This is a genomic window from Mesorhizobium prunaredense, from assembly GCF_900156895.1.
Lineage (GTDB): Bacteria > Pseudomonadota > Alphaproteobacteria > Rhizobiales > Rhizobiaceae > Mesorhizobium > Mesorhizobium prunaredense.
Genome location: NZ_FTPD01000001.1, coordinates 1 through 55408, shown reverse-complemented (window position 1 = coordinate 55408; position 55408 = coordinate 1). Strand labels below are relative to the sequence as shown.

General features: G+C 62.1%; 57 protein-coding genes, 1 tRNA gene and 2 pseudogenes (1 of these 60 cut by a window edge). 35 read left to right on the top strand and 25 right to left on the bottom strand.

The window, feature by feature from the left end:
• The 4 genes from BQ8794_RS00305 to BQ8794_RS00290 all read left to right on the top strand — a co-directional run.
• Positions 1-81, top strand: partial view of an XdhC family protein gene (locus BQ8794_RS00305; RefSeq protein ID WP_077371504.1) — the 3' end only. The gene continues 258 nt to the left of window position 1, outside the view; only the last 81 of its 339 coding nucleotides appear in the window; its start codon lies off the left edge, out of view; the stop codon is at positions 79-81.
• Between the two features lie 124 nt (positions 82-205).
• Positions 206-910, top strand: coding sequence for an XdhC family protein (locus BQ8794_RS00300; protein ID WP_077371501.1), 705 nt, complete (start codon positions 206-208; stop codon positions 908-910).
• Complete coding sequence (locus tag BQ8794_RS00295) at positions 907-2529, top strand: NTP transferase domain-containing protein (RefSeq protein WP_077371498.1); 1623 nt, start codon at positions 907-909, stop codon at positions 2527-2529. Before BQ8794_RS00300 ends, BQ8794_RS00295 begins: the two co-directional genes overlap by 4 nt.
• Positions 2530-2561: 32 nt before the next feature.
• Positions 2562-3446: an alpha/beta hydrolase family protein gene (locus BQ8794_RS00290; RefSeq protein ID WP_077371495.1), complete on the top strand. Its 885-nt coding sequence runs from the start codon at positions 2562-2564 to the stop codon at positions 3444-3446.
• Here BQ8794_RS00290 and BQ8794_RS00285 read toward each other — a convergent pair.
• The gene (locus tag BQ8794_RS00285) at positions 3443-4492 is read right to left on the bottom strand and encodes a DUF1176 domain-containing protein (protein ID WP_077371492.1); all 1050 of its coding nucleotides are present in this window, start codon (positions 4490-4492) and stop codon (positions 3443-3445) included. The two genes, BQ8794_RS00290 and BQ8794_RS00285, sit on opposite strands and share 4 nt — an antisense overlap.
• Positions 4493-4613: 121 nt before the next feature.
• On the opposite strand from BQ8794_RS00285, the gene BQ8794_RS00280 reads away from it, so the two are divergent.
• Positions 4614-5120 carry a DUF1993 domain-containing protein gene (locus BQ8794_RS00280; protein WP_077371489.1) on the top strand — a complete coding sequence of 169 codons (507 nt, stop codon included), beginning with the start codon at positions 4614-4616 and terminating at the stop codon, positions 5118-5120.
• 49 nt (positions 5121-5169) lie between these two features.
• On the opposite strand, the gene BQ8794_RS00275 is transcribed toward BQ8794_RS00280, so the two are convergent.
• Positions 5170-5334: a DUF1127 domain-containing protein gene (locus BQ8794_RS00275; protein WP_077371486.1), complete on the bottom strand. Its 165-nt coding sequence runs from the start codon at positions 5332-5334 to the stop codon at positions 5170-5172.
• A 246-nt stretch (positions 5335-5580) separates the two neighbouring features.
• Between BQ8794_RS00275 and BQ8794_RS00270 the strand changes: the two are divergent.
• Positions 5581-6645, top strand: a pseudogene (locus BQ8794_RS00270) (aldo/keto reductase).
• Between the two features lie 60 nt (positions 6646-6705).
• On the top strand, positions 6706-7971 hold the full coding sequence (locus BQ8794_RS00265) for a cysteine desulfurase-like protein (protein WP_077371483.1): 1266 nt from the start codon (positions 6706-6708) through the stop codon (positions 7969-7971).
• An 11-nt stretch (positions 7972-7982) separates the two neighbouring features.
• On the opposite strand, the gene BQ8794_RS00260 is transcribed toward BQ8794_RS00265, so the two are convergent.
• The 5 genes from BQ8794_RS00260 to BQ8794_RS00240 form a co-directional block, all read right to left on the bottom strand.
• Positions 7983-9014: a histone deacetylase family protein gene (locus BQ8794_RS00260; protein ID WP_077372400.1), complete on the bottom strand. Its 1032-nt coding sequence runs from the start codon at positions 9012-9014 to the stop codon at positions 7983-7985.
• Positions 9015-9022: 8 nt separating this feature from the next.
• Entirely contained in the window at positions 9023-9526 is a 504-nt protein-coding gene (locus BQ8794_RS00255; protein WP_077371480.1) for a GNAT family N-acetyltransferase, read from the bottom strand.
• Between the two features lie 226 nt (positions 9527-9752).
• Positions 9753-10682 (bottom strand): 3,5-dioxohexanoate:acetyl-CoA acetone transferase, encoded by a 930-nt coding sequence (gene kce, locus BQ8794_RS00250; RefSeq protein ID WP_077371477.1) that lies wholly within the window; start codon positions 10680-10682, stop codon positions 9753-9755.
• Between the two features lie 9 nt (positions 10683-10691).
• Positions 10692-12071, bottom strand: a complete 1380-nt coding sequence (locus tag BQ8794_RS00245) for an aminotransferase family protein (protein WP_077371474.1) — start codon at positions 12069-12071, stop codon at positions 10692-10694.
• Between the two features lies 1 nt (position 12072).
• Complete coding sequence (locus BQ8794_RS00240; RefSeq protein WP_077371471.1) at positions 12073-13713, bottom strand: N,N-dimethylformamidase beta subunit family domain-containing protein; 1641 nt, start codon at positions 13711-13713, stop codon at positions 12073-12075.
• A 156-nt stretch (positions 13714-13869) separates the two neighbouring features.
• Here BQ8794_RS00240 and BQ8794_RS00235 point away from each other — a divergent pair, with 156 nt between their 5' ends.
• The 8 genes and pseudogenes from BQ8794_RS00235 to BQ8794_RS36160 form a co-directional block, all read left to right on the top strand.
• Positions 13870-14118 (top strand): ParB N-terminal domain-containing protein, encoded by a 249-nt coding sequence (locus tag BQ8794_RS00235; RefSeq protein WP_077371468.1) that lies wholly within the window; start codon positions 13870-13872, stop codon positions 14116-14118.
• 137 nt (positions 14119-14255) lie between these two features.
• Entirely contained in the window at positions 14256-14741 is a 486-nt protein-coding gene (locus BQ8794_RS00230) for an SRPBCC family protein (protein ID WP_077371466.1), read from the top strand.
• A 26-nt stretch (positions 14742-14767) separates the two neighbouring features.
• Positions 14768-15724, top strand: coding sequence for an alpha/beta fold hydrolase (locus BQ8794_RS00225; RefSeq protein ID WP_077371463.1), 957 nt, complete (start codon positions 14768-14770; stop codon positions 15722-15724).
• Positions 15725-15911: 187 nt separating this feature from the next.
• Positions 15912-16310, top strand: a complete 399-nt coding sequence (locus BQ8794_RS00220) for a GFA family protein (protein ID WP_077371459.1) — start codon at positions 15912-15914, stop codon at positions 16308-16310.
• Between the two features lie 119 nt (positions 16311-16429).
• Positions 16430-16663 carry a hypothetical protein gene (locus BQ8794_RS00215; RefSeq protein ID WP_077371456.1) on the top strand — a complete coding sequence of 78 codons (234 nt, stop codon included), beginning with the start codon at positions 16430-16432 and terminating at the stop codon, positions 16661-16663.
• Positions 16664-16876: 213 nt separating this feature from the next.
• The gene (locus BQ8794_RS00210; RefSeq protein ID WP_077371453.1) at positions 16877-17893 is read left to right on the top strand and encodes a glycoside hydrolase family 25 protein; all 1017 of its coding nucleotides are present in this window, start codon (positions 16877-16879) and stop codon (positions 17891-17893) included.
• A gap of 150 nt (positions 17894-18043) precedes the next feature.
• Positions 18044-20242, top strand: coding sequence for an esterase-like activity of phytase family protein (locus tag BQ8794_RS00205; RefSeq protein WP_077372397.1), 2199 nt, complete (start codon positions 18044-18046; stop codon positions 20240-20242).
• Positions 20243-20376: 134 nt separating this feature from the next.
• A pseudogene (locus BQ8794_RS36160) lies at positions 20377-20639 on the top strand (hypothetical protein); the annotation flags it as partial.
• Positions 20640-20685: 46 nt separating this feature from the next.
• Here BQ8794_RS36160 and BQ8794_RS00195 read toward each other — a convergent pair.
• From BQ8794_RS00195 to BQ8794_RS00135, 13 genes are all read right to left on the bottom strand, one after another.
• Positions 20686-22380 (bottom strand): AIPR family protein, encoded by a 1695-nt coding sequence (locus BQ8794_RS00195; protein WP_167378580.1) that lies wholly within the window; start codon positions 22378-22380, stop codon positions 20686-20688.
• Between the two features lie 13 nt (positions 22381-22393).
• Positions 22394-26176, bottom strand: coding sequence for a vitamin B12-dependent ribonucleotide reductase (locus tag BQ8794_RS00190; protein WP_077371447.1), 3783 nt, complete (start codon positions 26174-26176; stop codon positions 22394-22396).
• A gap of 711 nt (positions 26177-26887) precedes the next feature.
• Entirely contained in the window at positions 26888-27376 is a 489-nt protein-coding gene (locus tag BQ8794_RS00185) for an NUDIX hydrolase (protein ID WP_077371444.1), read from the bottom strand.
• A 224-nt stretch (positions 27377-27600) separates the two neighbouring features.
• Positions 27601-28101, bottom strand: coding sequence for a xanthine phosphoribosyltransferase (gpt, locus tag BQ8794_RS00180; protein ID WP_023798205.1), 501 nt, complete (start codon positions 28099-28101; stop codon positions 27601-27603).
• Between the two features lie 160 nt (positions 28102-28261).
• Complete coding sequence (locus BQ8794_RS00175; RefSeq protein ID WP_077371441.1) at positions 28262-29095, bottom strand: universal stress protein; 834 nt, start codon at positions 29093-29095, stop codon at positions 28262-28264.
• A gap of 197 nt (positions 29096-29292) precedes the next feature.
• Entirely contained in the window at positions 29293-30036 is a 744-nt protein-coding gene (locus BQ8794_RS00170; protein WP_077371438.1) for a competence/damage-inducible protein A, read from the bottom strand.
• A 362-nt stretch (positions 30037-30398) separates the two neighbouring features.
• Entirely contained in the window at positions 30399-31298 is a 900-nt protein-coding gene (locus BQ8794_RS00165) for a carbohydrate ABC transporter permease (RefSeq protein ID WP_077371435.1), read from the bottom strand.
• 1 nt (position 31299) lies between these two features.
• Positions 31300-32151 (bottom strand): carbohydrate ABC transporter permease, encoded by an 852-nt coding sequence (locus BQ8794_RS00160; protein WP_425293516.1) that lies wholly within the window; start codon positions 32149-32151, stop codon positions 31300-31302.
• A 205-nt stretch (positions 32152-32356) separates the two neighbouring features.
• On the bottom strand, positions 32357-33682 hold the full coding sequence (locus tag BQ8794_RS00155; protein WP_077371429.1) for an ABC transporter substrate-binding protein: 1326 nt from the start codon (positions 33680-33682) through the stop codon (positions 32357-32359).
• A gap of 36 nt (positions 33683-33718) precedes the next feature.
• Positions 33719-34807, bottom strand: coding sequence for an ABC transporter ATP-binding protein (locus BQ8794_RS00150; protein WP_077371426.1), 1089 nt, complete (start codon positions 34805-34807; stop codon positions 33719-33721).
• 291 nt (positions 34808-35098) lie between these two features.
• Complete coding sequence (locus BQ8794_RS00145; protein WP_077371423.1) at positions 35099-35338, bottom strand: DUF2188 domain-containing protein; 240 nt, start codon at positions 35336-35338, stop codon at positions 35099-35101.
• Between the two features lie 31 nt (positions 35339-35369).
• Entirely contained in the window at positions 35370-35756 is a 387-nt protein-coding gene (locus BQ8794_RS00140) for a DUF982 domain-containing protein (protein WP_244554812.1), read from the bottom strand.
• Positions 35757-35765: 9 nt separating this feature from the next.
• Entirely contained in the window at positions 35766-36869 is a 1104-nt protein-coding gene (locus BQ8794_RS00135; protein ID WP_077371417.1) for an NADH:flavin oxidoreductase/NADH oxidase, read from the bottom strand.
• A 147-nt stretch (positions 36870-37016) separates the two neighbouring features.
• Here BQ8794_RS00135 and BQ8794_RS00130 point away from each other — a divergent pair, with 147 nt between their 5' ends.
• Positions 37017-37595: an NUDIX domain-containing protein gene (locus tag BQ8794_RS00130; protein ID WP_077371414.1), complete on the top strand. Its 579-nt coding sequence runs from the start codon at positions 37017-37019 to the stop codon at positions 37593-37595.
• A gap of 46 nt (positions 37596-37641) precedes the next feature.
• On the opposite strand, the gene BQ8794_RS00125 is transcribed toward BQ8794_RS00130, so the two are convergent.
• The 3 genes from BQ8794_RS00125 to BQ8794_RS00115 form a co-directional block, all read right to left on the bottom strand.
• Positions 37642-37727: transfer RNA gene (locus tag BQ8794_RS00125), tRNA-Leu, on the bottom strand.
• 82 nt (positions 37728-37809) lie between these two features.
• A complete protein-coding gene (locus tag BQ8794_RS00120; protein ID WP_077371411.1) occupies positions 37810-38997 on the bottom strand; it encodes a tyrosine-type recombinase/integrase in 1188 nt (395 codons plus the stop codon).
• A complete protein-coding gene (locus BQ8794_RS00115; RefSeq protein WP_077371409.1) occupies positions 38994-39440 on the bottom strand; it encodes a hypothetical protein in 447 nt (148 codons plus the stop codon). The genes BQ8794_RS00120 and BQ8794_RS00115 overlap by 4 nt, the downstream gene beginning before the upstream one ends.
• A gap of 109 nt (positions 39441-39549) precedes the next feature.
• On the opposite strand from BQ8794_RS00115, the gene BQ8794_RS00110 reads away from it, so the two are divergent.
• The 17 genes from BQ8794_RS00110 (at position 39550) to BQ8794_RS00030 (ending at position 52529) form a co-directional block, all read left to right on the top strand.
• Entirely contained in the window at positions 39550-39759 is a 210-nt protein-coding gene (locus BQ8794_RS00110; protein WP_077371406.1) for a hypothetical protein, read from the top strand.
• A gap of 2 nt (positions 39760-39761) precedes the next feature.
• On the top strand, positions 39762-39950 hold the full coding sequence (locus BQ8794_RS00105; protein WP_077371403.1) for a hypothetical protein: 189 nt from the start codon (positions 39762-39764) through the stop codon (positions 39948-39950).
• Positions 39947-40138: a hypothetical protein gene (locus BQ8794_RS00100; protein ID WP_143744411.1), complete on the top strand. Its 192-nt coding sequence runs from the start codon at positions 39947-39949 to the stop codon at positions 40136-40138. Before BQ8794_RS00105 ends, BQ8794_RS00100 begins: the two co-directional genes overlap by 4 nt.
• A gap of 220 nt (positions 40139-40358) precedes the next feature.
• A complete protein-coding gene (locus tag BQ8794_RS00095; RefSeq protein WP_077371397.1) occupies positions 40359-40556 on the top strand; it encodes a hypothetical protein in 198 nt (65 codons plus the stop codon).
• Complete coding sequence (locus tag BQ8794_RS34270) at positions 40549-41373, top strand: hypothetical protein (protein ID WP_143744410.1); 825 nt, start codon at positions 40549-40551, stop codon at positions 41371-41373. The genes BQ8794_RS00095 and BQ8794_RS34270 overlap by 8 nt, the downstream gene beginning before the upstream one ends.
• Positions 41370-41573, top strand: coding sequence for a hypothetical protein (locus tag BQ8794_RS00085; RefSeq protein ID WP_077371391.1), 204 nt, complete (start codon positions 41370-41372; stop codon positions 41571-41573). The genes BQ8794_RS34270 and BQ8794_RS00085 overlap by 4 nt, the downstream gene beginning before the upstream one ends.
• Positions 41566-41883 carry a hypothetical protein gene (locus BQ8794_RS00080; protein WP_077371388.1) on the top strand — a complete coding sequence of 106 codons (318 nt, stop codon included), beginning with the start codon at positions 41566-41568 and terminating at the stop codon, positions 41881-41883. The genes BQ8794_RS00085 and BQ8794_RS00080 overlap by 8 nt, the downstream gene beginning before the upstream one ends.
• A gap of 122 nt (positions 41884-42005) precedes the next feature.
• Positions 42006-43013, top strand: a complete 1008-nt coding sequence (locus tag BQ8794_RS00075) for a hypothetical protein (protein ID WP_077371385.1) — start codon at positions 42006-42008, stop codon at positions 43011-43013.
• Positions 43010-44170: a hypothetical protein gene (locus tag BQ8794_RS00070; protein WP_077371382.1), complete on the top strand. Its 1161-nt coding sequence runs from the start codon at positions 43010-43012 to the stop codon at positions 44168-44170. Before BQ8794_RS00075 ends, BQ8794_RS00070 begins: the two co-directional genes overlap by 4 nt.
• 305 nt (positions 44171-44475) lie before the next feature.
• Positions 44476-45069, top strand: coding sequence for a hypothetical protein (locus BQ8794_RS00065; protein ID WP_143744409.1), 594 nt, complete (start codon positions 44476-44478; stop codon positions 45067-45069).
• Positions 45059-45505: a hypothetical protein gene (locus tag BQ8794_RS00060; RefSeq protein ID WP_077371376.1), complete on the top strand. Its 447-nt coding sequence runs from the start codon at positions 45059-45061 to the stop codon at positions 45503-45505. The genes BQ8794_RS00065 and BQ8794_RS00060 overlap by 11 nt, the downstream gene beginning before the upstream one ends.
• Positions 45506-45510: 5 nt before the next feature.
• Positions 45511-48708 carry a phage tail tape measure protein gene (locus tag BQ8794_RS00055; protein WP_077371372.1) on the top strand — a complete coding sequence of 1066 codons (3198 nt, stop codon included), beginning with the start codon at positions 45511-45513 and terminating at the stop codon, positions 48706-48708.
• On the top strand, positions 48705-49001 hold the full coding sequence (locus BQ8794_RS00050; RefSeq protein WP_077371368.1) for a hypothetical protein: 297 nt from the start codon (positions 48705-48707) through the stop codon (positions 48999-49001). The genes BQ8794_RS00055 and BQ8794_RS00050 overlap by 4 nt, the downstream gene beginning before the upstream one ends.
• Positions 49002-49243: 242 nt before the next feature.
• Entirely contained in the window at positions 49244-50128 is an 885-nt protein-coding gene (locus tag BQ8794_RS00045; protein WP_077371365.1) for a hypothetical protein, read from the top strand.
• Between the two features lie 7 nt (positions 50129-50135).
• On the top strand, positions 50136-50678 hold the full coding sequence (locus tag BQ8794_RS00040) for a hypothetical protein (protein WP_143744408.1): 543 nt from the start codon (positions 50136-50138) through the stop codon (positions 50676-50678).
• Positions 50675-51331 (top strand): hypothetical protein, encoded by a 657-nt coding sequence (locus BQ8794_RS00035; protein WP_077371359.1) that lies wholly within the window; start codon positions 50675-50677, stop codon positions 51329-51331. Before BQ8794_RS00040 ends, BQ8794_RS00035 begins: the two co-directional genes overlap by 4 nt.
• Positions 51332-51602: 271 nt before the next feature.
• A complete protein-coding gene (locus BQ8794_RS00030; protein ID WP_077371356.1) occupies positions 51603-52529 on the top strand; it encodes a BstA C-terminal domain-containing protein in 927 nt (308 codons plus the stop codon).
• Between the two features lie 151 nt (positions 52530-52680).
• On the opposite strand, the gene BQ8794_RS00025 is transcribed toward BQ8794_RS00030, so the two are convergent.
• Together BQ8794_RS00025 and BQ8794_RS00015 are read right to left on the bottom strand one after the other, a co-directional pair.
• The gene (locus tag BQ8794_RS00025) at positions 52681-52932 is read right to left on the bottom strand and encodes a hypothetical protein (protein ID WP_077371353.1); all 252 of its coding nucleotides are present in this window, start codon (positions 52930-52932) and stop codon (positions 52681-52683) included.
• A gap of 427 nt (positions 52933-53359) precedes the next feature.
• Positions 53360-53611, bottom strand: coding sequence for a helix-turn-helix domain-containing protein (locus BQ8794_RS00015; RefSeq protein WP_077371347.1), 252 nt, complete (start codon positions 53609-53611; stop codon positions 53360-53362).
• Positions 53612-53730: 119 nt separating this feature from the next.
• Between BQ8794_RS00015 and BQ8794_RS00010 the strand changes: the two genes are divergently transcribed.
• Both BQ8794_RS00010 and BQ8794_RS00005 read left to right on the top strand, forming a co-directional pair.
• Positions 53731-54213: a hypothetical protein gene (locus tag BQ8794_RS00010; protein WP_143744407.1), complete on the top strand. Its 483-nt coding sequence runs from the start codon at positions 53731-53733 to the stop codon at positions 54211-54213.
• Positions 54214-55155: 942 nt separating this feature from the next.
• On the top strand, positions 55156-55335 hold the full coding sequence (locus BQ8794_RS00005) for a hypothetical protein (protein WP_077371341.1): 180 nt from the start codon (positions 55156-55158) through the stop codon (positions 55333-55335).
• The last annotated feature ends 73 nt before the right edge of the window (positions 55336-55408 follow it).

Sequence of the window (55408 nt, the reverse complement as noted above, 5' to 3'; positions counted from 1 at the left end):
GGCGTCGCCGACGAGACCGCCTGGCAGGTCGGCCTGTCCTGCGGTGGCCGCATCAAGGTCTATGTCGAGCGGTTGGGTTAGAGCATGATCCCGCAAAGTGGGAACCGGTTTGCGGACAAGAATCATGCTTAAACAAGAGAGCATGATCCCGCAAAGTGGCAACCGGTTTGCCGACAAGAATCATGCTTAAACAAGAGATATTTCGATGGATCCCTACGCGCTGAAGTCGCTGAACGCCGAACGCCGCGCCCGCCGCGCGGTGATCCTGGTCACCGATCTCGGCGATGGCCGCGATCGTATCGTGCGGGAGGGCGATCAGGTCGCCGGCGAATTGGGCGCTGCGATCGCCAAGGCGTTTCGATCAGGCAATTCCGGGTCGGTCGAGGCTGAAGGGCGAACCTTCTTCCTCAACGCCTATCTGCCGCAGCCGCGCCTGGTGGTGATCGGCGCAGTCCATATCAGCCAGGCACTGGCGCCGATGGCCAGGATCGCCGGCTACCCCGTGGAGATCGTCGATCCGCGCACGGCCTTTGCCACCGCAGACCGCTTTCCCGATGTCGCGCTGCATGCCGAATGGCCGGAGGATATCCTGAAGCGCCAGCCGCTCGACAGCTTTACGGCGCTGGCCGCCGTCACCCATGATCCGAAGATCGATGATTTCGCGCTGAAGGCGGCGCTCGACGCCAACTGCTTCTACGTCGGTGCGCTCGGCAGCCGCAAGACTCATGCGAAGCGGGTCGAGCGCCTGCTGGCATTGGGCGCGACCGCCGACCAGATCGCCCGCATCCACGCGCCGATCGGTCTCGACATCGGTGCGGCGAGCCCGGCCGAGATCGCGGTCGCTATTCTAGCGCAGGCGATCCAGGCCTTTCGTTCGCGTGGCCTCGAATCCAAGGACGCGGTGGCGTGAAGTTCGGGCCAATCCCCGTAGATACGGCCGAAGGCGCAGTGCTGGCACACGCCACCACGGCCGGAGAACGGCGCTTGCGCAAGGCACACAGGCTGAGCGCCGAGGATGTGTCTTTGCTCAAGTCAGCAGGGATTTCGGAGGTTGTCGCGGCTGTTCTTGCTCCCGATGATTTGAGCGAGGACGCTGCCGCCGAAAAGATCGCCGAAAGCATGATCCATCGCAATGTCGAGGCGAAGCCCGCCGCGACCGGCCGGGTTAATCTACACGCCCTGGCGGCCGGTATCTTCACGGTAGATGCCGCGATGATCAACGCCATCAACGCCGTCGATCCGACCATCACCATCGCCACGCTGGCGCAGCATGCGCCGGTCGAAAACGGCCAGATGGTCGCAACCGTGAAGATTATTCCCTTCGCCATTGCTTCCGCCCTGGTCGATGCGGTGGCAAGGATCTGCGCCGGCGGCGAGATCTTTGCCGTCAATGCCTATCAGCCGGTGCGTGTCGGCGTCATCCAGACGGTTCTGCCCGGCATCAAGCCGAGTGTGCTCGACAAGACGTTGCGGGTCACCGAAGCCCGTCTGGCGCGCTCAGGTGGCCGGCTGACGGCCGAGCGCCGCACGCCGCATCACGTTGGCGCCGTTGCGGAGGCTGCGGGCTCGCTGGCGCGTGACAACGATATTGTGGTGATCTTCGGCGCATCGGCGATGAGCGATTTTGGCGACGTCGTCCCGGCAGCGATCGAGAAGGCCGGCGGCACCGTCATCCGCGCCGGCATGCCGGTCGATCCCGGCAATCTGCTGGTGCTCGGCGCGCTTGCCGGCAAGCGCGTCATCGGCGCGCCGGGCTGCGCCCGCAGCCCCAAGGAGAACGGTTTTGACTGGGTTCTCGACCGGTTGATCGCCGGTCTCGACGTGACGGCCAATGATATTGCCGGCATGGGTGTCGGCGGTCTGTTGATGGAAATCCCGACCCGGCCACAGCCGCGCGAGCCGCTGCCGGCGCCAAAGTCTGAGAGTGCCGAGTTGAAGGTCGATATCGTGCTGCTGGCCGCCGGCCGCTCCAGCCGCATGGGCGGCCCGAACAAGCTGCTGGCACTGTTCGACGGAAAACCGCTGGTGCGCCGCACCGCCGAGCGCGCGCTCGGCTCTAAAGCTTCTGATACCATCGTCGTCACCGGCCATCAGCGCGAGCGTGTACGCGCCGCGTTGTCGGGACTGGATTTGACTTTCGCCGATAATCCGGATTTCGCCGAGGGCCTGTCTTCGTCGCTGAAGGCCGGCATCGCGCGGGTCAGCGGCGATGCTGCCGGCGCCATGATCGTGCTTGGCGACATGCCTGGCATCGCGTCAGCCGACCTCGACAGGCTGATCGATGCATTCCGCAAGTCCGAGGGCAGATCGGTCGTGCGCGCCTCGCATGAGGGAAAGCGAGGCAACCCGGTGCTGTTGCCGCGCTCACTGTTTGCGGCGATCGCTCATCTCGAAGGCGATACCGGCGCGCGCCATCTGGTCGAGGCCGAAGGGCTCGATGTCGTCGATGTCGAGATCGGCAAGAGTGCGTCTATCGATGTCGACACCCGCGAAGCGCTGGAAGGCGCCGGCGGCGTGCTGCAGGATTGACAAACCGGGGCCGAGAAACGCATGGCTGGGGCATGGCTATTCGTACCGTCCTATGCGCCCTTCTGACTTCAATATTTTTCTTGATTTCTTGCGCCGCCTACGCTGACGTCCTCACGCTAAAGCCCTTCAAAGACGATCTGTTCGCCTATCCGGCCATCCTCTCGTCCGCGGGCGCCTATACAGTCGTCGACTATCGCGAATTGCGCGATATCAACGCCCGTGACCAAGTGCCGGAGCGCCGCGCGCAGGCGCAGTATGTCGACACCGGTGTGCGCAAGGTGCAGCAGGATCTGCTGCTGAAGACCGACGCCGGCAATATCCGCCACATCGCCGTCGGTCACACGCAAGGCGCCGACATCATCGTGCTCTATCTCCACGGGCAGGGCGGCAGCCGCAAGCAGGGCGTTGACGACTTCACCTTCGGCGGCAATTTCAACCGCATCAAGAACCTGATGGCCGGCAATGGCGGCCTCTATCTGTCGCCGGATTTTCCCGATTTCGGCGACACCGGCGCGGCCCAGATCGCCGCGCTGATCGGCCACTATGCCGAACGGTCGCCGGGCGCGAAGATCTTCGTCGCCTGCGGCTCGATGGGCGGCGCATTGTGCTGGAAGCTGGCCGCCCGCAAGGATACTGGCGGCCGCATCGGCGGGCTGCTGCTGCTCGGTTCGCTGTGGGATGAAAGTTTCTTCTCGAGCCCGGCCTTCAAGCGCCGTGTTCCGGTCTTCTTTGGCCAGGGCAGCAAGGACCCTGTGTTTCCAGTCGAGAAACAGGAAGCCTTCTTCCGTTCGATCCTGGCCAAATCGAAGAGCTATCCGGCCCGCTTTGTCCGCTTCGAGACCGGCACGCACGGCACGCCGATCCGCATGACCGACTGGCGCGGCACGCTCAACTGGATGCTGTCGGAGGCCCCTTAAGGCGGTGTGTTGTAGTCCACCACTGTCTGGGGGTTGATCTCGCCGTCATAGGAGGCGTCGACATCGTACTGCACCAGCGAGAAATTGCCGTTGCGAAACAGATACGTGCCAGCTGACGAGGCATCGCCGACGCCGCGCCACTTGTTGAGCGACGAGATCGTCTTGGTGGCGTCGTCATATTCGGAATTGACCAACTGGTCGTCTGTCTCGAAGCCGACGACGTTGATCGCCTCGACCTTGCCTTCGCTATTGTTGTTCTCATAGTGGATATCGAGTTCCGGCGAGGCGAACTGCAGCTGCCGGACACCGGATACGTCGTCGTAGACATAGTAGACGGCACTCTCATTGTAGGCAGCCATCGAGCAGAAGAAGCGGAACAGCCGCGACTCGCGTTCGGGCTCATCGGTCTCGGCGCCCGCATCCTTGTAGCGGAGGGAGTAGGCGTCCGGCTCTGCCAAAGGCTCGCCGCCGGGCATTTCCTTGTCGCACTGGTCGCCATAAGTGGCTGCAAACGCCTTCTTGGCCTCCTCCAGCGCCGCATCTTTCTTCGGCGGCGGCGGTCCGTCGCCGCAGCTTTCCGGCACGGCGTCCTCGAAATCGGCCTTGGACGGTTTCAAAGCGCCCTTGTCGATGAAGATCGGGCGGAATGGCGGTTCCTGGATCTGGGCATTGACCTGGCGCAACGTATAGCAACCGGCAAAGACATTTTCGCTGCCGTCCTTGGCTGTCGCCCGGATGGCAACCGGAACATTGTAATAGATGCTGCCGGCCGCACCGTCGTCCGACACGCCGCCGGTTTTGACATCGACCCTTTCGGTGCCGTCATAGCCCTTGACGAAGGCATCGAAATCCTTGGCCGGCTTGGTGTCGCCGAAATAGTCCCAGGCGCGCGCGAATTCTTGCCGGTTGATGGCGCTGTAGAACGAGCGGATGACCGCTTCGGCGTCCGACCTGTCGTCGACATAAGGCGCTTCGGCGGCGAGCACTGGCTGGCCTGTCACGGCAAGGGAGAAAAAAGCGGTCGCTGCGAAAAGGGCGCTTCTCATCGGGAATCTCCACCAGCGGGGAAATCCTATCATAGCGATTGCGGCGACGTGGTGACGCTTGAAGATTCGCCCGCGGAGGCGCTAGGTCCGCGTCGGCGTTCCCGCAGGATAGGAGACTCACGTGACCATATCGATGTACGAAGCGTCCGTGCCGGTGTTTTCGGCCAGGTTGAAGGCGCTATCCAACGTGCTTTCGACAGCCGAGCAGAATGCGCTCGACCGCAAGATCGACCCGCAGGTGTTTTTGACGTCGAGGCTGGCGCCGGACATGTACGCGTTGACGAGGCAGGTGCAGATTGCCACCGACCACGCCAAGGGCGCGCCGTCGCGGCTGGCCGGCCGCGAGGTGCCGAAGTACGAAGACAACGAGGCGAGCTTTGCCGATCTCCAGGCGCGCCTCGCCAAGACCGTCGACCATCTGGCGACGTTCTCGGCTGGCGATATGGACGGCTCCGACGACAGAATGATCGAGCTGAAACTTGGCCAGCGCGAATTCTCGATGGCCGGCATGCAGTATCTGCTGCATCTCGCCATGCCCAATTTCTATTTCCACGTGACCACCGCCTACGACATCCTGCGCCACAATGGTGTGCCGCTGAGCAAGGCGATTTTCATGGGATCGCGTTGAAGAATGGCGAGGCGATATCCCGGTCGAGCCGGGATACCCGTGACTAACACTAACGTGAGGACATTTCGCGAGCGACGCGCGGAAAATCGGCTGGTTTGATGCCGATGTCGGCACGGTCGGCATTGCTCATCGAAAGAAGCAGCGCCAGAGCCGCTCGGTAGCGTTGATGTTCCTGCGGACGCGGACGGGCGAACATTTCAGTGAGGAAACCCATGATTCAAGCCCCTGGTTGGTCCTCCCCGAATCCCAATATAGGCAGATCATGACAATTGTGCAGTGCAGCATTTGCATGGCAGCCATGCCTCACTGATTTTTTTGACTCCGCCGAGCGCCATGCTTCGGCCTCCCGGAAAAGTCGCTGGCCACTGGCGGCAGGGTTGGAGACAGCCCGCGCATTCCTGTATGCTGCGGCTTCCTTCCCGCGCAGCCGCGCAAAAGAGTTCCCGCCGGAGAAAATTCCATGCAAAAACGCCGCCTTGGTCGGACCGATCTTCTTGTTTCCCAGATTTGCCTAGGATCGATGACCTGGGGCCAGCAGAACACCCAAGCGGATGGCCACGCCCAGATGGATCTGGCATTTTCGCGCGGCGTCAACTTCATCGACACCGCCGCTCTACCCGATTCCGCCCAAGGCGGAGACGCAAGGCTGGACCGAGAAGATCATCGGCAGCTGGATGAGGGCAAAGGGCAACCGCGACCAGGTGATCCTCGCCTCGAAGGTGGTTGGCCGCACCGCCAACACATGGTTTCGCGGCAACCGCTCGTCGAAGCTGGTGCGCGCCGACATCTTCGATGCCGTCGAAAAATCGCTGACCAGGCTCAGCACCGATTATCTCGACCTTTACCAGATCCATTGGCCGGAACGGGACGTGCCATGGGGCGCCAATCCGAACCGCGCGGCGCCGTGCCGCTGCGGGCCGATTCCGCCGGTGCACCGGGCGGCGAGACGCCGATTCCCGAGACGCTCGCCGTCTTCGACGAACTGGTGAAGGCCGGAAAAATCCGCCATTTCGGCCTGTCGAACGAGAGTTCGTGGGGCGTCATGCGGTTCATCGCCGAAGCCGACAAAGGCGTCGGCCCGCGCCTGGCGTCGCTGCAGAACGCCTATAATTTCGTCAACCGCGGCTTCGAGGTGAACCTTGCCGAGGTCTGCGAGCGCGAACAGGTTTCCCTGCTCGCCTATTCGCCGCTGGCGCAAGGCTACCTGACCGGCAAATACGACCATGGTGCGCGGCCGCAAGGCTCGCGTTCTCAGCTTTTCAACCGCGGCCAGCGCTACGAGACGCCCAATGCCGCGGAGGCGCAGCTCGAGTATAACGAACTGGCGCGCTCTTTCGGCATGGAGCCGGCATTGTTTGCCAACGCCTATGTCACAAGCCGGCCCTTCGTCACTTCGAGCATCATCGGCGCGACGACCCTTCCGCAGCTCGAAATGGCGCTGTCATCCGCCGATGTCGTCTGGAGCGAAGACATGCAGAAGGCAGTCGATGCAATCCATCAGCGTGTCGGCAACCCATGTCCGTGAGCTGCATTCCGGCGCTGTAAGGCGTGATTGCTGAACGATTACAACAGAGAGGGAGAAAAAGTGAATTTTCCGATTGAGGTGGTGCGCGAGAAATTTCCGGCACTGTCGCTGACCGACAAGGGCCGTCGCCGCATCTATCTCGACAACCCTGCCGGCACGCAGGTGCCGCAAGCGGTCGCCGACGCGGTGTCACGCTGCCTGCTGACCACAAACGCCAATCTCGGCGGCTTCTTCGAAACCACGATCATGGCGCAACAGATCGTCGACGACGCCCGTGCGGCGATGGCCGATTTCCTCGGTGCTGCGAGCCCGCAGGAGATCGTCATCGGCGCCAACATGACGACGCTGACCTACCACATGTCGCGCACCCTCGGCCGCACGATGAAACCCGGCGACGAAATCATCCTCACCCGTATGGACCACGAGGGCAACGTATCGCCATGGCTGCAGCTGGCCGAAGACCTTGACCTTGTCGTGCGCTGGCTGCCTTTCGATGAGCAGAGCTGGCAGATCGAGGAGGCGGCGCTTGCTGCGCTGCTCACCGAAAGGACGCGGCTTGTCGCCTTGAACTACGCCAGCAATCTGACCGGCTCGATCAACCGGGTGAGGGCGCTGACCCGCATCGCCAGGCAGGCCGGCGCGCTGGTCTATGTCGACGCCGTGCAGTTCGCACCGCACGGCCTGATCGACGTCGGGGACCTCGGCTGCGATTTCCTGGTCTGTTCGGCCTATAAATTCTTCGGGCCGCACATGGGCATCGTGTGGGGCAGGCTGGATGTCATCGACGCGCTGAAACCGTACAAATGCCGCTGTTCGTCCAATGCTCTGCCGGAGCGGTTCGAACTCGGCACGCCGCAGATCGAGCTAATGGCCGGCCTGAGCGCCGCGGTCGATTATTTCGCTGGGCTGGGAACTGCGGCGGGTGAGGGCGGTTCGCGCCGCGCCAAGATCGCCAGGGCGTTCGAAATATCAATCGCTTACGAAAACCAGTTGACGCAAAAGCTGATCGACGGCCTGTCGGCCATTTCGGGCCTGACCATCCACGGCATCACCGATCCGGCGCGTGTCGGCGAGCGCGTGCCGACGGTTTCGTTCACCGTGGATGGCATAGAGCCGGAGACGATCGTGCGGCAGATGAATGTGGAAAACATCTTCCTGTGGTCCGGCCACAACTACGCCTGGGAGATCGTGCATCAGCTCGGCATTCCAGCCGAGCAGGGTGTCGTGCGCATCGGCATCGCCCATTACAATACGGCGGCCGAGATCGATGAGACGCTGGAGAGCGTGCACCGGGTTATCGCGATGCTGCGACAGGAGCGATCCTGACGCGGCTGATATCACCGCTTCTTGCCGCCGCCGAACCCGGTGAGGAAGGCAGTAAGATTGTCGCCGAGTTCGTCGCAGAGATAGCCGCCTTCCTGGACGATGACCGTCGGCAGGCCGCAACCGGCGATAGCCTCGCCGATGCGCGAGAAGCCCTGCGTTGTCACCGATAGTCCGCCGAACGGATCGCCCTCGAAGGCGTCGAGGCCGAGCGCCACGACAAGCGCTTCCGGCGCAAACGCGCGGATGCGCTGGAACGCCACGTCGAGTGCTTCCAGGAACGCGGCATCACCGGATTTGCGCGCCAGCGGCAGGTTGAGATTGTAGCCGAGACCAGGCCCTTCGCCGCGCTCGTCTGCATGACCCCAGAAGAACGGATAGAAGCGCACGGGATCGGCATGCAGCGAGACGGTGAGCACGTCCGGCCGTGCGTAGAAAATGCCTTGCGTGCCGTTGCCGTGATGCAGGTCGACGTCGAGGATCGCCACCCGCGCAGCTTGCTTGCGCAGCACCTGTGCCGCGACCGCCGAATTGTTGATGAAGCAGAAGCCGCCGGCGACGTCGGCAAAGGCGTGATGGCCGGGCGGACGGCACAGCGCATAGGCAGCCGGCGCGCCCGACATCACGCCCTCGGCGGCCTCGACCGCGCTCCAGGCGCTCCACAGCGCGCTCCGCCAGGTCTCGCCGGAGATTGGGCAAGCGGTGTCGGCCATGTGGTAGCCGGCCCGGCCGACCGCCGAGGCCGGATAGGAGCCGCCCCGCGCGATCGGATGGATGTTTGGGATCACTTCGGCCGAAGCGCCTTCGATGCGCTGCCAGCGCGCGAAGATGTGCTCGAGAAAATCGAGATACTCGGGCGTATGCACCGCGGCAATGGGACCAAGCCCGTGATCTCTCGGCCGTTCGATCGTGCAGCCGGCGGCCCTGGCGCCGGCGAGCAGCCGTTCGACGCGCTCAGGCTTTTCCGGATTGGGCTTTTGGGCGCCGCTGGAGAGGAACGCCCTGGGATCGTGGCGCTTCTGTTCTTCGGCATAGAAGGCTTTCATGATTTCCCTCATTCCTCTGGCGCATCGGCGAAGGCAAGGAACGCGTCGCCGACGATTTTCTGCACCTGCTCGTAGCTCGACCAGGCAATGCCCAGCCTTTCGTAGAAGGCCTTGGCGGTTTCATTGTCGCTGTCGACGGACAGTCTGAGATAGGCGCCGCCGTCCTTCCGGCATTCTCGGGCGACACGCCGCAGCAGGCGTTCGCCGATCCTGCGGCCGCGAAACCGATCTTCGACATAGAGGTCCTGCACATAGACGCCGGGCCGCCCCATCCAGGTCGAGAACATCGGGAAATGCAGGCACAGGCCGGCGAACTCGCCTCCGACTTCGGCGATCAGCGTCGAGAAGGCAGGGTTTTCGCCAAAGCCGTAGGTGCGCAGGTCTTCAGGCGTTGAGGTGATTTCCTGATGCGCGCCGGTATGCGCGCCAAGCCGCAGGATCGCGACATGGATGGTTTCGACGTCCTCGATGCGGCCGGGGCGGATAAGGATTTTGGGTAAATCGGCAGTCACTGGAGGTTCGGCGCCCAGGCACCCCCCTCTGGCCTGCCGGCCATCTCCCCCGCAAGGGGGGAGATCGGATGAAACGAATGCTTTCGCCAATTACCAACGTTGCAAAGATGGGCACAGCGGCGAAGCTGCCAATCTCCCCCCTTGCGGGGGAGATGCCAAGTGGTGGCAAAGAGGGCAGGACAGAGGGGGGTGGGACGGAACGCAAACATCTCAGGCCATAACCATCTCAGAACGCCACCCGGTCACCGCCCTTGAGCGCCAGCATCTCGCGCGCCTCAGTGGGCGTGGCGACGTCGAGCGACAGCCCATCGAGCACGCTGCGGACGCGGCGCACCTGGTCGGCATTGGACTTTGCCAGCTGACGGCCGTCGTAAAGGCTGTCCTCCAGCCCGACGCGGACATTGCCGCCCATCGCCGCCGCAATCGAGATCATTGGCATCTGGTGGCGCCCGGCGGCCAGCACCGAAAACTGGTAGCTGTCGCCGAACAGTTTGTCGGCGATGCGCTTCATATGCACCAGATTGTCGGGATCGGCGCCGATACCGCCGAGAATGCCGAACACGAACTGGATGAACAGAGGCCCCGACACCAGACCTCGATCGCGAAAATGCGCCAGTGAATAGAGGTGGCCGACATCGTAGCATTCGAATTCGAAGCGTGTGCCGCAGCCCTTTCCAAGTCTTTCGAGCACGGTCTCCATATCGGCAAAGGTGTTCTTGAAGATCGTGTCGCGGGTCGCTTCCAGCAGCTTGGGCTCCCACTCGTGCTGCCACTCTCTTGGCCGGTCGAGCATCGGGAACAGCGCGAAGTTCATCGAGCCCATGTTGAGCGAGCACATTTCGGGCTCGGCCCTGAGCGGTGCGGCCAGACGCTGGTCGAGCGTCATCAGCGAGGAGCCGCCCGTGGTGATGTTGATCACCGCTGATGTCGCCTGCTTGATGCGCGGCAGGAACTGCATGAACACATCGGGATCGGCAGTCGGCCGCCCGTCACTGGGATCGCGGGCGTGAAGATGCAGGATCGAGGCGCCGGCTTCGGCGGCGGCGATCGCGTCTTCGGCGATCTGGTCCGGCGTCACCGGCAGATGCGGCGACATCGACGGCGTGTGCACCGAGCCGGTGACGGCGCAGGTGATGATGACTTTTCGCGGCGCCATCGCTCGCTCTCAGCCTTCGACCGGCAGATCGAGTTCGCCGGCCAGCGCCTGCAGCGAGTCACCGATGATGGCGACGATCTCGCCGACCTGTTCCTTGGTGACGATCATCGGCGGCGCCACCATGAAATTGTCGCCGTCGACGCCGCCCTTGACCTTTCGCCCATAGATGATCAGGCCGCGCTCATAGGCGAGGTCGAGCAGGCGCTGGGTGGCCTTCTTCGCCGGTGCGATCGGCCGCAGCGTATCGGGGTCGGCGACCATCTCGGCACCTAGCAGCAGGCCCTTGCCGCGTACGTCGGCGATGAACGGAAACCGCTTGGCCAAGCCCTTCAACTCAGCCATCAAGAGATCGCCCATGTCAGCCGCATTGGCGATCAGGTCGAGACGATCCATTTCGCCAAGCACGGCGAGCCCGGCGGCGCAGGCGAGCGGATTGCCGGCATAGGTATGGCCGTGCTGGAAGCCGCCGGAGGCGAGCAGCGGCTGCACCAGCCGCATTGATGCGGCCAGCGCGCCGAGCGGCGCATAGCCCGCGCCCAGCCCCTTCGACAGCGCGACGATGTCGGGCTTGCAGTCAAAATGGTCGCCGCCGAGGAATTTGCCGGTGCGGCCCGCACCGCTCATCACTTCGTCGTGGATGAGCAGGATGCCGTAGCGGTCGCAGATTTCGCGGATGCGCGGATAGTAGCTGTCAGGCGCCACCAGCGCCGCGGTGGCAGCGCCGCCGATCGGCTCCATGATGAAGGCGAGCACGCTTTGCGGCCCCTCGGCGAGGATCTTCTCTTCCAGCATGTCGGCGTAGCGGATGCCGCGCTGTTCCATCGAGAGATTGTCGCGGTCGCGCCAGGCGGCCGGCGCCGGCACGGTCGGCATGACCTGCATCATCGGCGCAAAGGTTTCGGCCAGCGCATCGTCGCCGGTGACGGCGAGCGCCCCGAGTGTGCCGCCATGATAGGAGGGAAAGCGCGTGATCACCTTCCAGCGGCTGGCCTGTCCGGTGGCGACAGCCCATTGCCGCGCCAGCTTGACGCAGGATTCCGTCGCTTCCGAACCGCCCGAGACAAAGAAGATCCGGTCCAGGCCTTCGGGCAGTTTTCCGGCCAGTTCCCGTGCCAGGTCCTCGGCCGGCTCGTTCTCGAAATGCAGCCGGTAGGCGAAGGTGGCGCGATCCATCTGCCGCTTCATCGCATCGAGCACGTTGCGGTTGGAATGACCGATATTGGCGACCATCGGTCCGCTCGATCCGTCGATGAAGCGGCGGCCGTCCTGCGTCCAGATGTAGATGCCTTCGGCGCGGTCGACCAGCGGCCGGCGCAGGCTGGACAGATAGAACAGATGCGACGGCAGGGGCGTCTCGGTGTCCGGGGCAGGGGTCTGGGACTTCAACATGTCAGGACTTTCCGAGATAGCGGTCGAGTACATTCCTGGTGACGCGCTCGACCATCGCGTCCTGCCTCAGCAGGCCGGCGACCCATTCGCAGCTTCCGGCGTGGAACACCTCGCCCTTGCCGCGCGGGAAATTGACGATCATGCCGTTGCCGCGCTTGACCTTGTCGAGATTGGCTTCGCTCGCCTCGCCGAACAGCGTTTCGGCGGTGAAGCGTCCGTCCTCGTCGCCGAGAAACTGGTCTTCGAACGCGATGTCGGCGCTCTCCTCGACTTGCGCAGCCATGCCGACCGCGAGAATTTCCAGCCCATCCGGCGCGCCGCTGTCGGGCGTCGGGTAGGGCAGGCCGCCGCGGACCTCATGGTCCAGCCCGTCGACCTCATAGCCATAGACATGGCTGTCGGCGCCGAGCAGGTCGCCGTAATAGATGCCTGTGCCGGCGAACGCCCAATGCTCAGGCCGGTAGACCGGAAAGCCGCGCACGCCGCGCGGCACGCAACCGCCCCAGCCGGCATAGAGGCCCCTGGTCGCATTGAGCCCGAAGGTCATGGCACCCGGCCGGCCGATTTCCGGTGCTTCCCAGGAGTTGGTGGCGCGGGTCACGTCGCCGCCGCGATAGACCGGATCCTCGGCGCGGGCGCGGTATTTGTAGCAGACCTGGCGGCGGCCCTCGTCCTCCAGCCTGGTCTGCCACATGAAATTGCCGGCGAAGCGTGCCGCGCGACCGCCGCGCTCGACATAGGCGTCGACAGCGTCGCGCATCTCCCAGGTCCAGTATTCGTCATGGCCGACGAAGACGACGCAGTCATAGTCGTCGAGGATTTCGGGCGAGAAATGCAATTCGTGCTGGCTGGCAAGGTCGACCCCATAGCCGGCACGCTCGGCAAAACGAAAGAAGTGGCTGTCATAGCTTGCCCAGCCGGAAGAGGCATATTTCTTCGAATGGCCGGTGGCGAAGGCCCATTCCATATGCGGATAGCGCGGCACAGTTTTGGGCGGCACGGCGACCTCGAGCGGCACGCGCGGCGCCTCCTTCGGCAGGACAACAAAGCCGCGGCACCATGGCCGCTGCGTCGACACCATTGGGGCATACTGGTCGCGGTTCGGGCCGCTGATGCCTTCGTAATGATTGGAGCCGCCCCAGGTGTTGTAGGCAAGCCAGGTGCCGGTGGCCGCGACCTGCAGCACACGACCCCGTTTCTTGCCGGGCTGTGGGCTAACGATGAAAAGGTGATGGCAGCGAACCGGCTTGCCGTCGCGGCCATCCGCCGTCAGCGTGACGCGGTAGGCGCCGGACGGCCAGTCGTCGCCGACGCGGAATTCAAACGAAGCGCCCCAGCCGCAGCCCACGACCGAACATTGATCGGGTGTATCCTGCCAGCGCGCCGCGATCCCGGCCTTCTCGAACATTCTCGTTTCGGCGCCGCCGTCGCGGACGATCGCCATGCTGAAGCTGGAGGCTGTAGAGCTGACATGCAGCGCCACCGTCTCGCCCCGACGGTATGAGAAACGGTCGCTGTAGCACCAGATTTCGCCGCGTTCGCCGTCCATGCCCGGCCACTCCCAGTAGTGGCCGCGCACCGCTTGCCGGCGCTGGTGGGGCGTCAGTCCGAAATCGGGGAACTCGGTCGGCAAGTCAGTCATGGCTACCGGCATGATCGAAGATCGCCATTTCGGCCATCTGCTCGGCAAGCGTCAATCGGAAACGATCGGGCCAGCGACAGCTGACAGCCGGCCTTGGCCTTGCCTGTCAAACCGACTATCTCTCAAAAGGCGGCCTTTTCCGCCACGGGAGCCGACATGCTGAGAGTGCAAAAGGTCAGGGTGGACGACATCTACGTGCCGACCGCGCGCAGGAAGACGCTGCATCCCGAGACCGTTCGGCATCTGGCCGAGGACATTCTGGAAAACGGCATGAAGACGCCGATCCAGGTGCGCCACGACGGCAAGCGCCATATCCTGGTTGAAGGCCTGCACCGGCTGGAAGCGGCGAAGTGGCTCGGCGAGACCGAGATCGACGCCTATCTGGTGCAAGCCAAGCGCCACTAGGTTTACGCGGCCGCCCGCCTAAAACGATCTAGCGAGATTTTTGGCGAGACCGTGTCGGGCTGCGCGTTGCCCGCTCGTCCTTGAGACGGAAACCGGCATTTAAGCCAACTCTTAAGCAAGCAAGTGAGGAGACCATCATGACGACCAAGCTCGACATCGCCCCCAGCTCCGACCGTGAACTGGTTCTTGCCCGCATCATCGATGCGCCGCGCGAGAACGTCTATCGCTGCTGGACCGAGCCGAAGCTCGTGACGCAATGGTTCGCGCCAAAGCCGTGGACGACGCCGCGCGCCGAAATGGACGTGCGCACCGGCGGCTCCAGCCTGGTTGTGATGGCCGGTCCCGACGGCAACGAATTCCCGAACCCCGGGGTCTTCCTCGAAGTCGTGCCGGGCAGGAAGATCGTTCTCACCGACGCCTACACAAAGGCCTGGGAGCCGTCCGAAAAGCCGTTCATGACGGTCGTGCTGACCTTTGAGGATGAGGGCGAGGGCAAGACCCGCTACATCGCTCGGGTTGCGCATTGGTCGGTCACTGACCGCGAAGAGCACGAGAAGATGGGCTTTCACGAGGGCTGGGGCCAGTGCGCCGACCAGCTCGAAGAAGTCGCCAGGCGGCTTTGATATCGGCGGGACGCAAGGAGACCGAGATGTCCAGATCGATGTTTTTCGCCATTTTCGCCTCGGCTGCGGCGTTGTTCGCCGCGCCGGGCGCCACCAAAGCCGAGGACGCAAAGCCGTCCATGACCAGCGAAACGAAAGCCATGCCGAAGCCGGCGAAATCCGGCCTGCTGCCGATCAACGGCCTGAATTATTATTACGCCATCTATGGCCAGGGCGAGCCGCTGCTTCTCCTGCATGGTGGTCTCGGCACCACAGACATGTTCGCGCCGATCCTGCCGAAGCTTGCCGAGAACCGCACCGTCATCGGCGTCGACCTGCATGGTCACGGCCGCACCGCGCTCGGCGACCGGCCGTTGAGCCTGGAGGCGATTGGCGACGACATGGCGGCGATCGTCAAGGCGCTCGGCTACGACAAAGTCGACGTCATGGGTTATTCGCTGGGCGGCGGCGTTGCCTTCCGCATAGCCGTCCAGCATCCCGAGACAGTGCGCCGGCTGGCCCTGGTCTCAACCGGCTATGCCTCGGACGGCTTCTATGCCGACATGCGTACTCAGCAGGCGCAGGTCGGCGCGGCGATGGCCGACATGATGAAGGACACGCCGATGTACAAATCCTACGTGGCGGTCGCGCCGCGCCCGCAGGACTTTCCAAAACTGCTCGACCAACTCGGCACCCACATGCGCAAGGACTACGACTACTCCGCCGACGTGGCGAAGCTGAAGATGCCGGTCATGCTGGTGTTCGGCGACAGCGACATGTATCGGCCCGAGCACGAGATCAAGTTCTACCAGATGCTCGGCGGCGGGTTGAAGGACGCCGGCTGGATGCGCGAGAACCTGTCGCAGAACCGCCTGGCCATCCTGCCGAACCGCACCCATTACGACGTGTTTTTCGCATCGGAACTGGTGGCCGCGGCACTGCCCTTTCTCAATGGCGAGACCAAGGTCAAGACCTGGGACGAGATCGTCAGCGAAACGAACTGACCGCCTGACAACTGCCTGCCGGCCGTCCTCCCGCGAGATGGCCGGCGACGCTCGTTGCGCATCGCGCCTGATCGCACATTCGGCCTGCCGCATCACGCCAACAGATGGCGCCATCAAAGCTTTTCAATTGACGCTCCTATCCCGGCAGCTACCTTCCTGCCAATCTTCAGAAAGACGGGCTAAGGCAATGGCGAAATATCAGGGTGGCTGCCTGTGCGGGGCAGTGCGCTACCGCACTGAGGCCGCGCCGATCAACGAACGCGTCTGCCATTGCCGGCTCTGCCAGAAGGCGCTTGGCGCGGCCTTCAACGCTCGCGTGCTGTTCCGCATCGACGACGTGACCATCGACGGGCCGGTGGCAACGGTGAATTCCTCCCCCGATCTCAAGCGCGGCTTTTGCCCGGGCTGCGGCACGACGATATTTTCCCGGCGCGACTCCGCCGGCATCATCGGCATCACCTCCGGCTCGCTCGACGATCCTTCCATGTTCAAGCCGCAGATGCATATCTGGACCGCCTCGAAGCAGCCCTGGGTACAGCTCGATGACGGACTGCCGCAATATGAAGGCGCCCCGCCGCCCAACTGAGGCGCAAGGCGTGCCCAAATTTTTTCGTCCGGGACACGAGATAGTCGGCAAAGCGTCATTGGCGAGCCATCATTGCCGTCTATCTATTGCCTGCGGGCGGCAGTCGAAGGAGGCGACGGATGAACGACAGAATTAACACCCTGGATGAGCTTTTGAGCGATCCGATGGTCAAGCTGGTGATGGAGCGTGACCGCGTGCAGCCGGCCGAGCTCCGCTCGCTGCTTGAAGAAAAGGTTCGCCGGGATGATGATGCGCCGGTCAATCCCGTCACCGATCACCCTGGCACCGACCGCTCCGTCCCGCCCGCTCATATGGTAGCCGAGAGCTGCCATAAGCTATGGTTGTGCGGCTAGGCAGCGGGCCTGCAGGCGTCGGCGATCCTTCGCGCCCTCTCGGTACTGCGGCGTTTCCAGGCTCTCACCGCTACGGTGATAGAGCGAGCGCCTTGCCCAGCGCCCTAACAATTTGATTCAAACTTTGTTGGTAATTTCTCGTTAGTAATCGGACTGGTTTGTCCGGCGGCGTTGTCTTGCCCTCGGTCTGTTGTGTTCTGCGTACAGGTCCAGATGCGGTTATCAGGCGTCGTCATCTTCTCGATCGCGTCACTTTGCCTTGCCGGCTGCACGTCCACGTCCGGCGTTGACGCGCTGCAAGTGCCGTCCAGCGAGACGACCAGCTCGGTTGTGCGGCCGCCCGCGCCGGTGGCGTCGGTCGGCGCTGCCGAGGCCGAACCCGACTTCGCGCAGGAGGAGGCGACGGAGCAGGCTGTGGCGATGGCCACTCCGGAGCCTGCCGAAAGCATCGAACCACCCGTCGAGCCGATTGCCCTGGTGGCGCCGAAGCGGCTGGCACGGGCAGCACCGATGCTTGCCGAGCCGGTCCAGCGCTATCGTTTCCGTGACGCCAAGCCGATCAATTTCGGCAGGGCATCGCCCAGAAACCTCGCCGTTCACGGCGTCGACGTCTCGCGCTGGCAGGGCAATGTGAACTGGGGCAAGCTGCGCGCGCAGGGCGCGAACTTCGCCTACATCAAGGCGACCGACGGCGGCGATCACCTCGACCCGATGTTCAGGAAGAACTGGCGCAATGCCGACGCCGCCGGCCTCAAGCGCGGCGCCTATCACTTCTTCTACTGGTGCCGCACCGCTAGTGAGCAGGCCGACTGGTTCATCCGCAACGTGCCGAGGGTCGAGGGCGCCTTGCCGCCGGTGATCGATGTCGAGTGGAACGGCGAATCCAGCTGCAAGCGGCGGCCCTCGCGGCAGAAGGTGCTGGAGAAGATGCAGGTCTTCATGGACAAGCTCGAGCGCCACTACGGCCAGCGGCCCATCATCTACACCGCGCCTGATTTCTACCGCGACAATCTCAGAGGCGCATTTCTGGACTATCCATTCTGGTTGCGCGCGGTGGCACAGCACCCGTCAAAGGTCTATCCCGGCCGCAAATGGGTGTTCTGGCAGTATTCCGGCTCCGGCCTGTCGCATGGGGTGAGGGGGCGCATCGACCTAAACGTCTTCCACGGCGACGAGAGAGCCTGGCGGAACTGGGTTGGCGGGCGGCAGATGGTGGCCGAGGCGGAGTAGGCGGCCGAAGAAAGCGCCCATTGCAGATCAGCATGAGGTGAATATCGACGGACCTGACCGCCTGTCGCGGAAGTGTCATCGATCCGTCATCGCTTTGAAATGTCGTTCCCGCAAATCAGGTGGCTTCCATTCGAACAGGAGTCGCCACCCGTGCCCCGCCATTCCGCGCTTTTCGTCCTGACGGCAGCGCTTGCTGCCTCGGTTTCGCTGCCGGCCCATGCCGACATGATGTTCAACCGGGTCGCGAGCTTCGCGGTCGCCGGAAACCTGCCGGCGGACGTCGAGAAGACCACGCCGACTTCGTCCGAGATCATTACGGCGAGCGAAGACGGCATGACGCTGGTTTATTCCGATAGCCCGCTCGGTGCGGTCGGCTTCATCGACATCGCCGATCCCAAGGCGCCCAAGGCCGGCGGCATCGTCAAGATATCAGGCGAGCCGACCTCGGTTGTGGTCATCGGCGGCAAGGTGCTGGCCGGCGTCAACACGTCTCAGAGCAAAGCCAGGCCTTCGGGCAACCTCACCGTCATCGACCTCGCCTCCAAGGCGATCGAAAGCACCTGCGACCTCGGCGGCCAGCCGGACTCGCTGGCGTTCAGCAAGGACGGCAAGTTTTTGGCTATCGCCATCGAGAACGAGCGCGACGAGGAGTTGAACGACGGAGAAATTCCGCAGATGCCGGTGGGCGACCTCAAGATTTTCACGCTTGCCGAAGGCCAGCCCGATTGCGCGACGATGAAGACCGTCAACCTGGCGGGCATTGCCGAAGTCGCTGGGGAAGATCCGGAGCCGGAATTCGTCGCCTTCAACGAGGCCGGCGAGATGGCGGTCACGCTGCAGGAAAACAACCACATCGCCATCGTCAACGCCGAAACCGGCGCGATCGCCACGCACTTCTCCGCAGGCTCCGCCACGCTGGACAAGGTCGACACCAAGAAGAACGGCGCCTTGTCCTTCGATGGCAAAATCGAAAACGTCGCGCGCGAGCCCGACGCCGTGAAATGGCTCGACAATGACCGTCTCGTCGTCGCCAACGAAGGCGACTACAAGGGCGGCTCGCGCGGTTTCACGATCTTCAGCAGGAAGGGCGAGGTCCTCTACGATTCCGGTCCGTCCTTCGAGTACCAGGTCGCCAATGCCGGCCATTATCCCGACGACCGCAACAAGAAGGGCGTCGAGCCGGAAGGTCTCGAGACCGGCACGTTCGGCGAGGACAGGCTGATGTTCGTCGCTTCGGAGCGCGGCTCCGTTGTCGGCGTCTACAAGGACACGGGTGCGGAGCCTCGGTTTGTCCAGATCCTGCCGTCCGGCATCGGCCCGGAAGGCCTGGTCGCGATCCCGTCGCGCAATCTCCTGGTCACCGCCAACGAGGCCGACCTGGTCGAGGACGGGCTCGCCCGCTCGCACGTGATGATCTACGAGCGCTCCGAAGGCCCCGCCACTTACCCGATGATCACGGCAAAGCCCACGGCAGACGGCACGCCGCTCGGCTGGGGCGCGCTTTCGGCGCTCGCTGCCGGCGACGCTGCCGGCAAGCTGTTCGCTGCCTCGGACTCGTTCTACGCCAACGCGCCCTCGATCTTTGAGATCGATGCCACCCAGACGCCGGCGCTGATCACCGGCAAGACCATCGTCACGCGTGATGGCCACCCTGCACAGAAGATCGACATCGAGGGTCTTGTCGCCGACGGTGAAGGCGGCTTCTGGCTGGCCAATGAAGGCGATCCGGCAAAGCTCGTCCCGCACGCCATCCTGCGCGTCGACGACAAGGGCGAGATCAAGCAGGAAATCGGCTTCCCGATGGAATTGCTCGCCCACCAGACCCGCTTCGGCGTCGAAGGCATCACCGCGATCGGCGAGGGCGACGACCTGACGCTGGTGATGGCCGTGCAACGCGAATGGGCCGACGACCCCAAGGGCCAGGTCAAGCTCTTGGCCTACAAGCCCAAGGCCAAGGAATGGTCGGCGGTGCGCTACCCACTCGAAACGACCGAAGCTGGCTGGATGGGCCTGTCGGAGATCACCACCCATGACGGCAAGCTCTACATCCTCGAACGCGACAACCAGATCGGCGACCTGGCCAAGGTGAAGCGCATCTATTCGGTGGCGCTCGACGCCTTCAAACCTGCCAAGCTTGGTGGCGACCTGCCATTGGTCGAAAAGACGCTGGTACGCGACATCGTCGGCGACCTGAAATCAGCCACCAACGGCTATGTCATCGACAAGGTCGAAGGGTTCACCATCGACAGGAACGGCGACATCTTCGTCGCCACCGACAATGACGGCGTCGATGATTCTTCCGGCGAAACGCTGTTTTTACGCCTGGGCAACATCAGCGCCATGAACTGAGGGAGTTTCCCTCCCCCTTGAGGGGAGGGTCGATCCGCGAAGCGGATCGGGGTGGGGTCGTTTCGGCCGCTCGACTCTTCCCTGACGGACAATCCGACAACAGCCGCAGAATCTTCGCTGCGGCTGTTGTCGTTGACGACATGCGCGGCAGGTTTCCGCGAAAGCAAAGCCGCCAGCATGTCAGTCGCGCGGTGGCACACCCGTCAAAAGTCTATCCCGGCCGAAGATGGGTATCCTGGCAGTATTCCGGCTCCGGCTTGTCGCACGGCATGAGAGGCCGCATCGACCTCAACGTGTTTCACGGCGACGAGAGGCTTGGCGCAACTGGGTTGGCGGCGGCAGATGGGGGCAGAGGCGGAGTAGGAACATGCCCCTTGCGTTATCAATTATGGTATAAAATCGAATTACAGAGCGAATTAGTCGACTATTTGGTAGAAGTATATTCATTGATCCAAGAAAAAATCTATTTGAATTGGATGATTTTCATCCGGGTTTCCTCTGCTGTCCATTATTTTCAAAATCTCATCTCTCGACCGAGATAGCCTGAACAGCCGATAACCCGAAACCTTAATGTTTTTCTCTACGAATGCTTTAACGATGTCACTGGCCTTGTCAATGAGCCCAACGGCAATCGTGGTTTCATCCTGTTTTATCGATGACCTGCGCATTAACTCGCCAACGACAAAAAGGACATGAAAGTGTCCTTCTATCAACCACGATTCCTCGAAGGAGTTTCTGGAAATTGACGCCTGCCAGGCTAGCGCCTCCTTTCGACGCCGTTCAATGACGGAGTAGCATTCATGAGCAGCAATAATTATCTCAGGGGTAACGGCATGAGGGTTGAATGCCTCCTCGTAGAGATCACCAAAAATATCGTTTGAATTGGTTTTGCTCTTGGTCGGCTCTCCACATAAATACGAGAGCATAAGCTGGCCCGCACGCGCGGCATCTATCGAATTCATGCCGTGACTGGGTGAATTCTCGCCTCGCTTTCTCACGTAGAAGTAATTTAGCGGCCGCAAGCATTCGACCAACTGTCGCTGGAACTGGTCATTGGCCCGAAGATCACGATTAAGAATGCGGCTTTGTGTGTTGCTTGCAAGCGCGACTCGCTCAATAAACGAATTGTCATCTGTCTCGATGATCTTGACATGGACATATCCAGCCTTGAGGTCAGCCATAGTGCCCGTACCGACGGCATGAATTACGGTCGCTGTTTGGCAACCGTTTACTATCTGGGGGTTCACCATAGTAATTGGGTGTCTTCCATTTGCAACGGAAACTATTTGATCACAAATGATCGTAAGTCCTGAGTTTAGAAACCAGAAGTCGCCAGCCTGCCCAGACAATAGAGTCTCTCGGATCTCTCGATTTACATCATTGTCGATTCCAAGAAAATAACGGACGTTCTGCCAAATAAGCCGCTGATCGAAGGTGCCATCTGCCGAACTCAAAAATTTGTTTAGGTCGTCGAGGGACACCTTTGTGACAATGGCGCGTTTCTTAGACTCGTTTACACAAAGCGCGGCGTCCGGCGCTGGTGTCAGCTTCTTTTGAAAACGCGGTTTTGTGGCGCGAACCACCCCATGGGACAATTCAAATAGGCCATATTCGAACAGTGCAATTTCGTGGCGTTCTAACGCCGTGGCAAGCCTATCTCGCGCATCTTTTGTGAGGGTAGCTTGGTTGGAAAACAGATGGACTGCAATGCTATAGGTTTCATTGGAAAATATTTCCCAGATCTCCCGGACTTTTGCGCAAAGTGAACCATTGCAAGTACGAAGAAGGTCTTCGCGGAGCAGGAGCAGATCGTCAACGAAAGAGATAAGTTTGTCTACTTCGTCTCCGGGGAAATTCTTTCTGGAATTCTTGTACGTGAGAACACATTTACAGGAACCAATATTTATTCTTCTGTTCGTGTGATCAATGTAAACAATATCGATTCCACGATCGTCGAAGCCGTCGACTATATATTCCTCTACTTCAGGCCGCGGAACGCTAAAAACAGTTTCCAAGACGAGAATAGAAAAAGCAACACTGCGCGAGACATTTTCTGTCTCGCGCTCGCGAATGCTGCTTTCCACAACACCAAAATCTACAATCGTTGGCGTTGTTTTGGGAACTATCTTAGGGCTCAAATTGCCAATTTCCTCAGCTGCACCCGCTCGTCGAGCCACAGGTGTCGCACTTTTCGCACGTGCCGTTCCGCACCATCGTAAAATTGTGGCATTCGGAGCATTCGTTGCCGGTGTAGCCCTGCATCAGGGATTGCTGACGCCGGGTCGCGGCAAGCGCCTTCGCCTCGGCCGCTTCTTTCGCGGCATCGTCGGTGAACAGGCCAGTCGCGTCGGTTGCCTCCTCGTAGACGATGTCCTCGACCAGTTCCCTGGCCCGCTCTTCGTAGTCACGCTTATAGGCGATCGCTTCGTCGCTGGCCGGCTTCAGCGCCAGCACGTTGGAGCCTGAGAACGCCGTCGGCGCCGAGCGAGTGGGGGCGGGAGAGGGGCTTGAACCGCCGAACCCCTTGGGGTCGGCACCCAGGCCCGACACCAGCTTGACCGGCGAAACGCCGCGGGTCAGCCCCTTGGAGAACGGCGTCGCCTTGCCTTCGTTGATGCCGCGGCCGAGTGCGGTCTTGTCGAAATCCGACTGGTCGACATGGGCGAGGTCGTGGCGGGCAAGATAGGACACGGCAAGCTCGCGGAACACGTAGTCGAGGATCGACGTGGCGTTCTTGATCGCGTCGTTGCCCTGCACCATGCCGGCCGGCTCGAATTTGGTGAAGGTGAAGGCTTCGACATATTCCTCGAGCGGCACGCCATATTGCAGGCCGAGCGAGATGGCGATGGCGAAGTTGTTCATCATCGCCCGGAAGGCCGCACCTTCCTTGTGCATGTCGATGAAGATCTCGCCAAGGCGACCGTCGTCGAATTCGCCGGTGCGCAGATAGACCTTGTGGCCGCCGACGACCGCTTTCTGGGTATAGCCCTTGCGGCGGTTCGGCAGCTTTTCGCGGTCGCGATAGAGGCGTTCGACGACGCGTTCGACGATCTTTTCGGTCACCTGCACGGCGCGCTGTGAAGCCGGCGCGGCGATCAGCTGCTCGACGGCATCGTCCTCGTCGTCTTCGACGTCGGCAAGCAGCGAGGCGTTGAGCGGCTGCGAGAGTTTCGAGCCGTCGCGATAGAGCGCGTTGGCCTTCAGCGCCAGCTTCCACGACAGCATGTAGGCGCCCTTGGCGTCTTCCACCGTCGCGTCGTTCGGCATGTTGATGGTCTTGGAAATGGCGCCGGAGATGAAGGGTTGCGCTGCCGCCATCATCTGGATGTGGCTGTTGATGGACAGTGAACGCTTGCCGATCTTGCCGCACGGGCTGGCGCAGTCGAACACCGGCAGATGCTGGTCTTTCAGAAATGGTGCTCCCTCGAGGGTCATCGCCCCGCAGACATGGATGTTGGCGGCCTCGATGTCCTTCTTCGAGAAGCCGAGCGCCGGCAGCATCTCGAACGAGAAATCGTTGAGCTGCTCGTCGGTGAAGCCAAACGTCTCCTTCACCCAGTCGGCACCCAGCGTCCACTGGTTGAAGACGAACTTGATGTCGAAGGCCGACTTCAACGCTGAGTTAAGCGCCGCGATCTTGTCGTCGGTAAAACCCTTTGCCTTGAGCGAGCCGGGGTTGATGGCAGGCGCCTGGTTGAGGTTGCCGTGGCCGACCGCATAGGCCTCGATCTCGGCGATCTGGCTTTCCGAATAGCCGAGCGTGCGCAGCGCTTCGGGGACGGCGCGGTTGATGATCTTGAAATAGCCGCCGCCGGCCAGCTTCTTGAATTTCACCAGTGCGAAGTCGGGCTCGATGCCGGTGGTGTCGCAATCCATGACCAGGCCGATCGTGCCGGTCGGCGCGATCACCGTCGCCTGCGCATTGCGGTAGCCATGCTCCTCGCCGAGCTCGATGGCGCGGTCCCAGGCAGCCTTGGCATGGGCGGCAAGCTCCGGCTGCTTCAGGTCGGAGGCGACCAGCGGCACCGGGTTGACGGCGAGTTTTTCGTAGCCGTCTTTGTCGCCATAGGCGGCACGGCGATGGTTGCGCATGACGCGCAGCATGTTCTGGGCATTGCGGTCGTAATCGGGGAAGGCGCCGAGCTCGGCGGCCATTTCGGCCGACGTGGCATAGGCCGTGCCGGTCATGATGGCGGTGAGTGCTGCGCAGATGGCGCGGCCCTCGTCGGAATCGTAGGGAATGCCCGAGGTCATCAGCAGGCCGCCAATATTGGCGTAGCCGAGGCCGAGCGTGCGGTATTCATAGGAGAGCTTGGCGATCTCCTTCGACGGGAACTGCGCCATCATGACGGAAATTTCCAGCACCATGGTCCACAGCCGAACCGTGTGCTCGTAGGCAGCGATGTCGATGGTACCGTCGGCGTTGCGATAGGGCAGCAAATTGATCGACGCCAGGTTGCAGGCGGTGTCGTCGAGGAACATGTATTCCGAGCACGGGTTGGACGCCCGGATCGCACCGGCCGCGGCGCAGGTGTGCCAGTCGTTCATCGTCGTGTTGAAGTGCAGGCCCGGGTCGGCCGACGCCCAGGCGGCATAGCCGATCTTTTCCCACAGATCCCTGGCCTTCAGCGTCTTCATCACCTTGCCGTCCTTGCGGGCGGTGAGGTGCCAGTCGCCATCCTGCTCTACGGCGCGCAGGAAATCGTCCTTCAGCGAGACCGAATTGTTGGAGTTCTGGCCCGAAACGGTGAGGTAGGCGTCCGAATCCCAGTCGGTGTCGTAGGTCTTGAACGACATCGAGGTGTAGCCCTGCCTGGCGAACTGGATGACGCGGTAGATGTAGTTCTCCGGCACCCCGTCCTTCTTGGCCAGCTTGATCTCACGCTTCAGCGCGGTGTTGATCGCCGGGTCGAAGCAATCGTCGTCCTGGCCTTCGCAGTTGATGCAGGCCTTCATGATCGCTTCGAGGTGCTTCTTGACGATCTTCGAGCCGGTGACCAGCGAAGCGACCTTCTGCTCCTCATTGACCTTCCAGTCGATGAATTCCTCGATATCGGGATGGTCGGCGTCGACGATGACCATCTTTGCGGCGCGGCGCGTCGTGCCGCCCGACTTGATGGCGCCCGCCGCGCGGTCGCCGATCTTGAGGAAGCTCATCAGGCCGGACGAACGGCCGCCGCCGGACAGCTTTTCGCCTTCGCCGCGCAGGAACGAGAAGTTGGAGCCGGTGCCGGAGCCGTATTTGAACAGGCGCGCTTCACGCACCCACAAATCCATGATGCCGCCTTCGTTGACGAGATCGTCCTGCACGCCCTGGATGAAGCAGGCATGCGGCTGCGGATGCTCGTAGGAAGACTTCGACTTGGTCAGCTTGCCGGTGAACGGGTCGACATAGAAGTGGCCCTGGCTCGGGCCGTCGATGCCGTAGGCCCAGTGCAGGCCGGTGTTGAACCATTGCGGCGAATTCGGCGCAACGCGCTGGGTGGCCAGCATATAGGCGAGCTCGTCGCGGAAGGCGCGCGCGTCTTCCTCCGATTTGAAGTAGCCGCCCTTCCAGCCCCAATAGGTCCAAGTGCCGGCAAGACGGTCGAAGACCTGGCGGGCGTCGGTCTCGGAGCCGTAGCGCTCGGCGTCCGGCAGCTTTGCCAGCTCGGCCTCGTCGGCGACGGAGCGCCACAGGAAGGAGGGGACGTCGTTCTCCTCGACCTTCTTCAGCCGTGCCGGCACGCCGGCCTTGCGGAAATATTTCTGCGCCAGGATGTCGGCGGCAACCTGGCTGAACTGTGCCGGCACATCGATATTGTCCAAGCGGAACACCACCGAGCCATCCGGATTCTTGATCTCCGAAAGTGCCTTGCGGAATTCGATCTCCGCATAAGCGGCCCCGTCTTGACCTGCTAGTCCCTGCTTGGTGAAACGACGCTCGATGCGCATTGGTCCTATCCCTTTGTGTCTAGATATAGCGCCTTTCCCAGGGGATTTCTGCCCCCATTGCGAAACGCGCATGTCCGCCGTCTGCCGGCGTTCCAAAACGGCCGGCTCCTTATCACGAGGCTCCGCCCGCCCTGCTGGTCGAACTCCTTGCGAAGTAGCCGTCCAACGCGCCGACGGACCCTGCGGGTCCCTCAAGACTGAAACTTTTTTGCGACTCCCTCAATCGAGGGAACTTCACACTATCTAGCGTCGAACCTACCTGCAAACACTAAATATAGTATTAACAGACAATTTATTCCAGTCCGACATTTTCCCTTTCGTCCCCCAAAGACCCCACAACCCCAACGCTTCCGCCGGCCTCGTAGCCAGGCGGAAATGTGGCCAAACGCACATAATCCGGGAAAAAAGACCGGGCTCAAAACTTTCCGGTCGCACTCTCAACAGGAGCGCATGGCCTATAAAAGGCGACTCGTTTTGCGCCGTCAAGGATTCGTTTGCGTAGCATTTGTGACCCCAACATCTTGTGTGTCACATATGTGGATAACGGGGATAGAAGTGGCCCGCAGGATTTTCGATTTTTACCCACGTGCAGGCCATCGGCCGGACAACGCATGCCAAAGCTGGAGTGTCCAAATCGATTCCCTTCGCCAAAAGAACATCGCCGGTGGTGCGCGGCAGGTGCGCGGCTTTGGCCGGTGAGACTATGCTTGCTCAGGAGAACTGGTGCGGGTCGGCACAGAAATAGGCGATGATCTGGCCAAGGTCCCGCTCGTTGACCATGCGCACAGCCTCGGCGGGGCTGACCCATTTGCGGGTTCGCGACCGCTTTTCCTTCCACCGGTCGGCGATCTTGTCGACCCGCAGCGGAAACACCAGGACCTCGCAAGGCACTTCCTCGCCGGAAGCCAAAGCCTTGGCATAGAAGTAGCGGCCGGCTTCGTGGTGGGAGACCGTGCCGCGCAGCCCGGCTTCCTCGCCGGCCTCGCGCGCCGCCGCTTCGCAAAGCAGTTCCTTGGCCTCAGGCCAGCCCTTGGGAAGCACCCAGCGGCCGGTATCGCGGCTGGTGATCAGCATGATCTCGACGCCATGCCCGGTATCGCGCCAGGGCAATGCTGCAACCTGCAGGCGGCACGGCGCTGCGCCGAAGAGCCGCTGGACCCTTTCGGCCAAATGGTTGTGCGTTGCTGGCCTCGTCAACATCGTAGAAGCTTGCCCCAGCCTCCAGAATCACTTGTCGCCTCGTGAAGCTTACGGTCAACCATAAGCAATGAAAGTAAAAAAAACCTCATACGAACGGGTTAACCACACCAACAGGCGTCGATGAGGAATATCGTGCGCCGCGGCGCTCTTTCAAGAAGTGCGAAGTGCTCGCTGGCAAGACGTGCTCGCCGGCATGTTCCGGAAGAAAAAGCAGCTGCCGCGATTCAGCCGGCGTGGTCGTCGGCGATCGGCTTCTGGTAGGTGAAGCCCATGTCCCACGGGAAATAGATCCAGGTGTCCTGGCTGACTTCGGTGACGAAGGTGTCGACCAGCGGCCTGCCTTTCGGCTTGGCGTAGACGGTGGCGAAATGCGCCTTGGGCATCATGGCGCGGACGATGCCCGCGGTCTTGCCGGTGTCGGTGAGGTCGTCGATGATCAGCACGCCGGCGCCGTCATCGGCGAGCAGTGCCGGCGTGACCTCCTTCAGCACCTGCAGCTGTCCCTGGCTGGCATAGTCGTGATAGGAGGCGACGCAAACCGTCTCGATGACCCGGATGCCGAGTTCACGCGAGATGATGGCGGCCGGAACCAGGCCGCCGCGCGTGATGCAGACGATCGCTTTCCATTGGCCTTTGTTGGCGCCGGCAAGCCGCCAGGCAAGCGCACGCGCGTCGCGGTGGAACTGATCCCACGAGACAGGAAAGGCCTTTTCGGGAAGGGACATTTTTTGCGCACTCCGCAGCGCGCGAAAAACGCGCGCAGACACTTGAAGGAACGCGCGGAATTAACTGGAAAGCCTTGGCCCTGGCAAGGGGCGATGCAAGACGGGGCGGCGGCAAGCGATCCCTGTGGACTTGCCGCCTGTGGACTTGCCGCTTGTCGATTTACCGCGACAGGAAAGCTGCTACCGGCAGGGTGCGCAGCACCGTGCGCGTGACCCCGCCGAACAGCAGCTGGCGCAGCCAGGAATGGCTGTAGGCGCCGAGCACGAGCAGGTCGGCGCCGGTTTCTGCAACCCTGGTCTGGATCACCTCGTCGACCGAGTGGCCGGCCGATTGCAGCACCGAGACGCTGACCGTGGCGCCATGCCTGGACAGGGCGGCGGCGATTTCGGCGCCGGCCGCTTCCGGGGCCTCGTCGAGCGCATCCGGCGGGTCGATGACGACAATATCCGTCTTCTCTGCCTCGATGATGAAGGGCAGGGCGTCGAAGGCGGCGCGCGCGGCTTCCTTGCTGCCGTTCCAGGCGAGCAGCACGTGCTTGAAGCTGGTGACGAGCGGGCCCGAATGCGGCACGACCAGCACCGGCCGGCCGGCGTCGTAGACCAGCGTGTCGACATCGGCGCTCGGATCGCCGCCCGACTCGCGCTGCGCGGCGATGATCAGGTCCGCAGTGCGGACGGTTGGGATGCCGGTCAGCGCGCTGTCTCCGGAAAAGCTCTCGAGGCTGCGCCACTCGAACGACAGGCCGGACTCCTCGACATGCCGGAGGAAAACCGCCCGCAATTTTTCAGCGCGTTCCTTGTTCATGTCGGCCGAAACCTGCAGGAACTCGGTGTCGGGAAAGCCGGTGGCCGAGGTGTAGGGGACGGGAAGCGCTTCGGCATGAATGCCGATGAGATGGCTCTCGAACTTGTCGGCAAGCGGAATGGCGCATTCGAGCACGCGCTCCGCGTCCTGTTCGTTCTGCAGTATGGCGACGATGGTCTTGAATCGCATGGTAACCCCTCAATTCACGGGCGAGCGAAACTCGCCCGCATGAAACGTTACAGCACTATGCTTGGTTCCGGCTAACCCGGATACAGGCTAATGCATGTCACCCAAAAGCATACAATCGGGAAGGGTGCGCAGCGGATTTGGGATAGCGCTATGCATAAAGACAAGAATGAATCCTCTCAGACGCGATGCGCTTTAGATCAATTGGCCGCGCTGGTGAGGCCTGCGACCATCGCTTCGACATCGGCGCGGGCGGCGTCCAGCGCTTGCTGGCTGCGGGCACGGACGACCAACTCGGTCCAGAACTTGCCATCGTTATATTTCGGGTAGGAGCCGATGATCGTATCCGGATGCGCCTTCTGGATGTCGCCCAGCGGTCCGCCGACCAGGCCTTCGCCGAACGGACAGTGCACCGTGGCCGACAGCATTTTGGTGCCGGCCTTCAGCGTCGGCACCACATTGTCGAGCATCGCCTGGAAAATCGACGGCACGCCGGCCATGACATGGACGTTGCCGATGCGAAAGCCCGGCGCGATCGACACCGGATTGTCGATATGGTCGGCACCGCGCGGCATCCGCGCCATGCGCTTGCGCGCCTCGGTGTATTCGATGCCGCGCGCGGCGTAGCTCGCTTCCAGCATGGCATAGGCTTTGGCGTCGTAGTCGCAGGGCACGCCGAAGGCCTTGGCAATGGCATCCGCGGTGATGTCGTCATGCGTCGGACCAATGCCGCCGGTGGTGAAGAGGTAGGTGTAGCGGGCACGCAGGGCGTTCACTGCGGCGACGATCTCGTCTTCCTCGTCGGCAACGATGCGCACCTCCTTCAGGTCGATGCCGATCGCCGTCATGATGTCGGCGAGGTGGCCGATATTCTTGTCCTTGGTGCGGCCGGACAGAATCTCGTCGCCGATGACGAGCATGGCGGCGGTGACGATTTCGGGCATTGGCAGGCTCCGGCAAAAGGTCAGTTGAGGCAGACAAGGTCGCCTGGGCAGACAAGGTCGCCCGAGATAACGCGGCGGATGGTTGGCGGCAATGCCCGTATTGATAACGCTGCAGCAGCAGAGCAATCGCATTGGTTGGCGCCGCCCCTCATTGCCCTGCCGGGCATTTCTCCCCGGATAGTGACGGGGAGAAAGATGCCTTCGCAAAGGATTTCGCCAATCTCCAGTGTTGCAGAATGGGTGCCGAGGCCGCAGCCAGCCCCTTCGCCCCGTCACTATACGGGGAGAAGGTGCCGGCAGGCGGATGAGGGGCGGCGCCGACTTCGACAAATGGCCGGTCGAGCGCCGACTGCGGCAGGGCGCTATTCCTTCACCGCACCGGTCATCGAGGAGACGTAGTGCTCGACGAAGAACGAATAGAGCACCACCACCGGCAGCGAGCCGATCAGGGCTCCGGCCATCAGCGCTCCCCACTCATAGACGTCGGAGCGGACAAGTTCCGTGAGCACCCCGACCGGTACCGTCTTGTTTTCGGACGACTGGATGAACGTCAGCGCATAGATGAATTCGTTCCATGACAGGGTGAATGCGAAGATGCCGGCCGAAATCAGGCCGGGCACCGACAGCGGCAGCACGATCTTGATGAGGATCTGCCAGCGGCTCGCCCCGTCGATGAGCGCGCATTCTTCCAGTTCGAACGGGATGGAACGGAAGTAACCCATCAGCAGCCAGGTGCAGAAAGGCACCAAGAAGGTCGGGTAGGTGAGGATGAGCGCGAAGGGCGTGTCGTAAAGCCCAAGGTTGAACACCATCACCGACAGCGGAATGAACAGGATCGAGGGCGGCACGAGATAGGCGAGGAAGATCGCCAGCCCGACCGGCCGCGCCCCCGAAAACCGCAGCCGTTCGATCGCATAGGCCGCGAACACCGCAGCCAGCAGCGACAGGAAGGTGGCGGCGGTGGAAATGATGATCGTGTTGAGCAGCCAGCCCGGATAGGACGTGTCGAACAAGAGATAGCGGATGTGCTCGAATGTCGGATGCACGACCCATAACGGATTGAAATTGGCATAGTCGGTCATCTCGAGGTTGGGCTTGATCGCCGTGATCGTCATCCAGTAGAACGGGAACAACAGCACGATGACGAACACCAGCAACGGCAGATAGACCGTCACCACGCGCCGCGGCAGGCTCTGAAGATAGCCCATGCCGCCTTCGTCGAGTTCTTGCCGTTTCGTTTTTTTGATCGCGGTCTCAGCCATGTCAGTCTCCTCCGCCCTGCTGCCATTTGCGGCGTTGCAGGCCGAAATAGCTGAACAGGATCGCCGCAAGCAGGAACGGTATCATGGCGACCGCGATGGCGGCGCCCTCGCCAAGCTGGCCTCCCGAAATGCCGCGCTGGAACGACAGTGTCGCCATCAGATGGGTGGCATTGACCGGTCCGCCGCGGGTCAGCACATAGATCAGCTGGAAATCGGTGAAGGTGAACAGCACCGAAAACGTCATGGTGATGGCAATGATCGGCGTCAGCAGCGGCAGCGTCACAAAACGGAACAATTGCCAGCGGCTGGCGCCGTCAAGCGTGGCGGCCTCGTAGAGCGACTGGGGTATAGTCTGCAAGCCGGCCAGCAGCGTGATGGCGACGAACGGAATGCCGCGCCAGATGTTGGCGGCGATGACCGAAGCGCGCGCGTTCACCGGATCGCCGAGGAAATTAATGCGATGGTCGATCAGGCCCATTTCTATCAGTGCCCAGGACAGGATCGAGAACTGCGAATCGTAGATCCACCAGAAGGCGATTGCCGACAGCACCGTCGGCACCACCCACGGCAGCAGCACGATCGCGCGGAAGAACGATTTGAAGGGAAGGTTCTGATTGAGGATAAGCGCCAGCCAGAGGCCGAGCGCGAATTTCAGGATCGACGCGCTTATCGTGTAGAGCAAGGTGTTGAAGACGGAGAGCCAAAAGACGGCGTCCTCCGACAGATATTGGTAGTTTTCGATGCCTATGAAGATGCCGGGGCGGCCGATGCGGGCATCCGTGAAGCCGAGCCAGATGCCGAGCCCGAGCGGATAGGTCAGGAAGACCAGCAGCAGCGCTGCCGCCGGCAGCATGAAGCCGAAGCCAAGCGCGTTGCGGCTGTCGGCCAGGAGCGACAGGCTCCGCGACAGGATCGACGGACGCGGCTGAACGGCAGCGGACGACACGGCCATGGGACGGCTCCTCATGAGGTCTGGTGGCATGGTGGCCCGAGTGGTCGCCACGCGATTCTGGGAACCAGACCGGGCAGCGCGTCGCGGCTGCCCGGCTCGGCTGCGATCAAACGCGATAGTAGCGGTTGGCGCGTTTCTCCGCCTCTTCCATCGCCTCCTGCGCCGTCGCCTGGCCGGTCACCGCCTTGGCGAACATGTCGACCAGGACATAGTCGGCCATGGTCGCCGCCGACGCGTAGCCGAGCGGCCCGGCATAACCGTTGGGACGCAGCGTCGCCGAGGCCTTGGCGTAAGCGGCGTTGTTCGGGTCGGCCGTCCACACCGGATTGTTTTCGAAGGCCTTGAGTGTCTGGCAGCAGTAGCCGGCCGAGGAGGTGATCCACTCCGCCATTTGCTGTTCCTCGAACATGAACTGTAGATAGGCCTTGGCCGCATTCGGGTAGGGCGTGTAGTCGAAGATCACGGCCGTGGTTACCTGGAACAGCTCGACCGATTTCCCGACGGGACCGATCGGCAGGCTGGTCGTGCGCATGTCCTTGGCGATTTCAGCCAGTTTCGGATCATTGTCCTTGTTGGTCTTGGCCGTGTTATAGACGGAAATGCCGTTGGCGATGACGCCCAGTTCGCCGGCCAGGAAGGCGCGGTTGTTGTTCACGTCGAGCCAGCTTTCGGTGCCGGGGATGAAGGTCTTGTAGAGTTCCTGCGCGTATTCGATCGCCTTGAGCGTCTCGGGGCTGTTGATCGTCACCTTTCCGCTCTCGTCGACCATCTGGCCGCCATGGCTCCACAGCAGCCAGTGAGCATAGTTGTTGCCGTCGCCGACGCCATGGCCGTGCGTGAAACCGGCCGGATGGCCCTTCGCCTGCAAGGCCTTGCAAAGCTCGAGGAAGCCCGCCGTGTCCTTCGGAAATTCCGAGAAGCCAGCCTCCTTTACCCAGCTTTCCCGATAGACAATGGCATTGCCGATGGTGGCCAGGGGCAGGCCGAGGAATTTTCCCTCGCGCGTTGCATATTGCTTTGGTCCGTCGTGCCAGCCGCCATATTTCGAGCCGAGATACTCACCCAGTTCCGACACGTCGTGCAGCTTGTCTGGATATTGATGCGGGTCGTCGAACCAGACCAGCATCAGATCGGGACCGGAGCCGACATTGGCGGCAACTGCCGCCTTGGGGCGAATGTCCTCCCAGCTTTCCTTGTCGACGCGGACCTCGACGCCGGTCGCCTCGGTGAACCGCTTGGTGTTGGCCAGCCATTGATCCTCATCGCCCTGTACGAACGGCGACCAGCGCAGCATCCGCAGCTTTGCGCCGTCTTCGGGCTTGTACGTCAACCCCTCCTGGGCAAAGGCGGAAGAGCCGACGAACCGGCTTCCCAAGGCTCCCGCCGCCACGCCGGCGGTCGTGCGGATCACGTCACGTCTGGTGAATTTCATGCTCGTCTCCTCCTGTTTATGTCCTTGCCGTGGTTCTTACTGCCGGGTGCGCATGTCGAAGCGCTGCCCGGTTTCGCCATGAAAGAGATGAATGAGGCCGGGCTCGGCCGTAAGCCGTACGGTCTCGCCCGGCGTGAAGGAATGGCGCTCGCGGAAATTGGCGGCGATCTCTTCGCCGCCGGCCGTCCGGCCGATGAGCTGCACTTCCGGTCCGGTCGGCTCGACCACCGCGACGGTGACCGGAATACCCTGGTCATCGGACAGCTGCAGATGCTCGGGCCGTATCCCGAGCACCACCTGTTCGCCGCTGCCGATCGAAGGTACTGCGGCCAGCGGCAGGGAAATTCCGCCGGAGCCGCGAAAAGACGGTGAGCCGCCATCAGTCGCGATTTCGCCCCTCAGCATGTTCATGGCGGGCGAGCCGATAAAGCTGGCGACAAAGAGATTGTTCGGCCGGTCGTAGAGTTCCAATGGCGGCCCGATCTGCTCGACGATGCCGTCATGCATGACCACGATCTTGTCGGCCATGGTCATGGCCTCGATCTGGTCGTGGGTGACATAGACCGTCGTGGTCTTCAGGCGCTGGTGCAGTTCCTTGATCTCGGCGCGCATCTGCACCCTGAGCTTGGCGTCGAGGTTGGACAGCGGCTCGTCGAACAGGAAGACCGCCGGATCGCGCACGATCGCCCGGCCCATGGCGACGCGCTGGCGCTGGCCGCCGGAAAGCTGCCTGGGATAGCGCTCCAGCAATGGCACCAGCCCCAGGATTTCGGCAGCGCGCTTGACGCTGGCAGCGCTTTCGGCTTTCGCAACGCCCTTGAGCATGAGCGAGAATGCCATGTTCTCGGCGACGGTCATGTGCGGGTAGAGCGCGTAGTTCTGGAAGACCATGGCGACGTCGCGTTCTTTTGGCGCAACATTGTTGACGACACGGTCGCCAATCGCGATCTGGCCGCGCGAAATCTTTTCCAGGCCGGCGATCATCCTGAGAAGGGTCGATTTTCCGCAGCCCGACGGCCCGACCAGCGTAACGAACTCGCCGTCATCTATGTCGACGCTGACGCCGTGGAGAATCTCGACGGTTCCGAATGATTTGTAGACATCGCCAATCGCGACAGACGCCATCGATTTCCTCCCGAATGCTTCCTGCGACGTCTTCGAAGGAAACCGCTTTCCTGACTGGCCGCGGCAGTTCCCAAAGCTCCTCCCTGGTCACGCGCGATGATGAAACGGTAGCGCTACCAGACTGCCCTGTAAAGCGGCTGCGTGGCAAGCGCCCTTCTTCGTCGCGCCTGATCGTGTTTGTCCATAATGGGATTGGAGTTCGCCATATCCAAGGTCGTAGCAAGAGAATGATTTGCCCAGCCCCAGCTCTTGAAACCGGAGGTGCGAGAAGCCATCAGTAACGACACCAGCCTAATCGGAAACTTCGGTTTGCGGCCGGTCGCGGCCGTCGGCGAGCTCGTCGTGCCATTTGCCGTCGGCGTCCTCGTACTGGATGCCGTCGGTGGTGCCGGCGACCTGCTGTTCGGCCGAAGCGATCTCGGCGGCGCGCAGCGCATCCTCGTGAGTGGGGAATGTCTCCGAAAATGTCTCGCCGACCTTATAGGCCCAGCCCCCGTCATGCTCGACGATCTTGTAGGTCAGCTTGGCCATGAAATCCTCCAGTGGAAAAAGCTCGGTTTGCTCAATGCAGTTTGCCTTGGGGCAGCTTGCCTTGGGGCAATCTCTCGTCGGGAACCAGCACGTCCGATTCCTTGGCGGCCTCGACCAATGCCCGGCGCGCATCCGCTGTCGAACGATAACCTTCCAGCACTTTTAGGCAAGTGTCGAGAGCATCGCGATGCCGGGGGCCACGATTGAGCGGCCAGACGGTCATCAGGCACTCCGCAGCTTCCTGGGTGCTGCGGATTTCCCGGTATTTGCCGACATGGCCAAGTTCGACCACGACCGGCTTTTCAAAAGGCTTGCTGTCCATCATCGCCGCCAACGCGGAGCCGCCGATTTGGTTGCACGCCCCTCGACGTGCGTAAATGTCCCGGGGATAGCGGTGGTTGCGGCGGCAGCCCTGCAATCGGGCCGGTCAGCCGGCCGCCTTCATCCAATGCTGCATCGTCGTCACCGAGCGGGCAAGCTGCGGCGCCGGCTGGATTTTTTCGCCGAAGGTGGCCGCGGCGCGCCACGCCCAGCGCGGATCGGCGAGGAAGGCGCGGGCCAGGGCCACCATGTCGGCACGGCCCTCGGCGACGATCGCCTCGGCCTGCTTCGGATCGTCGATCAGGCCGACGGCCCGTGTCGGGATTCCGGCGCCGTTGCGAACGGCTTCCGCCAGATGCACCTGGTAGCCGCGACCTGTCGGCAGCTTCTGCAGCGGCGAATTGCCGCCGCTCGAGCAGCAGAGATAGGCGACGCCTGCTGCCTTCAGCGCCTTGGCCACTTCGATTGCGTCCTCGACGTCGAAGCCGCCATCGACCCATTCCTTGACCGACAGGCGCGCCCCGAGCATCAGCCTGGGCACTGCCTTTCTCACCGCCTTGGCGATCTCGACGGCAAAACGCATGCGGTTTTCCAGCGAGCCGCCCCAGCGGTCGGTGCGCTGGTTGGAAAGCGGCGACAGGAACTGGAAGATCAGATAGCCGTGAGCCGCGTGCAATTCGATGAAGTCGAAGCCGGCACGTTCGGCCCGCCTTGCCGCCTCGGCGAAGCGCTCGATGATCTGCAGGATCTCCTCATCCTCCAGCGCCCGCGGCACCTGCCAGCCGGTGTCGTAAGCGATGGCCGAGGCCGACACGATCGGCCACGGGTCCTGATCGGCCTTCAGCGGCCCGCCGCCTTCCCAAGGTTTCTGGTTGGAGGCCTTGCGGCCGGCATGGGCAAGCTGCGTGCCGAATTTGGTGCCGGGGGCGGCGACGCGCTTGGCCGCATCCAGCGCGCGCCGGGCGGCCGCCTCGTTGTCGTCGGAATAAAGGCCGAGGCAGCCATGCGAGATGCGGCCGCGCCGCTCGACGTCGGTCATCTCGACGGTGACCATGCCGGCGCCGGACATCGCCAGGTTCATCCAGTGATACAGGTGCCAGTCGCTGGCCGAGCCGTCTTCAGCGGAATACTGGCACATCGGCGCCACCGCAATGCGATTGGGAAAGGTCAGGCCGTCAAGCGTGATCGGCTGGAAAAGGGAAGGGGTCATCAGGAAACTCCGGGGAGGGGCTGTCGCTATTTAGGCAATGGTTTGCGCCTGCGCCATACACGAGGCGGTGAAGCGCGCCTCTGGGCCTATCGGGATTGCACAGAGGCCGGTTCGCGGCTACGCCTCACCGCCAACACGGAGTTCACCATGGAAGACCGCATTCGCATCCGTTCGGAGGAAGTCCTTTCCGACGACTGGGCCGTCCTGAAAAAGACCGTCCTCGATTATCGCCGGCGCGACGGGCAGTGGGAGACGCAGATTCGCCAGACCTACGATCGCGGCGATGGCGCGGTGATCCTGCCTTACGACCCGGAGCGCTCGACGGTTCTGCTGGTGCGGCAGTTCCGCTACGCGGCCTACGTCACCGGCCACCGCGAACCGCTGATCGAGGCCTGCGCCGGCCTGCTCGATGAACATGATCCCGAAACCTGCATCCGCAAGGAGGCGGAAGAGGAACTTGGCTATAGGATGAAGGACGTCGAACGGCTGTTTTCGCCCTTCATGAGCCCTGGCAGCGTGACCGAGCGGCTCTGGTTTTTCGTCGCCCGCTATTCACCGACCGACCGCATCTCCGACGGCGGCGGCGCGCCGGACGAAGGCGAAGACATCGAGGTTCTGGAAATGCCGCTCGACGAGGCGCTGGCCGGCATCTACGACGGCAGCATCATCGACGCCAAGACGATCATCCTGATCCAGCATCTGAAGCTGAACCCGATCCGGGTGTGATCCAAGCCGGAACCTGGATGCGCCAGCGGGGTGGCGCCGGAGTTGCTGGTGCGGACGACGGGAATCGAACCCGTACGATCAGAGATCGAGGGATTTTAAGTCCCTTGCGTCTACCAATTCCGCCACGTCCGCAGGCCGCGATTACAAGCACTTAAGCGACTTAGGGTCTAGTCGTTTCCGTACACTTGGCACCGGATTGGCACCGAAGGCCGGTTTACTGTTCTGCGCCCGTTCTCATCGCAGCTTCTATCGCCGCAGCCGCACCGTCGTCCGACCTCTTGAACAAGTGGGCGTAGATCGACAGCGTGACCACCGGCGACGCATGCCCTAGACGACGGCTAATTGCAACCACGTCTAGCCCGCTCGCGATGAGGGCGGAAGCGTGGGTGTGTCTGAGGTCATGAAACCGAACCTTTGGATGCTCAACCAAAGGCGGTGCGCCATTGTCGTTCCGCTGCCTCAAACGGGCGATTGCATCGCGCCAAGCTCCTGCGACGCGGGACGGTGCTATAGGGTCCCCATCAGGCCCGGAGAAGACAAGCGCATCTTTCCCTGGCTTCCCAAGCCCCAACGCGAGGCGCATCTCAAGCTGCCGCTTCCTGTGCGATTTTAGAGCATCCACCGTGCTTGCGGGCAACGAAATGGTGCGTGTACCAGCCTTCGACTTCGGCGCCTTAAATCGAAGCCCTGTGGCCTTGGTTTCCTCAAGGGTCCGTTCGACCCGTAGCGATCCCTTGTCCAGGTCAATATCAGCCCAACGAAGTCCCATGATTTCGCCCTGGCGCATGCCAGAGCCAACAGCCACGGTGGCAACAGGCGATAGCCAATGGCCCTGCAATGCCTCCAACAGGGGTGCGATCTGCCCATCCTGTAGGATCTGAATATCCGCGCTCTTCGCCTTAGGGAGTTTCCTCCCGGACGCGACGTTCCGCGCAATCTTCTCGTCTTCGAACGCGCTTGCGAGTGCCATGTGCAGCACTCTATGCGCCTGCCTAACCGTAGCCGGCGACAGCGGACCGCCTTCCTTGCCGCCTTCTTTGCGCAGGGTGTTGTGCCATGCTGTGACCTGGGCAGGCCGTAATTGCTGAAGGATCAGCGAGCCGATTTGCGGAACGATCTGGTTCTCGACCAGCTTCTCGAAGCGCTCCCTTGTGGTCGCTGCGAGGTCGGCTTTGGCGCTGAGCCAGTTCCGGACATGCTCGGCAACCGTTTCCTTTGAGTTGGCCACATAGTTGCCGCCGTCGACCTGATGTAGCCGCTTGGAAAGCTCTGCCTCGGCTTCCTTCTTCGTGCCGCGCACGGTGGCGTATTGGGTTAGCCGCTTGCCAGTGGCGGGATCTGTGCCGAGATCGAATTTCAGGCGCCAGGAACCTTTCCCGCGACGGGTGATATTTCCTCTCATCGATTTGCTCCTTTCAGAGCCTTCTTGAGCTTCGCGATCTCCAGCTTTAGGTCCTCGATCTCGCCATCTCGCTGCATCGCTGTGGCGGTGCCGTCGGTCGTAACCATGTCCTGGAACGCGGCGAGCTCGGCCGTAACCGCTGCCATCAACGTGGAGGCGATACGGCGAAGCCTTTCGTTAAGGTCGACGTCGGCATTTGCAGCCTCGTCCAGAAGATCTCTCATCCCGGTGGTGGTCGCGTCGAGCGCGCTCCGTATGAGATCCTTTGCCGATCGCTGTTCACTATCGAATGCCAAGCCGATCTGGCACAGGCGGCGAACCGCCTCCGACTTTGACGTGATGCGATTATTGTAACGCCACTTCTCGATCGCGCCGATTTCGTCCGTCGGTACCACCATCTGGAATCGTTCGATTTGCCCGTCGGTAAGCTTTGGTCGCGCCATGTCGTTTTGGTCCCTGTCAGTATTGATTGGTAAATTACACAAAAAACGATTGCGCTCAATCCCTGTGATCCTTTATTACGTAATTTTAGTAACAAAGGAGATCGCTTACATGACACTTGATGAAGCCTTGTCGCGCGCCACCGTCGACGTGCCAGACGCTGGCGCCGTGTTCTTCGGCCTAAGCCGCAACGGATCCTATGAAGCCGCAAAGCGCGGCGACTTTGACACGATCAGGATGGGCAAGAGGATCGTGGTACCAGTCGCGCCGATCGCCGCCAAGCTTGGGCTCAAAACCACATTCCAGACCAGAGACGCATAACCATGTCGCCGGTGAATTTCGCCGGCAACGACAAGATCGCGCGATGTGCTCGTTGGCTTGTGGAAACGCCGCGATCGCAGCTGCCGCCCGCGAACGTCTATGCCCATGCGCTACGCGATCACTTCAAGCTTACCACGGCCGAGCTACTGCTCGCGCACAAGGAAGCCGATCGGCTGCGGGAAGAAAAATGACAATGACCGCCACGCCTCCTACCGACCACGACTGCGCTGTCGCCTGGTTACGTGAGAACTGGTCGACGGCCGAACGGCCGCTCGTCCCGATGCTGCGCAGGCGCTTCGGCGTCGGCCCGATCGAGGCCGTTCAGATCCTTCGCGAGGCCAGCCCTCACGGCCGAGGGGCGTCAGATGGCAAAGCGTGATTGGGGCAAAAGCCGCGACCGCCAGCGAATCGCGAGCCACGGCGCCGAAAGCATAGGTCAACCGCGACGGGGCGCCCGCAAGGAAGCAGCCGCGGCGGAGATGGTGACGAAGATCCTCCGATGCCCTTGTGGTCACCGCGGAAAGGTCGAGCTCCCGGCCGAGCTGCTGGCTGGCAAGCGGTTCAAATGCACGTCATGCGGTCGACGGATGGGCTGACCAATGAGCCGCCAGCTTTCGCGCGCCGAGCAGGACGCCATCCTGGCCGCCAACGGCATCACCAATATCGAGGACGACGAGTTCGTCGTCTTCGAGGGCGAGGAATTCACGATCTACAAGCTCAACCTGATCCCGAAGCTCAACCGACGTCAGCGCCGCGCGCTACGCGCTGCTGAGCGTCAAGGCGGTCGACATGAGTAAACCCGCCGACGACTTCACGGCAAGGAAGCTGGCGTGGATAGAGCAGGTCATAACGGACGTGTCATTGCCGCTGCTGGCGAGAGCGATCGGAACAGCGATCGCAACCATCTATCTCAACCGAGAGACGGAAGAGGCATGGCCATCGGTGCCCACGCTTTCCGCCGTCGTCGGCCGAGGCTGGACCCAAGTGCATGCCGCATTAGTGGCACTCGAGTCAGCCGGTCATTTGAGCATCTCATGGACCGCCGGCGGCAAAGGACAGACCCATCGATACAGGCTTATCCATAAAGTCAAACCCCACGGAAATCCGAAGGGTTTGAAAGAGGGTGGATCGAACCCAAACCCCACGGAAATCCGACGCCAAACCCCACGGAAATCCGACGCCAAACCCCACGGAAATCCGGGGAGGAACCCTTTGAGTGAACCCATTGATGAACCCATTGAAGCGCCTGGAGGCGGGCTGCCTACAGCCCGCCGTCCACCGTCGCGCTCTACGATCAATGGTCCGTCGAGCACTTCATCAGCGTTGAAGAACGGGAACACGACGCCGCTCGCCAAGGGCTCGCGTCGTGTCCCCATCACCAGGGCCGAGAAAGAGAAAAGACGGCAACCACGACCGTGCTGGGTCGGCATGGAGACCGAGATTCCCAAGCTCGGACTATGCGTCATCGACGAGATCTATCCCAAGGAACGCAGAGTTCGTGTGAAAGTAAAACAGAGCGGAAAGCTGATGACAATCGGTGCTGCTGACCCTGACATCGTGTTCGTCTCACCACCCGTTGTCGACGATGACGACTTCGAAGGCGACGCCGCATGACCGCCGCCGCTCTCGCTCTCCGCCTGGTCGACCATGCGCTCGCAGAGCTCGCCGTCCGCGCGGAAACCATGTCGGCTGAAAGGCTGCAGGCCGAGCTCGGCGACATCACCGCGGCTGGACGATCTGCCGCCGGTGACTTGGTCGCCGCGGTGCTCGATCGAGAACTGCGACGGCGCCGGCACGAGTCTGGCGATGGCTGAAACGGATCTCGCCAGGCGCGTCGATGAGCTTGAGCGCCGTCTTGCCCGTCTCGAGGCAGATCGCCGCGTAGACGACGACATCGCCGAACTTCGCGCGATGCGGGACGCGGATCATCCCGTCGTCGACAGTTTCGCCGGCGAGACGATGCTCGAGGTTGCCGAGGCCGCATCCAGGTTTGGTATATTGGAGGATACAATCCGGTTTTGGGCGCGCTCGTACGAGTGCGGAAAAAAGGACGTCGACACAGGGCGCTGGCTTGTGGCGGTCGAACGCATCAAAGCCCGAATCAACTCACGAAAGAGACGCTGAAAACTACTCGCGTTCAACTCGCGCACTCGCGTTGTCGATCAGGAAAGGCCGGATTTCCGGGCTGTTGCGAACTCGCGTTGCGGGACGCACCATTCTCGCCCTCAACTCACGAAGGCGACCACATGGACCTCAAATCCCTCCTTTCAACGATCCGTAAGCCGAAGACCGGCCGCCAGGAAATCGAGGCCGCGCTCGCGAAACTCGACATCGACGCCGCCGAACGTGCGGCCGAGGACCTCGAGGCGGAACGCCGGGATCTGCTGGTCAGCGGCGACGACAAGGATTTGGCGGCCATCGAGGAACGCATCACCGCCGCCAATCGCGTCATCGAGCGCTCGATCGCGATGCGCCGCGAGCTCGAGCACCGGCTCGCCGACATCACCACCGAGGAAATCGAAGTCGAACGCCGGCAGCGGTTCGAAGCCGCAAAGGCTGCCACCGTCGAGGCCGGAAAAGCATTGGCGAAATATCCCGGGCTCGCCAGGCAAATCGTCGACATCATCGAAACCGTTGCTGCCGCCGAGGTCGCGGTCGAAGCCGCAAACAAGCAGCTCCCCATCGGTGAGACGAGCCTGCGCTCGGCCGAACATATCGCCCGAGGCCTCGGCGGCGCGCCACGCGAGATCGTAAGCGAGGAGAGAACCGAAAAGTGGTTCTACACAGGCGCCGCTGCCGCATGGGGCGCTGTCCAGGACAACCAGATCGGCAACATCAAATCTGACGACAACGGCTTAGTCGCCGACATCAAAGCTATCGTGGGAGCAGCAGCTCGCACTGGCGAGCTCGTCGTCGACATCAGGAACGAGGGCCAGCCTCGCCGCTACCCGGTCGAAAAGAAAACCGTCTTGCGCACGGTATTTCTGGAGGCGCAGGGCGCCGACCAGGTGACCCCGCTCGCAGCCGCCATCCGTCTACCCGCTCTTCCCGCTGGCGCCGCCGACCTGTGGGCACCGTGCGGACCTGACGGCCTGGTAACCTCGATCGGTCAGCAGTGTCACCGCGTAGTCGAGGCCGTTGCGGCCAGCCGCACCACCTCGACGCAGAAGCCTGTCGACAAGCGGGCGGACCGCCAACGTGTCGTCAAGGAGACGATCCTCGACGACGATCAGGCCGGGGAGGAAGCAGCATGAAAATGGTCTCTACATCATCTCAGTCGGCCGACCAGCTCCGCGCGACGGCCTGCCACGAGGCCGCCCACGCCATCGCCGCCATTCGCCTCGGCGCGGCCGTTGGCGACGTGACGATCAAGCCGTCGCTCGCCCGAGGCGGCGCCGATGGTTACTGCCAAGTTTCCAGGATGACGGCCCCCTATGCAACTGCGGTCATCGCCGCTGCCGCCGAATGTGCGTCGCGTCGATTGCTCGACGTAGGCGAGGCGATCCGTGGCAGCATGGTCGATCGCGACGACATGGGATCGGCGATCCGAGCCTACTACTTCGAACAGTTCGGCATGGCACCGACCCGGCGAGAGATGGTCGATATCGGCATCAGGATCGTGTCCAAAGCCGAAGCGCTTGTCGGCGAGAACTGGTCGCTGATCGAACGCGTCGCCGCCGAGTTGTTGGTGCGCGAGACGATCACCGGTGATGACGTCCGCAGGATCATCGAGGAAGGGCCTGCAAGTCGAACACTTTCCGTCGCCACTCGCCGATTGCCGGATGCATTACCGCTGCAGACGCGGTTGCAGGCTATCGGCGCCGGCGCGATCGACGTCGAGACCAGGACGGTGACGCTGGTTTTCACTACCGGCGCAACAGTTCGACGCCAGAGGTATACGGGCTGGGACACCGCCGTTCCATTCGACGAAACGCTTACCGTCTCCCCCGATGCGATCGACCTAACCCGGCTGAACGCCGGCGCCGCCGTGCTCGACAGCCACGGCGCCTACAGCACCGCTGGACAGGTCGCCGTGGTCGAGCGCGCATGGATCAAGGGCAAGGAAGGTCTGGCCATCGTGCGGTTCCCGTCGGCCGGGATCGACGAACGCGCGGATCGGATGTTCGGCATGGTCGCAGACAGGATCATCAAGAACGTGTCGGTCGGCTACAGCGTCGACCGAGTGCGCATCATCGAGGCCGCCGGCAAGGCAGTAGAGCAGCACGTCGTCGAGCGGTGGACGCCCTATGAGGTGTCCTTCGTCACCATCGGCGCCGATCCTGGCGCCCAGGTGCGTGGCATGGCGACGTACCCTGTGCGCTTCGATGGAGCCACCGCGGGCGGGATCGGCGTCGCCGAGGCCGCGCGCATCCGGAGCAGCATGGAGCAACGGGCGGCCATCACGAAATGAGCGATGCGATCCTCCTTGAGGGCCACGCAGCCGGCCCAACACCGACAAGCCGATCTCCTTCTTTCGCATCGTTGGCCGCGCGGCCAGTCTTCAAACGGCGGGTCAAGATCGGCAGGGCTGCAACCATTCCCCATTGCCCGCCGCCGCTGCAGGGACGCCCCCCGGGCATTGGGTCCTTCCATAGCCCCAAACTGTATGCGGGACGGCTGAGGCCATTTTTGTTGAATATTTGGAGATTTTGAAAATGGGCTTTCACTTTCAAAATGACCGCTGGTAATCAGATCCCTGCTTTGAGCTCGTCGGCGATGGCGTTTCTACTCGGCGTCACCGTTCAACGGCTGAACCAGCTCGTCGCGGCTGGCGTCTTGCCGAAGCTCGGGCGCGGGCGTTTCGACCCGCCGGCAACCGTGCAGGCCTACATCGCGCACCGCGCTGCTGACGCCGCTCAACGTCGAGGTGATCCCGCAACTGAACGCTTGCGAACCGCTAGGGCGGCCGAGGTCGAGCTGCGTCTCGCCCGTAGTTCCGGCGAGTTGGTCAGACGGCAAGATGCCGAGGATGAGGCCGACATCTTCGTCGGGCAAATCATGGTTGCCTGGCAGTTGCTGCCCGGCATGGCCTCTCGGCACATCGTCGACCGCGCCGCCCGCCTTCGTGAACGCGATCGGCTGGAGCTGCTCCAGGATGACTGCCGGGCGTATCTCTCACGCCACCTCGCAACCCTCCTCGATGATGCACCTGTCTTTGATTTCGACCGGCACCTGGCGAAAGCGTTTGAGTTCGCCGAACTCGTGATCAGCAAGGTCCGCGTCGACGACGATGATCCCCGCTTGAACACCAACGACGATTGGATGCGGCGGCCGATCGGCGCGGAGAAGGAAACACGCCGTGGCCGATGATATCTCCCGCCAGATAGAGGACGCGAGACGCGGGGCGCGCGACGTCGCCGCCGAGATCGCGAGACGAGGCGCGCTGCCGGCGGCATCGGAGGATGCTCGGGTAATTGCGGAAACGGCGGCAATTGTCCTCCGCATCGCGGAGCGCGGTGCGAAGCTGATCGACCGCGGTTCATGGGAGGCGATGAAGGCCGAGGCTGCCAACATCGCCAAGCGCGGCGTCGCCGAGGTTCATAAACTTGGCGATCAAACGAAGGCCTCGCTGGACCTCGGCGAGGGCTTCGACAAAACCGGGTTCAAAAGCAAGCTGCAGGCAATCGCAGCCCTGGTATTAGGCCTGGTGGATCGCCAGCGCGAATTCCTCAAGAAGCACGAGCTGACGACTTGGGTAGAGGCCCACGACGAGCTCGATGCACTTCTGAGAAAAATGGGAGAGTAGACCCGATGGCCGCGACGATCAAACAACGCATAGAGCTGGACGGCGGCAAGGAACTCAAGCGCGAGCTAGAAGAGTTCGGCGCCGCTGGCCGCAAGGCGTTCAAGGAACTACAGGATGCGGCGGCCCAGACGAAGGGCTTGTCGCCGGGCTTCTTCAATTCGCTGAAGCAGGCCGAGGCTCAGATCAAGTCGCTTGCCCAGTCGTTCAACGAAGCCGGCAAGGCTATCCAGAACGTCGGCAGGACGCTAACGACATCGCTGACGCTCCCTATCGTTGGCGTTGGCGCTGGAATTCTCAAGGTGTCCGGCGATTTCCAGAAGGCGATGAACAGCTTTGCCGTCAATGCCGGCGTCGCCGGCGCGGCGCTGGAAGATGCCAGGGCCAAGGCGAAGGAACTTGGCGTTGCCTCGGTCTTTTCGACCACCGAGGCCGCCGAAGGCATGACCGAGCTGGCTAAGGTCGGTCTCGACTTTCAGACCATCATGGGCGGTGCCGCCAGGGCGATGGTCGACCTCGCGGCTGCGAACGATACCGGCCTCGCATCCTCCGCGTCGGTCGTCGGCGACGTCATCAATCAGTTCAAGCTCAGCGCTTCGCAGCTTCCGGCCATCGTCGACCAGATCACCGGCGCCACCATCGAATCGAAACTGAGCTTCGACGATTACAGGCTCGCCATTGGTCAAGCCGGCGGTGCGGCCGGCGCGCTTGGCGTTCAGTTCGAAGAGTTCAACGCAGTAATTGCCGCCACGGCATCGTCCTTCGCCTCGGGCTCTGATGCTGGCACGTCCTTCAAGACCTTCCTGACACGGTTGGTGCCGCAGTCGGCGCCAGCGGCGGCGGCGATGGAGAAGCTCGGCCTGAGGTTCTTCGACGCATCCGGCCGAATGAAATCGATGTCGGAGATCGCGCAGCTGCTTCAGGACAAGCTCGGCAAGCTATCGCAGGAAGACCTAAACGATTCGGTAAGCACCATCTTCGGCACGGATGCCCTTCGAACGGCGATCGCGCTCATGAGGCAGGGCGGTAAGGGCATCGACGATATGATGGCCAAACTGAAGAACACGGATTCCGCCGAGATCGCCGCAACGCGCGTCAAGGGCTTCAACGGGGAACTTGGTAAGCTGATCGAGGCGCTTAACAACCTGGGCATCGCTATCGGCGATTCCGGCTTTCTCGATTTCGCGACGAACATCGTCATCCAACTGACCGAGTGGACCGAGGAGCTTGCCAAAGTAAGCCCGGAGATGCTGAAATTTGGCACCATCATCGGCGGCGTCGTGGCATCCATCGGCCCGCTGCTTCTCGGTCTTGGCCTGATGACGCGGGCGTTCGGCATTGCGCTTGAAGGTGCCGCGTTGCTGGCTGGTGCCGTTCGTGGGCTTGCCACAGCGCTGCTCTTTCTTCGGGCAAATCCTATCGTCGCCATACTGTCGGGCCTGGCGGCGATTTCGGGTGCCCTTGGCCTTTGGGCGGACAGCGCCGATCAGGTGACTGTGGCGATGGGCGCGCACAGGAAAATTGTCGATGACGTGAAGGCGGCCTATGACAAAGCGAAAGGTTCAGCCGAAAACTGGGCGGACACCATCGAACACGCCACGTTGCTCCAGGTCACCGCCAATCTTGAGGACGTGATTGCGGCTGCAGGCGAGGCCCGCAAGGCTTTGCAGGATTTGTCGGTCGGCACGGGCGTTGCGCACCTGACCGGCGACGATCTCAAGCAGGCGGAAGCCCTGCGTGATCTCTCGAAAGAGTTCATCACGACGGGCGGCGATGTCGATGAATTCAAGAAGAAGATTCAATCGATCGCCGGTTCGACAAACGCCGCGCCGATCAAGGAGTACGCGCTTGCCCTGCTGAATACCGCGGACACCCTTCGCGACACAGAGGCGGCGGTTGGGCAGGCAAAAGACGTCTTCACCGTCTTCACCGGCTCGGCTCAAGAAGCCCAGGCGGCAATCGAACGCCTGTCCGGGAAGACCAAGGACAGCTTCGCATCAGGATTGAAGGATGCCGGCGTAGCAATCGACGAAACCGCCAAGAAGGTCGAAAACCTCGGCCATCAGATCACTGTCACTCGTGGCGGCGGCACCGGCGAACTGACCAAGGAAGTCTTCGACGTCGTCGATGGCGTCGCCAAGCGCGTCGAGGAGTCCAAAAAGGCGCTCGATGATGTGTCCGCCAGTGCCGAGACGGCGGGGTCGAAGGTTAAGGCGGTTGCCGACGACATCGCCAGCCACATCCGGACAGTGCCGGATTCGCTCAAGACCAATTCCATCACGCCGGCCGTCGATGGCATCATCGCTGATGTAAACCGCATCAAGCCGGCGGCTGAAGCTGCGGCAGGCGGACTGAACGACGCAATCGGTTCAGTGGATGCCGGCGGTGGGCTCGCTGCGGCTCTCACCGAGAGCGTGGACGGCGTCATCACCGAGCTTGACCGGCTGCCGCAGGCCGCGACCGACGCCGTCGGCGGCCTGAATTCGGCGCTCGCCGGCATCGACACAAGCGGCGCGCAACAGGCAGCAACCGCCGTTGCCCAGCCTTTCCAGCAGCTGCCGTCGATCTTCTCACAGATTTTCTCCGGGCTTGGCTCGCTCATTCAGGGCGGGTTCGGCAACCTGACCTCGGTCATTCGCAGCCTGGCCGGGCAGATCCGTTCCGAGATCAATTCAATCATCGCCGCCCTGCGGCAGGCGGTTGCCCAGGCGAAGGCGCTGCGGGCGCAGGCTTCGGCCGGCGGTGGGTCGAGCGGTGGCGGGTCGACGCAAGGGTTCGCCGGCGGCGGCTCTGTTCGCGGTCCTGGCGGTCCGCGTACGGACTCGATCTTGGCGCGGCTGAGTGCTGGCGAATTTGTCATCCAAGCAAAAGTGGTGAGGCAGCTCGGCGTCGATTTCTTCCACAAGCTGAACAACGGCTTCCTGCCGTCATTGCAGGGTCTGCGCGGCTTCAGCGTCGGCGGCCTGGCTGATGGCCTCAACCGCTCGATGTCACAGCTGGCGATCCCGAGGCTGGCCGCCGGCGGCATGGTGCCGGCCCTGGCGGGATCTTCCTCAAGCAGCGACCGGACGCCGTTCATGCTCCAGCTTCCGGGCGGCGAGGTGATCGACGACATGACGATTGGCAACATCGCGCTGAACCGACTGCGCAGCGCGGCGGTCCAATCAGGCCTGCTCTCGACCGGCAGAAAGGCACTGCGGAGATGACCACTCCCGAGAAATGGTGGGTGCCGCCACCCGAATTCGAATCGCAGGCCGAGCAGAACCGGCTGGACTTCAAAGAGCAGTTCGGGAGCTTTGAGGCGGCCGAATGCAGCGGCTTTTGGGTCGGCACGTCCATGGACGGCCAGTGGCTGGCGTTTCATTTCGATCGGCCTGACGGGTCGGTTGTGCGGATTGCTCTGCCGGATGCGCAGCAGTTCCTCACTGAGGTCATGGGCACTCTCGACGAGATGGTGAAGCGCCAGCTCGGCCAGGCGGAAACGCACGGTTCGGCATGATTGCCTGGCTGGCCTTCGCCCTGGCTGCTGGCGTCGTGCTCGCGCTGGCATGGTGGCCGCTATGAAACAACGAAAGGAAAATGCCATGGACGCGCAACTCATGAAGGGCCAACGCTGATGCCTGGCCTTCGTCTCGGGCTCGGGCTCGGCCTGCAGGTCTCCCGACCGGCCGCGCAAGCTGTCGCGGCGGGCGCCTTTTCGTCCGCCTTTTCATCCGCCTTCAACAGATAAGGAACTGACCAATGGTCGATACTGTTCGAACCCGTTCAGCACTGGCGCTACTCTTTGCCGACAACGCTGCCGGCAATATCTCGGCACAGGATCTGCGCGACATGCTGGCTTCGGTGCCGGTGCTCAATCCGCAGAACGAGCAAACAGGCGCCACCTACACCTTCGCGCTTGCCGACGCCGATCAGTCGGTGATCTTCAATCGGGCTTCGGCGCAGGCGGTCACGATTCCGAAGAACTCTGTCATCGCATTCCCGATCGGCACGCGCATCCGTTGCGTGCGCAAAGGCGCCGGCCTGCCGACGATCGCGCCGGTCGACGGCGACGTGACGCTGCACAAGCCGACCGGGATCAAGCCGAACCGTCCCATGAAGGCTATGGTCAAGCGGGCGACCGACCAGACCGGAGCCAACTACACGTCAGAAACCGCTGTGCCGTGGGACGCGGAGGTCTATGACACCGACGCCTTCCATGACAATTCGAGCAACAATACGCGGCTTAGTATCCCGAGCGGATCAGGCATCGTTCGTGTCCATGCGGGGGCAGTCGTAAGAGCGGCAAATTTTTCCGCCGATTTTTGGGGATTTCTCGCGCTGCGCAAGGACGGGTCGAAGGACTTCGACGGGGCAGTCAGTTCGATCTTCGAGGCTGGCGTGTCAGCAGCGTCGATCAACTTCGGCTCCGGGTCTGTGCCCGTTGTAGCGGGCACGACCTATTTCGATGCAGCCCTACAGGTCGAAACAGACACTTCGGTCGACATCATTGCTGCTCGGTCAAATTTCTGGGTCGAGGTCACCGAGATCGACCCGGTCGGCTCGATCGCATATCAGTACGGCTACGTGACGCTCGAAAAGATCGGCACCGACGAATGGATGATTGAAGGTCCGGCGCTCGGCTAGTTGCGCGATGCCTCAGTCTCGCGTCTCCCGCCGGCAGCCTTGTGACGTTCACCTGGTAGCCGGGCAATGCGGCATCCGCATCCTGAAACCTGCACTGCACGGCGCTATGGGCGGACGCCCGAGGGTCTGCTTCTGCCCGAAGACACTGAAGCGCATCGGGCAGGCCCATGGTGCCGATCATCTCCGCCTGGTGCTGCGGCTGATCGTCGAGAGCAACGGCAACGCCGCCGAGCTGCAGATGGACACCATCACCGCGGTTTCGGCCGTCGTGCTCTCCAGCCTGGTCGAGATCCACGCCGGCATGTTCGACGCCATCGACCTCGGCCAGGTCCGCGCGTGGGCGCAATTCGTGAAGCCAGGTTGCACGACACAGCAGGCGATGGCGACGGCGCTGCTGTGGCTGCTGGCGAGCCCGGACAGGATCATTCCTAAGCTGTCGGCCGAGGAAGCCGCGGCGGAGCAGAAGCGCGCCGAGATCGCGCGCAAGGGCCGCGAGAACGCCAGGCGGCGGCGCCTGATCAAGGCGGCAGGCGACAGCGCGGCCGCATGATCGATCCTCGCGTCAAGGCTTTGTGCGACGAGTTCGACGTCGAGATCGTTGACAGGCACGTGTATCCGGAGCCGGGTCAAACTCGGGCTGTGGCTACGATTCGCCGCATCATCGATCGCCACGGCGAGGCGCACGCGCGCATCGTGCTGTGCGTCCTCGCCCAAGGGCGGGGCAACCAGGCTCTGATCGATGAGGTGTCTCTTTGGGCGATCAGCGATCTAGTGCTCGCTTGTGCCGACCTCGTCGAGGCTGATGCGACGGCCTTCCTGGAAATGTTCGACAAGATGCCGCTCGGGCCGCTAATGGCGATCGCCAACGAACTGCGGTCGATCGTCCCGCAGCGCCATGCCCTGGCCGGCATGCTCTATCTGCAGGCTCGCCGGATGCGGGAGAGCCTCACAGGCCGCCAGGCCGGGCCAGCGGCCGTGCGCCGAGCAAACGAGAGCGAGGTTGAGAAGGGACGGCCACTTTTCAAGCATGGCGCCCGCTTGTCCGCAGCGGAAAAGCTCGCCCTCGGCCGGGAGCTGCTCGCCAAGAAAGGCGAGCTCCCATGGGGCCACTTCGGACCTTGGCTACGGGAGCAGTCGGGCATCAGTGAGAACACGGCGCATCGTTACATGAGGGCCGCGCGGGCGTGCCCAATCGCCGGCTGATCAAGGCCGGGCGACTGTCCGACATCGCGGCCCCATCAAAACCGAAAAAATCGATGAGCGCCCACATGGCTTTGACTGGAGAAATCCTGGTTTGAAGCTATATTAGAGTCGGACCGAAGAAAAAAGCCGCTTCCCCGGCAAGGGCGGCGGCTTTGCGAGCGGACCAACAGCTTGGCTGGGCCGTTCGGTGACACCCCTGAATGTAATGTTTAGGGCGAACTTTTCTAGCCAGGTTGATCACCACTTCAACCAACTGAAAAGGCTAGATAAATTGACAAACAATAGCAGTTTGACCACCACCAACGGTCAGCTCACCTTCGATCTTGAAATCGTTGTGGAAGCTGAGGTCGATGGCGTCGGTATGGGCGTCCTCGGCGATGGCACACCTTTCCTGACCCTGCGCGGTCTGGCTCGTATGTGCGGCATCGATCACACGACACTTGTGAAGCTCACAAGCGAGTGGGGTGACGGATCCGTAAAGGCGAGAGAGAAGAAGATCCGCGACCTCATCAAGGCTCAAGGCTTTGATGACACGGTCTTTTTCCATGCGGTCAAGAAAAATGGCACAATCCACCACGCCATTCCTGCCCATGTCTGCATGGCTGTTCTTGAGTACTACGCTTTCGAGGTGTCGACCGACAACGCACACGCTCTTCGCAGCTATCGCATTCTCGCGAAAAAGGGCTTCTCAGACTTCGTCTACGCTCAGGTCGGATACAACCCCGATGGCAAAGTTAGCCTGGCATGGCAGCAGTTCCATGATCGGGTCAGCCTCGTCGCAAACGCCGTGCCGGCTGGGTACTTCAGCGTCTATCAGGAGATCGCCGGCATGATCGTTCCCATGATTAACGCTGGCGTCGACGTCGGCCCTCACATCGTTCCGGACATCAGTGTTGGCCAGCGCTGGTCGAAATACTGGATCGCGGAGGACCTCGAAATTCTCCACGGGCCGCGGAAGAAGTACCTTCACGACTACCCGGTTTATTTCCCGCAGGCGCCGTCAAACCCGCAGACCCCGTACTGCTATCCGGACGAGGCGCTGGGCGAATTTCGCAAATGGTTCCGTGAGACCTACATCGGAAGTCACCTGCCAGAATACCTAACTGGCCAAGCGCGCATCGGCAAAATCAAACCTGCCATCGCAACCAAAGCTATCGATTCCTTCAAACGCAAGGCGATCGCGTCGAAGCCGAGGTAAAGGCTGATCGGCGGTCGCGGTCAGGTCTGATCGCGAAAATTTGGGCTAAGGCCGCCTGGGTCCAACACCCCGGGCGACCGGCTTGCGATCGCGGAGAAGGCGTCGTGGGTCCCTACGCGTCGGCCTTCGGCGAGTTCGAACAGATCCCTTGTCAGCCGGCGAACAGGTGCTTGGAACCGGTTGTCACCATCCAGTTCGCCCGGTCGATATGGCTGCGAACAGCGTTGCGCGCGCGGACCGGTTCAAGGACGGGATCAATGCCGAGAATGCGCTCGGCCATCTCCTCTATGCTGGCGTCGTCGGCGCAGTAGTTGAGGATCTGACAGTAGATGGTGAAATTCTCTTTGTCGTAAACCGTGATGGCGTCCGCCCACGGGACGTCTTCCATAATTCCGGGCTTCATGTGCGCTCCCTGGCAAGTCTCCTCGTTTGTCCCCGGTCGCCACGGCGGGCAGCATCGCGCCGGCTGCGGGTAAACGCAAGCCGCCTCTCCCCCGGAAGGGACTTCTGTTGAACCGAATCTGTGGAAAGCCACCCCTCCAGTTAGGTCTTTCTTTTGCCCCGGATCGCGGATTTCCAGGCCGCTGGGTCCGCAGCGCCTTGCGGTGCGCCAACGCCGCCGAGCCCCAGATAGCTCTCGTAGAAACGCCTCACCAACGGCACCGGGCGCCCTTCATGGAAGGGATCGATTGGAGGAAACCCCGTCTTGCCCGCTAGCGTTGGGAGCCGTGTTTGGGCCCATTCCTTCGCATACCTCTTCCCTACGACTGCCTCGGCGATCTCCAAGTCGCTGGCGAAGAGCGGCAGGTCGTCGAGCCGGCTCCGAAAGCTCATGAAGCTGCTGGTGCAACGCTCCGGAGCCTCACGCCTGGCCCGCCCTCAACGCAGGTGCCATCGCCCAAAAACACCACGCCGGCGGACTCCAGGGCGAGACTAAGCACCTGAAGGGTTGCGCTTCGCGGTTCCGATCCCCCCGCTTCGAAAACTCGGATCGTGGCGACACCGATCGCCGCTGCGTCGGCCAGCTGTTGCTGCGACCAGCCAATTAGCGCTCGGGCGGCACGGCACTGTTCACGCGTCATTAATCATCCCCATTATTTTCAGTAGAACTATATGAAACATATTGACACGAACTGAACGACGCAGCAACTTCTCCGGTGCGACAACAATCCTGTTCTGTCGACCCCAGGGGGAATAATCAATGCCGAACTCAGTTCGGGCAGCCGCCGAAGGCATGCCCTCGATTTCCCGACGTTCAGTTATAGGCGCGATGGTCGCCATTCCAGCCGCAGCGGTCCCAGGACACGCGCTAGGCCTCTCCGAGGCGCCAGCGGACCTGCAGCAGCTGCTCAACGTCCACGAGGCCGCCTGCGCGGCAAAAGATGCGTCATACGAAACCTACCGCCGGCTCGACGAGGCGTTTGACGACGAGCGGCGCGACGACGCCGAGGAAAGGGCGATGCGCGAGGCCGCCGGGCTGTGGGCCGCCGAAGAAAAGCTAGAGGCGGCTGAGAAAGCCGAGGACCAGGCGCTCGAGGCGATCTTGAGCTACAGGCCGACGAATATGGGCGAGATCGCCGCCAAGGCGCTCTACCTCGCCTCTGTAATCGATCGTGGTGGGCACTTGGCCGACGCCGTCGACACCGAGCGGGCGCAACGGTTCCTCGAATCGCTCGCCGTCTGACATCCCGGCAGCCCGCCGTCGCAGGATGTGCGCGGCGGGCCTATCTTTTTGGCACCGCGATTGGCACCGGACTGGCGATGAAGGCCGAGGACGTGCCGGTACGCAAACAGCAATCGGGATCAAACAAAGGCCGGAAAACCGGGCTTGTCGTGACTGGTGCGGACACATCGGGATGCCTTGAGCCGCATTTTAAGTCCCTTGCGTCTACCAATTCCGCCACGTCCGCAGGCCAGTCCTTTTCAGCCGCCAGCCAAGGGCCGTCAAGCCACCTTCTGCCACCGAAAAATCTGATACTGGAGGCACGCCTTGTCGCTGCGCTGCAAACACCCGCCACTTCGGTAGGGTCTGCGCCGCGTCGCTTCGCTCCTTGCTTCGCCCTAGGATGAAGAAGGCGCGGGGGCTTTCGGCGAATCGCAGACGTTGGAGATTGGCGGTTGTAGGCCGGTCGTCAGCGACCGTCAGTCGAAGAACCAATCCTCTGTGTAGAGGAACTGGTAAAAAAGCCGCCTTGGCGGCAGGTCCGTGGCGCAAATCAGCGCCGTGCGAAATCCACAGCATAGCTGCCGCGACCCGGCCAGCGGCAATCCCCTCGCCAGCGAGGGGCCAATCACGTTCAACAAGATCGCTGGAACCATTTCGGAGCGGCTGAGTTTCGGGCTAAGCTACTGGAACCCCGGACATGACAGAGTTTGACACAGGACAAGGGAAGTCTGTTGCCTACGCGGTAAGGGAATTGCTGCGTTCCGAAGACTATCGCCGGCATCTGCACGGCATGCTGAATCTTGCCGTCGACCCACGACTGCCCAGCACCTTTGTCCCATTGCTTGAGGCGCTTGATCAGGCCGGGCGGGAGCCGTTTCCGCATTCCCGGAGCCCAAACGAGCGATAACCGAGTAAACGCGCCAATCTTCTCCTGCACCCACTAATCTTCTCCTGCACCCTATGACTCAACGTTACGACATTGAGAAGACACCTGAAGGCACCTGGGACATCATCGATGTGTTCACGGGGCTGCCGGTTGTCGAGGTCGGCGTCCCGTTGATCGACATGCCGATCGAAGAGGCCGACGATCTGGTCGACCTTCTCAACTGCCGCGACAGGGACCAGCGGCAGGATACTTGACCGCCCGCTTCCCTGAGCGAAACTTCCGAACGGTCAGAGGGACAGCACCCGTCAATTCCAATCAATTGTGGAT

What these genes read in the sequence shown, in the direction of transcription:
- BQ8794_RS00300 (WP_077371501.1), top strand. Translation starts at nt 206, where the DNA reads ATGGATCCCTACGCGCTGAAGTCGCTGAACGCCGAACGCCGCGCCCGC.
- BQ8794_RS00290 (WP_077371495.1), top strand. Translation starts at nt 2,562, where the DNA reads ATGGCTATTCGTACCGTCCTATGCGCCCTTCTGACTTCAATATTTTTC.
- BQ8794_RS00285 (WP_077371492.1), bottom strand. Translation starts at nt 4,492, where the DNA reads ATGAGAAGCGCCCTTTTCGCAGCGACCGCTTTTTTCTCCCTTGCCGTG.
- BQ8794_RS00275 (WP_077371486.1), bottom strand. Translation starts at nt 5,334, where the DNA reads ATGGGTTTCCTCACTGAAATGTTCGCCCGTCCGCGTCCGCAGGAACAT.
- BQ8794_RS00260 (WP_077372400.1), bottom strand. Translation starts at nt 9,014, where the DNA reads ATGAAAGCCTTCTATGCCGAAGAACAGAAGCGCCACGATCCCAGGGCG.
- kce (WP_077371477.1), bottom strand. Translation starts at nt 10,682, where the DNA reads ATGGCGCCGCGAAAAGTCATCATCACCTGCGCCGTCACCGGCTCGGTG.
- BQ8794_RS00245 (WP_077371474.1), bottom strand. Translation starts at nt 12,071, where the DNA reads ATGTTGAAGTCCCAGACCCCTGCCCCGGACACCGAGACGCCCCTGCCG.
- BQ8794_RS00240 (WP_077371471.1), bottom strand. Translation starts at nt 13,713, where the DNA reads ATGACTGACTTGCCGACCGAGTTCCCCGATTTCGGACTGACGCCCCAC.
- BQ8794_RS00235 (WP_077371468.1), top strand. Translation starts at nt 13,870, where the DNA reads ATGCTGAGAGTGCAAAAGGTCAGGGTGGACGACATCTACGTGCCGACC.
- BQ8794_RS00230 (WP_077371466.1), top strand. Translation starts at nt 14,256, where the DNA reads ATGACGACCAAGCTCGACATCGCCCCCAGCTCCGACCGTGAACTGGTT.
- BQ8794_RS00225 (WP_077371463.1), top strand. Translation starts at nt 14,768, where the DNA reads ATGTCCAGATCGATGTTTTTCGCCATTTTCGCCTCGGCTGCGGCGTTG.
- BQ8794_RS00220 (WP_077371459.1), top strand. Translation starts at nt 15,912, where the DNA reads ATGGCGAAATATCAGGGTGGCTGCCTGTGCGGGGCAGTGCGCTACCGC.
- BQ8794_RS00215 (WP_077371456.1), top strand. Translation starts at nt 16,430, where the DNA reads ATGAACGACAGAATTAACACCCTGGATGAGCTTTTGAGCGATCCGATG.
- BQ8794_RS00210 (WP_077371453.1), top strand. Translation starts at nt 16,877, where the DNA reads ATGCGGTTATCAGGCGTCGTCATCTTCTCGATCGCGTCACTTTGCCTT.
- BQ8794_RS00190 (WP_077371447.1), bottom strand. Translation starts at nt 26,176, where the DNA reads ATGCGCATCGAGCGTCGTTTCACCAAGCAGGGACTAGCAGGTCAAGAC.
- BQ8794_RS00185 (WP_077371444.1), bottom strand. Translation starts at nt 27,376, where the DNA reads ATGTTGACGAGGCCAGCAACGCACAACCATTTGGCCGAAAGGGTCCAG.
- gpt (WP_023798205.1), bottom strand. Translation starts at nt 28,101, where the DNA reads ATGTCCCTTCCCGAAAAGGCCTTTCCTGTCTCGTGGGATCAGTTCCAC.
- BQ8794_RS00175 (WP_077371441.1), bottom strand. Translation starts at nt 29,095, where the DNA reads ATGCGATTCAAGACCATCGTCGCCATACTGCAGAACGAACAGGACGCG.
- BQ8794_RS00170 (WP_077371438.1), bottom strand. Translation starts at nt 30,036, where the DNA reads ATGCCCGAAATCGTCACCGCCGCCATGCTCGTCATCGGCGACGAGATT.
- BQ8794_RS00165 (WP_077371435.1), bottom strand. Translation starts at nt 31,298, where the DNA reads ATGGCTGAGACCGCGATCAAAAAAACGAAACGGCAAGAACTCGACGAA.
- BQ8794_RS00160 (WP_425293516.1), bottom strand. Translation starts at nt 32,151, where the DNA reads ATGCTGCCGGCGGCAGCGCTGCTGCTGGTCTTCCTGACCTATCCGCTC.
- BQ8794_RS00155 (WP_077371429.1), bottom strand. Translation starts at nt 33,682, where the DNA reads ATGAAATTCACCAGACGTGACGTGATCCGCACGACCGCCGGCGTGGCG.
- BQ8794_RS00150 (WP_077371426.1), bottom strand. Translation starts at nt 34,807, where the DNA reads ATGGCGTCTGTCGCGATTGGCGATGTCTACAAATCATTCGGAACCGTC.
- BQ8794_RS00145 (WP_077371423.1), bottom strand. Translation starts at nt 35,338, where the DNA reads ATGGCCAAGCTGACCTACAAGATCGTCGAGCATGACGGGGGCTGGGCC.
- BQ8794_RS00135 (WP_077371417.1), bottom strand. Translation starts at nt 36,869, where the DNA reads ATGACCCCTTCCCTTTTCCAGCCGATCACGCTTGACGGCCTGACCTTT.
- BQ8794_RS00130 (WP_077371414.1), top strand. Translation starts at nt 37,017, where the DNA reads ATGGAAGACCGCATTCGCATCCGTTCGGAGGAAGTCCTTTCCGACGAC.
- BQ8794_RS00120 (WP_077371411.1), bottom strand. Translation starts at nt 38,997, where the DNA reads ATGAGAGGAAATATCACCCGTCGCGGGAAAGGTTCCTGGCGCCTGAAA.
- BQ8794_RS00115 (WP_077371409.1), bottom strand. Translation starts at nt 39,440, where the DNA reads ATGGCGCGACCAAAGCTTACCGACGGGCAAATCGAACGATTCCAGATG.
- BQ8794_RS00110 (WP_077371406.1), top strand. Translation starts at nt 39,550, where the DNA reads ATGACACTTGATGAAGCCTTGTCGCGCGCCACCGTCGACGTGCCAGAC.
- BQ8794_RS00105 (WP_077371403.1), top strand. Translation starts at nt 39,762, where the DNA reads ATGTCGCCGGTGAATTTCGCCGGCAACGACAAGATCGCGCGATGTGCT.
- BQ8794_RS00100 (WP_143744411.1), top strand. Translation starts at nt 39,947, where the DNA reads ATGACAATGACCGCCACGCCTCCTACCGACCACGACTGCGCTGTCGCC.
- BQ8794_RS00095 (WP_077371397.1), top strand. Translation starts at nt 40,359, where the DNA reads ATGAGCCGCCAGCTTTCGCGCGCCGAGCAGGACGCCATCCTGGCCGCC.
- BQ8794_RS34270 (WP_143744410.1), top strand. Translation starts at nt 40,549, where the DNA reads ATGAGTAAACCCGCCGACGACTTCACGGCAAGGAAGCTGGCGTGGATA.
- BQ8794_RS00085 (WP_077371391.1), top strand. Translation starts at nt 41,370, where the DNA reads ATGACCGCCGCCGCTCTCGCTCTCCGCCTGGTCGACCATGCGCTCGCA.
- BQ8794_RS00080 (WP_077371388.1), top strand. Translation starts at nt 41,566, where the DNA reads ATGGCTGAAACGGATCTCGCCAGGCGCGTCGATGAGCTTGAGCGCCGT.
- BQ8794_RS00075 (WP_077371385.1), top strand. Translation starts at nt 42,006, where the DNA reads ATGGACCTCAAATCCCTCCTTTCAACGATCCGTAAGCCGAAGACCGGC.
- BQ8794_RS00070 (WP_077371382.1), top strand. Translation starts at nt 43,010, where the DNA reads ATGAAAATGGTCTCTACATCATCTCAGTCGGCCGACCAGCTCCGCGCG.
- BQ8794_RS00065 (WP_143744409.1), top strand. Translation starts at nt 44,476, where the DNA reads ATGGCGTTTCTACTCGGCGTCACCGTTCAACGGCTGAACCAGCTCGTC.
- BQ8794_RS00055 (WP_077371372.1), top strand. Translation starts at nt 45,511, where the DNA reads ATGGCCGCGACGATCAAACAACGCATAGAGCTGGACGGCGGCAAGGAA.
- BQ8794_RS00050 (WP_077371368.1), top strand. Translation starts at nt 48,705, where the DNA reads ATGACCACTCCCGAGAAATGGTGGGTGCCGCCACCCGAATTCGAATCG.
- BQ8794_RS00045 (WP_077371365.1), top strand. Translation starts at nt 49,244, where the DNA reads ATGGTCGATACTGTTCGAACCCGTTCAGCACTGGCGCTACTCTTTGCC.
- BQ8794_RS00040 (WP_143744408.1), top strand. Translation starts at nt 50,136, where the DNA reads ATGCCTCAGTCTCGCGTCTCCCGCCGGCAGCCTTGTGACGTTCACCTG.
- BQ8794_RS00035 (WP_077371359.1), top strand. Translation starts at nt 50,675, where the DNA reads ATGATCGATCCTCGCGTCAAGGCTTTGTGCGACGAGTTCGACGTCGAG.
- BQ8794_RS00025 (WP_077371353.1), bottom strand. Translation starts at nt 52,932, where the DNA reads ATGAAGCCCGGAATTATGGAAGACGTCCCGTGGGCGGACGCCATCACG.
- BQ8794_RS00015 (WP_077371347.1), bottom strand. Translation starts at nt 53,611, where the DNA reads ATGACGCGTGAACAGTGCCGTGCCGCCCGAGCGCTAATTGGCTGGTCG.
- BQ8794_RS00010 (WP_143744407.1), top strand. Translation starts at nt 53,731, where the DNA reads ATGCCGAACTCAGTTCGGGCAGCCGCCGAAGGCATGCCCTCGATTTCC.
- BQ8794_RS00005 (WP_077371341.1), top strand. Translation starts at nt 55,156, where the DNA reads ATGACTCAACGTTACGACATTGAGAAGACACCTGAAGGCACCTGGGAC.